The 57,671-nt window shown below is 34.6% G+C and carries 50 protein-coding genes and 3 tRNA genes (1 of these 53 running past the window's edge); 39 read left to right on the top strand and 14 right to left on the bottom strand.

Annotation, left to right across the window (positions count from 1 at the left end; translation table 11 throughout):
- The 6 genes from CCAND38_RS06165 to CCAND38_RS06140 all read left to right on the top strand — a co-directional run.
- Positions 1-72, top strand: partial view of a hypothetical protein gene (locus tag CCAND38_RS06165; RefSeq protein WP_042344385.1) — the final stretch only. 426 nt of this gene lie to the left of the window's left edge; the window shows 72 of its 498 coding nt (coding positions 427-498); its start codon lies beyond the left edge, outside the window; it ends in the stop codon at positions 70-72.
- A gap of 111 nt (positions 73-183) precedes the next feature.
- The gene (locus tag CCAND38_RS06160; protein WP_042005632.1) at positions 184-711 is read left to right on the top strand and encodes a DUF4136 domain-containing protein; all 528 of its coding nucleotides are present in this window, start codon (positions 184-186) and stop codon (positions 709-711) included.
- A 190-nt stretch (positions 712-901) separates the two neighbouring features.
- Entirely contained in the window at positions 902-1,639 is a 738-nt protein-coding gene (locus tag CCAND38_RS06155; RefSeq protein ID WP_042005712.1) for a shikimate dehydrogenase family protein, read from the top strand.
- 10 nt (positions 1,640-1,649) lie between these two features.
- Positions 1,650-2,054: a tRNA (adenosine(37)-N6)-threonylcarbamoyltransferase complex ATPase subunit type 1 TsaE gene (gene tsaE, locus CCAND38_RS06150; protein ID WP_042005630.1), complete on the top strand. Its 405-nt coding sequence runs from the start codon at positions 1,650-1,652 to the stop codon at positions 2,052-2,054.
- A gap of 106 nt (positions 2,055-2,160) precedes the next feature.
- On the top strand, positions 2,161-2,835 hold the full coding sequence (locus CCAND38_RS06145; protein WP_042344384.1) for an HmuY family protein: 675 nt from the start codon (positions 2,161-2,163) through the stop codon (positions 2,833-2,835).
- A 78-nt stretch (positions 2,836-2,913) separates the two neighbouring features.
- Entirely contained in the window at positions 2,914-4,869 is a 1,956-nt protein-coding gene (locus tag CCAND38_RS06140; RefSeq protein WP_042344382.1) for a TonB-dependent receptor plug domain-containing protein, read from the top strand.
- 197 nt (positions 4,870-5,066) lie between these two features.
- Here the strand turns inward: CCAND38_RS06140 and CCAND38_RS12185 are convergent, their stop codons facing one another.
- The gene (locus CCAND38_RS12185; RefSeq protein ID WP_439096264.1) at positions 5,067-5,201 is read right to left on the bottom strand and encodes a hypothetical protein; all 135 of its coding nucleotides are present in this window, start codon (positions 5,199-5,201) and stop codon (positions 5,067-5,069) included.
- Positions 5,202-5,736: 535 nt separating this feature from the next.
- On the opposite strand from CCAND38_RS12185, the gene CCAND38_RS06130 reads away from it, so the two are divergent.
- The gene (locus tag CCAND38_RS06130; RefSeq protein ID WP_042344381.1) at positions 5,737-6,960 is read left to right on the top strand and encodes a DUF4934 domain-containing protein; all 1,224 of its coding nucleotides are present in this window, start codon (positions 5,737-5,739) and stop codon (positions 6,958-6,960) included.
- A gap of 475 nt (positions 6,961-7,435) precedes the next feature.
- Here the strand turns inward: CCAND38_RS06130 and CCAND38_RS06125 are convergent, their stop codons facing one another.
- Entirely contained in the window at positions 7,436-7,963 is a 528-nt protein-coding gene (locus CCAND38_RS06125; protein ID WP_042344379.1) for a shikimate kinase, read from the bottom strand.
- 129 nt (positions 7,964-8,092) lie between these two features.
- Between CCAND38_RS06125 and CCAND38_RS06120 the strand changes: the two genes are divergently transcribed.
- From CCAND38_RS06120 to metK, 10 genes are all read left to right on the top strand, one after another.
- A tRNA-Lys gene (locus CCAND38_RS06120) sits at positions 8,093-8,165 on the top strand.
- Positions 8,166-8,200: 35 nt separating this feature from the next.
- Positions 8,201-8,273, top strand: a tRNA-Lys gene (locus tag CCAND38_RS06115).
- Between the two features lie 46 nt (positions 8,274-8,319).
- Positions 8,320-8,401, top strand: a tRNA-Leu gene (locus CCAND38_RS06110).
- Between the two features lie 109 nt (positions 8,402-8,510).
- Positions 8,511-9,551 carry an o-succinylbenzoate synthase gene (locus CCAND38_RS06105; protein WP_042344377.1) on the top strand — a complete coding sequence of 347 codons (1,041 nt, stop codon included), beginning with the start codon at positions 8,511-8,513 and terminating at the stop codon, positions 9,549-9,551.
- Positions 9,552-9,688: 137 nt separating this feature from the next.
- Positions 9,689-10,069, top strand: coding sequence for a glycine cleavage system protein GcvH (gene gcvH, locus CCAND38_RS06100; RefSeq protein ID WP_042005613.1), 381 nt, complete (start codon positions 9,689-9,691; stop codon positions 10,067-10,069).
- The gene (locus CCAND38_RS06095) at positions 10,062-10,454 is read left to right on the top strand and encodes a VanZ family protein (protein WP_042005611.1); all 393 of its coding nucleotides are present in this window, start codon (positions 10,062-10,064) and stop codon (positions 10,452-10,454) included. The genes gcvH and CCAND38_RS06095 overlap by 8 nt, the downstream gene beginning before the upstream one ends.
- A gap of 32 nt (positions 10,455-10,486) precedes the next feature.
- Positions 10,487-11,221: an energy transducer TonB gene (locus CCAND38_RS06090; RefSeq protein ID WP_042344375.1), complete on the top strand. Its 735-nt coding sequence runs from the start codon at positions 10,487-10,489 to the stop codon at positions 11,219-11,221.
- Between the two features lie 91 nt (positions 11,222-11,312).
- A complete protein-coding gene (locus CCAND38_RS06085; protein ID WP_042344373.1) occupies positions 11,313-11,780 on the top strand; it encodes a FixH family protein in 468 nt (155 codons plus the stop codon).
- A 2-nt stretch (positions 11,781-11,782) separates the two neighbouring features.
- Positions 11,783-12,499 (top strand): sulfite exporter TauE/SafE family protein, encoded by a 717-nt coding sequence (locus CCAND38_RS06080; protein WP_042344372.1) that lies wholly within the window; start codon positions 11,783-11,785, stop codon positions 12,497-12,499.
- A 235-nt stretch (positions 12,500-12,734) separates the two neighbouring features.
- A complete protein-coding gene (gene metK / locus CCAND38_RS06075; RefSeq protein ID WP_042005604.1) occupies positions 12,735-13,985 on the top strand; it encodes a methionine adenosyltransferase in 1,251 nt (416 codons plus the stop codon).
- Between the two features lie 641 nt (positions 13,986-14,626).
- Here the strand turns inward: metK and CCAND38_RS06070 are convergent.
- Together CCAND38_RS06070 and CCAND38_RS06065 are read right to left on the bottom strand one after the other, a co-directional pair.
- Positions 14,627-15,304 (bottom strand): PAS domain-containing protein, encoded by a 678-nt coding sequence (locus CCAND38_RS06070; protein ID WP_042005602.1) that lies wholly within the window; start codon positions 15,302-15,304, stop codon positions 14,627-14,629.
- Between the two features lie 68 nt (positions 15,305-15,372).
- Complete coding sequence (locus tag CCAND38_RS06065) at positions 15,373-16,056, bottom strand: PAS domain-containing protein (protein ID WP_042005600.1); 684 nt, start codon at positions 16,054-16,056, stop codon at positions 15,373-15,375.
- Positions 16,057-16,220: 164 nt separating this feature from the next.
- Here CCAND38_RS06065 and CCAND38_RS06060 point away from each other — a divergent pair, with 164 nt between their 5' ends.
- The 15 genes from CCAND38_RS06060 to tsf all read left to right on the top strand — a co-directional run bounded on the left by CCAND38_RS06060 (position 16,221) and on the right by tsf (position 31,664).
- Entirely contained in the window at positions 16,221-16,820 is a 600-nt protein-coding gene (locus CCAND38_RS06060; protein WP_042005597.1) for a SprT-like domain-containing protein, read from the top strand.
- A 94-nt stretch (positions 16,821-16,914) separates the two neighbouring features.
- The gene (locus CCAND38_RS06055; RefSeq protein WP_042344371.1) at positions 16,915-17,595 is read left to right on the top strand and encodes a hypothetical protein; all 681 of its coding nucleotides are present in this window, start codon (positions 16,915-16,917) and stop codon (positions 17,593-17,595) included.
- Positions 17,596-17,985: 390 nt separating this feature from the next.
- On the top strand, positions 17,986-18,744 hold the full coding sequence (locus tag CCAND38_RS06050) for a C40 family peptidase (RefSeq protein WP_052458152.1): 759 nt from the start codon (positions 17,986-17,988) through the stop codon (positions 18,742-18,744).
- Positions 18,745-18,911: 167 nt separating this feature from the next.
- Positions 18,912-19,256 carry an arsenate reductase (glutaredoxin) gene (gene arsC, locus CCAND38_RS06045; protein WP_042005593.1) on the top strand — a complete coding sequence of 115 codons (345 nt, stop codon included), beginning with the start codon at positions 18,912-18,914 and terminating at the stop codon, positions 19,254-19,256.
- A gap of 135 nt (positions 19,257-19,391) precedes the next feature.
- On the top strand, positions 19,392-20,045 hold the full coding sequence (locus CCAND38_RS06040; RefSeq protein ID WP_042344369.1) for a hypothetical protein: 654 nt from the start codon (positions 19,392-19,394) through the stop codon (positions 20,043-20,045).
- A gap of 168 nt (positions 20,046-20,213) precedes the next feature.
- Positions 20,214-21,410: an N-acetylmuramoyl-L-alanine amidase family protein gene (locus tag CCAND38_RS06035; protein ID WP_042344367.1), complete on the top strand. Its 1,197-nt coding sequence runs from the start codon at positions 20,214-20,216 to the stop codon at positions 21,408-21,410.
- Positions 21,411-21,497: 87 nt separating this feature from the next.
- A complete protein-coding gene (locus CCAND38_RS06030; protein WP_042344366.1) occupies positions 21,498-22,448 on the top strand; it encodes an MlaD family protein in 951 nt (316 codons plus the stop codon).
- A gap of 176 nt (positions 22,449-22,624) precedes the next feature.
- Positions 22,625-23,950, top strand: a complete 1,326-nt coding sequence (locus tag CCAND38_RS06025; protein ID WP_042344365.1) for a 4Fe-4S dicluster domain-containing protein — start codon at positions 22,625-22,627, stop codon at positions 23,948-23,950.
- Between the two features lie 252 nt (positions 23,951-24,202).
- Entirely contained in the window at positions 24,203-25,015 is an 813-nt protein-coding gene (locus tag CCAND38_RS06020; RefSeq protein WP_042344364.1) for a (Fe-S)-binding protein, read from the top strand.
- Positions 25,016-25,102: 87 nt separating this feature from the next.
- A complete protein-coding gene (gene rpsO / locus CCAND38_RS06015) occupies positions 25,103-25,372 on the top strand; it encodes a 30S ribosomal protein S15 (protein ID WP_042344363.1) in 270 nt (89 codons plus the stop codon).
- Between the two features lie 255 nt (positions 25,373-25,627).
- Complete coding sequence (locus CCAND38_RS06010; RefSeq protein WP_042344362.1) at positions 25,628-27,790, top strand: polyribonucleotide nucleotidyltransferase; 2,163 nt, start codon at positions 25,628-25,630, stop codon at positions 27,788-27,790.
- A gap of 918 nt (positions 27,791-28,708) precedes the next feature.
- Entirely contained in the window at positions 28,709-29,164 is a 456-nt protein-coding gene (rplM, locus tag CCAND38_RS06005; RefSeq protein ID WP_042006021.1) for a 50S ribosomal protein L13, read from the top strand.
- Positions 29,164-29,550, top strand: coding sequence for a 30S ribosomal protein S9 (gene rpsI / locus CCAND38_RS06000; RefSeq protein ID WP_042006020.1), 387 nt, complete (start codon positions 29,164-29,166; stop codon positions 29,548-29,550). The genes rplM and rpsI overlap by 1 nt, the downstream gene beginning before the upstream one ends.
- Before the next feature lie 149 nt (positions 29,551-29,699).
- Positions 29,700-30,422 (top strand): 30S ribosomal protein S2, encoded by a 723-nt coding sequence (gene rpsB / locus CCAND38_RS05995; RefSeq protein WP_042006018.1) that lies wholly within the window; start codon positions 29,700-29,702, stop codon positions 30,420-30,422.
- A gap of 279 nt (positions 30,423-30,701) precedes the next feature.
- Positions 30,702-31,664 (top strand): translation elongation factor Ts, encoded by a 963-nt coding sequence (gene tsf / locus CCAND38_RS05990; RefSeq protein WP_042344361.1) that lies wholly within the window; start codon positions 30,702-30,704, stop codon positions 31,662-31,664.
- 234 nt (positions 31,665-31,898) lie between these two features.
- Here the strand turns inward: tsf and CCAND38_RS05985 are convergent, their stop codons facing one another.
- From CCAND38_RS05985 to CCAND38_RS05960, 6 genes are all read right to left on the bottom strand, one after another.
- A complete protein-coding gene (locus CCAND38_RS05985) occupies positions 31,899-34,967 on the bottom strand; it encodes an efflux RND transporter permease subunit (RefSeq protein WP_042344359.1) in 3,069 nt (1,022 codons plus the stop codon).
- 28 nt (positions 34,968-34,995) lie between these two features.
- Positions 34,996-36,093 (bottom strand): BF3164 family lipoprotein, encoded by a 1,098-nt coding sequence (locus CCAND38_RS05980; RefSeq protein ID WP_042344357.1) that lies wholly within the window; start codon positions 36,091-36,093, stop codon positions 34,996-34,998.
- An 89-nt stretch (positions 36,094-36,182) separates the two neighbouring features.
- Positions 36,183-37,277, bottom strand: a complete 1,095-nt coding sequence (locus CCAND38_RS05975) for a BF3164 family lipoprotein (protein ID WP_042344355.1) — start codon at positions 37,275-37,277, stop codon at positions 36,183-36,185.
- A 32-nt stretch (positions 37,278-37,309) separates the two neighbouring features.
- Entirely contained in the window at positions 37,310-38,476 is a 1,167-nt protein-coding gene (locus CCAND38_RS05970) for an ATP-binding protein (RefSeq protein WP_042344353.1), read from the bottom strand.
- 120 nt (positions 38,477-38,596) lie between these two features.
- Positions 38,597-39,655 (bottom strand): efflux RND transporter periplasmic adaptor subunit, encoded by a 1,059-nt coding sequence (locus tag CCAND38_RS05965; protein WP_042344418.1) that lies wholly within the window; start codon positions 39,653-39,655, stop codon positions 38,597-38,599.
- 67 nt (positions 39,656-39,722) lie between these two features.
- Positions 39,723-40,922: a DUF4934 domain-containing protein gene (locus CCAND38_RS05960; RefSeq protein ID WP_042344352.1), complete on the bottom strand. Its 1,200-nt coding sequence runs from the start codon at positions 40,920-40,922 to the stop codon at positions 39,723-39,725.
- 275 nt (positions 40,923-41,197) lie between these two features.
- Here CCAND38_RS05960 and CCAND38_RS05955 point away from each other — a divergent pair, with 275 nt between their 5' ends.
- The 3 genes from CCAND38_RS05955 to CCAND38_RS05945 all read left to right on the top strand — a co-directional run bounded on the left by CCAND38_RS05955 (position 41,198) and on the right by CCAND38_RS05945 (position 46,127).
- A complete protein-coding gene (locus CCAND38_RS05955) occupies positions 41,198-43,228 on the top strand; it encodes a protein-disulfide reductase DsbD family protein (RefSeq protein ID WP_042344351.1) in 2,031 nt (676 codons plus the stop codon).
- A gap of 190 nt (positions 43,229-43,418) precedes the next feature.
- Positions 43,419-45,077: a S41 family peptidase gene (locus CCAND38_RS05950; RefSeq protein WP_042344349.1), complete on the top strand. Its 1,659-nt coding sequence runs from the start codon at positions 43,419-43,421 to the stop codon at positions 45,075-45,077.
- Positions 45,078-45,593: 516 nt separating this feature from the next.
- A complete protein-coding gene (locus CCAND38_RS05945; protein WP_042344348.1) occupies positions 45,594-46,127 on the top strand; it encodes a hypothetical protein in 534 nt (177 codons plus the stop codon).
- A gap of 175 nt (positions 46,128-46,302) precedes the next feature.
- On the opposite strand, the gene CCAND38_RS05940 is transcribed toward CCAND38_RS05945, so the two are convergent.
- The 4 genes from CCAND38_RS05940 to aroB form a co-directional block, all read right to left on the bottom strand.
- Positions 46,303-46,713, bottom strand: coding sequence for a DUF4293 domain-containing protein (locus CCAND38_RS05940; RefSeq protein WP_042344346.1), 411 nt, complete (start codon positions 46,711-46,713; stop codon positions 46,303-46,305).
- Between the two features lie 190 nt (positions 46,714-46,903).
- A complete protein-coding gene (locus CCAND38_RS05935; RefSeq protein ID WP_042009047.1) occupies positions 46,904-47,803 on the bottom strand; it encodes a PorP/SprF family type IX secretion system membrane protein in 900 nt (299 codons plus the stop codon).
- Between the two features lie 5 nt (positions 47,804-47,808).
- A complete protein-coding gene (locus CCAND38_RS05930) occupies positions 47,809-50,397 on the bottom strand; it encodes a reprolysin-like metallopeptidase (RefSeq protein ID WP_042344343.1) in 2,589 nt (862 codons plus the stop codon).
- Positions 50,394-51,458 carry a 3-dehydroquinate synthase gene (aroB, locus tag CCAND38_RS05925; protein WP_095894524.1) on the bottom strand — a complete coding sequence of 355 codons (1,065 nt, stop codon included), beginning with the start codon at positions 51,456-51,458 and terminating at the stop codon, positions 50,394-50,396. The genes CCAND38_RS05930 and aroB overlap by 4 nt, the downstream gene beginning before the upstream one ends.
- A 219-nt stretch (positions 51,459-51,677) precedes the next feature.
- Here aroB and CCAND38_RS05920 point away from each other — a divergent pair, with 219 nt between their 5' ends.
- The 4 genes from CCAND38_RS05920 (at position 51,678) to CCAND38_RS05900 (ending at position 57,456) form a co-directional block, all read left to right on the top strand.
- Positions 51,678-52,859 (top strand): proline dehydrogenase family protein, encoded by a 1,182-nt coding sequence (locus tag CCAND38_RS05920; RefSeq protein ID WP_042008996.1) that lies wholly within the window; start codon positions 51,678-51,680, stop codon positions 52,857-52,859.
- 5 nt (positions 52,860-52,864) lie between these two features.
- Positions 52,865-53,320 carry an SsrA-binding protein SmpB gene (smpB, locus tag CCAND38_RS05915; RefSeq protein WP_042344341.1) on the top strand — a complete coding sequence of 152 codons (456 nt, stop codon included), beginning with the start codon at positions 52,865-52,867 and terminating at the stop codon, positions 53,318-53,320.
- 830 nt (positions 53,321-54,150) lie between these two features.
- A complete protein-coding gene (gene pta / locus CCAND38_RS05905) occupies positions 54,151-56,235 on the top strand; it encodes a phosphate acetyltransferase (protein ID WP_042344339.1) in 2,085 nt (694 codons plus the stop codon).
- A gap of 18 nt (positions 56,236-56,253) precedes the next feature.
- The gene (locus CCAND38_RS05900) at positions 56,254-57,456 is read left to right on the top strand and encodes an acetate/propionate family kinase (RefSeq protein WP_042009002.1); all 1,203 of its coding nucleotides are present in this window, start codon (positions 56,254-56,256) and stop codon (positions 57,454-57,456) included.
- Positions 57,457-57,671 lie beyond the last annotated feature (215 nt).

Here is a 57,671-nt window from a genome sequence, read left to right as displayed (position 1 = left end):
CGAATCAGCCGAACCAAAGGAGTTCCACAAATGTATGAACTCCGAGAGGTCTTGGACGATTTTTTGGAATAGATGAGTCGGACATATCTACGAATTATTGGGCGACAGAACTATAAATTCGGTATGAAATTTGTGGTATGTTCTATGAATTTAATAATAGTGTTTCACTAAAAATTATAGAGTATGAAAAAATTATCAACTATTATTGTATTGTTTGTTGCCCTATTGCTCAGTTCGTGTGCAATGGTTCAGGTTGCGACTGATTATGATCGACAAGCCAACTTTTCGGAGTATAAGACTTTCGGTTTTTTCAAAGAAGGTATTGACAAAGTTCCGATTTCTGATTTGGACAAACGTCGCATTTTACGAGCTATTGAACACAATTTGACTACAAAAGGGATGCAAACTTCTGAAACTCCCGATGTGCTTGTCAATATTTTTACGCAAGAGCGTGAAAATATTAATGTGTATAACAACAATCCCTACTATTGGGGATGGGGAGTGGGATATGGCCCTTTTTGGGGACATTCAAATTACAGCGTAAGTACCAATGCTGAAGGAACTCTTTTTATTGAAATCATTGATGCTAAGAAAAAAGAACTGATTTGGCAAGGGAAAGGCTTAGGATATATTCCTCGAAATATGAACGCTAAAGAGAAAGCTATCACTAGATTTGTAGATAAAATTTTAGAGAAATATCCTCCAAAATAGCTAAAATACTTTGAAGAAAGCTGTCCCAAAAGTTGTTTTTACTAACCGGCAACCCGCAATGGTAATTCTGACTTTTTAAAGTCTATAATTTAGAGTATCTTTTGCAGATTCAGGGAAAAAATTAATTCAACTTTTGGGATGGTTTTCTTTTGACAGAGGCAGACGTACCACAAAAATCAAAACTTTCAAAATGCAAAAAAGGCTATTCGGTTTGGTAGGAAGAAACATATCCTACTCATTTTCACGAAAATATTTTAATGAAAAATTCCATAAGGAACATATCTCAGATGCTCAGTATGTAAACTTTGACATACAAACCATTGCAGAATTACCGCAAAAGTTGGCTGAAAATCCGAATATTAAGGGATTAAATGTTACCATTCCTTACAAAAAAGAAATAATATCGCTACTCACCAAATTGGACGAAACTGCCGAAGCTATTGGTGCGGTAAATACAATAAAATTCACAGATAGTGATATCATCGGATATAACACAGATTATGTGGGTTTTATGGAATCCATACACCCCTTATTGAAAGAACACCACCAAAAAGCCTTAATTTTAGGCACAGGTGGAGCATCAAGTGCGATAGCACATGCATTCAAGATGTTGGGAATTTCATTCAAGTTTGTGTCAAGAAATCCAAAAATGGGACAGTATACATATGCCGATCTTGGAGCAGATATTTTATCAGAATACAAAATCATCGTCAATTGTACACCTTTAGGAACTTTTCCGAATGTGAACGACAGCCCTCCTATTCCTTATCACTTTATCACATCGGAACATTTGTTGTACGATTTAATATATAATCCATCAAAAACAGCCTTTCTACAGGAAGGAGAAAATAAAAACGCTACCATAATTAATGGGTTGAGAATGTTGGAGTTACAAGCTGAAAAAGCTTGGGAAATTTGGAATAAATAATACTTAGAAAATGGAATTTACGTATTCACTATCAGAAATAGACGAAACAGCGAAAAAAATACTACCTCTATTAACTTCTAAAATAGTTGTTTTTCAAGGGAGTATGGGAATGGGAAAGACAACTTTTATCAAAGCCTTGGTAAAAAATTTAGGAATTGATAACATCACAGCAAGTCCTACATTTGGTTTGGTAAACCATTACGAAGGCTCAGAAAATGTGGTTTTTCACTTCGATTTTTACCGAATTGAACATCAAGAAGAGGCTTTTGACATTGGTTTTGAGGAGTATCTGTACTCGGGGAATTGGTGTTTTATTGAGTGGGCGGAGCGTGTAAGTTCGTATATTCCGGATAAACACGCTGTTTTATCCTTTGAATGGATTGATGAAAATACAAGAAAAGTTAGAGTAGCGTGATTTACCTTTTTACTCTGCAAGAATACATAAAAAAAATAAACAATTTATCTTTATTCTAAATAAAATTGTATATTTGCACCTAAAATAACATATTAATTATACTATAATGAAAAGAATTTTTTTATCAATTATTTTAGCAGGAACAGTTCTATTTACGGCTTGTAAAAAAGATAACGAAAAAACAGAACCTGTAGGAGAAGTTAAAACAGTTACTAATCTAAATGTAACAGAAACAAATGCTACTTCTTTTGTGTATTTTTCGTTTGACAAAAATAAAGAGGTAATAGTAAAGGACCCTGAGACTAATAACGAATGGGACATTGCTTTTAATCAATATGATGTTAAAACACGAGGAACTTTAAAAACAGAACAAAAGGTTTTTGAAGAAGTTAAAGAGGCTCCTACTACAGGGTATATACCTGACATTCAGCGTACTACCTTTGTTGGAAGATCTGTTGATCAAAACGTTAGTTCACCAGTTTTATCTTTAGGGTATTCAGATGGATTTTGGAGATTTATCGAAAGTAAAGGTATTGTAGCTAAGATTCCAGAGGCTATTCGTGAAACGGTGAAAACAAAGTTAATCCACGATAATGGACCTTTTACCTTTGGATATGGTGCATCAGGACCTGTTTTTACTCCTAATAATTGGGTTTATGTAGTGAAAACTGCTACAGGAAAATATGCGAAAATTCAAGTTACAAGCTATACAAACGATAAAAATGCCCCTTATTATATTTCTTTTAAATACCAAGTAAGTAATAAAGAAGGGAAATTTTAATAATTAAAGACGATGCGCATGGAATTGCTACACTGTTATTGGTGTAGCAATTCTGTGTTATTTATATACCATAAAACCATGTTTCGAGTTTTTTTCTCTTTGATTTTCTTAATGCTGGTGGCTAATGCCTTCGGCCAGAATGATAGTTCTAAGAAAGAAGAAAAAGCTATTGAACTTGAGGAAGTTACGGTTATAGCAACACGAAGTGAAAAAAAGCTAAAAAACGTTCCTATTGTAGTTCAACTACTGACGAAGGAAGATATTTACAAATCACAATCTACTGACTTTCAAAGTTTTTTAGAAAACGAATTTTCAGGAATCAATTTTACGTATGATGGAGGTCGCCCGAACATCAATATGATGGGTTTTAGTGGAAAGTATGTCCTCTTTTTGATTGACGGCGAACGTGTTGCAGGAGAAACTTTTGAAAACATTGATTACGAACGAATTGACTTAGACAACATTGAGCGAATTGAAATTATCAAAGGTGCTTCATCTTCGCTTTATGGCTCCAACGCTATTGGTGGGGTTATCAACATTATTACAAAAAATGCTCAGAAATCATTCGATGTTAGTTCAAGTTATCTATATGATACCAATATTGACCACAGAGCCAATCTTTCCATAGGAAGTAAACAAAAATGGGGAAGTCTTCAAATAGGGTCATTCTACAAAATGCGAGAACCATACTTGCTGAAAGATACCGAACAACGAAAAATTTTTTATACTGACGGGAGAGTTAAAGAGTTGCCTCATGACTACTTGCATATTGCTGGATTTACAAACTATGGAATAAATCCAAAGTTAAACTTTCGAATTTCTCCAAAGTGGGACTTAGAACTCAAACCTGCCTATTATTTTAGTGAACGAAATGATGGGACTGAAAATGCTAAAAAAGTACTTGAACGTTATTACAACTATGCTTTATCACTCAAATCCACCTATGAACTATCTCAAAATGAATCGATTAAACTTACAGGAAGTTTTGATCGTTATAGTAAATTCAACTACTATCGCCTTTTAAATGAGCAGGAAAAAAACTATGAAAACACTCTAAAACGTGTCTCTACGCAATATAACAATCTAATTTCTGGAAAACATACGCTTGTTGCAGGAGCTGAAGTTCTTGTAGATGAATTGATTAGTCTGCGTTTTAACGAGAAAGGTACGGAAGCTAGTAAAGACAGCAAAAACTATACACTTTTTGCTCAACAAGATTGGATTTTGTCTGATCGCTTCACTCTCGTGGCAGGAGTTCGGATGGACTATCATTCTCTATTTCAGGAACATTTCACGTTCCGTTTGTCGGGAATGTACACTATAGATGAATTTACTTTACGAGGTGGATATTCCAGTGGATTTCGTTCTCCTACGATTAAAGAGCTCTATACCAATTGGTTCCATCCTTGGGGTGGAGGATTTCAAATTAAAGGGAACGAAACCCTTAAACCAGAATTAAGCGATAATTTCAATTTTTCAGTAGATTACAGTACTAAAAAACTGAATATCACAGCTATAACTCAATATTCCGTAGTGACAGATAAAATCGATTTCGTATGGTCAGATTCACATAGCTCAATTGACTATACCAATTTCAAAGGTGCTACACGAATTATAAGCTCAGAGTTTTCGGTAGCGTATCGATTGAACAAATTCTTTCGATTGAAGAGTTCCTATGCTTTTTATGATATCGAAAAACGTCTTTCCGACCATCGACCACATACATTTACCCTCAAAGGAGAATATTCGCCCTCTGACAGTCTGAAATACATTCCTAGCCTGATAATTAGCGGAAAATATGTGAGTTCAACTACTCTTTTTTCTAGTGAAGAAAGAAATACTTTTGAAGAGTATTATTCGGTTTATGAGCCTTATTGGATTTGGCGATTGCAAACTTCAATGAAACTGCCTTTGGGTTTTGTGCTAAATGCAGGTGTTAATAATCTTTTAAATTACAAAGCTAACACCGTTGGATTTTATTCATCTATCAGTCCAGGACGAACATTTTATATAGGAGTGAAATATAGTTACTGATAGCCCATTTCTTAAATTTTTAAAGTAAAATACAGCAGATTTGTACTTTTAGCTATCATTTTTCGGTCGTATTTTCCAAAGTATTGATTATGTATACCCAAAATTGATGTAAAAAAAAGGTAATTTCAAAGGCTTTAAATGATTTTCAAGTCTCTTTGAAAAACAAGTTTTTCTGACAGTTCTACAAATTCTGTACTTTAAATTCCTGTTATTTTCTCCAATATGAGTAGTGTGTTTTTACCAATTTTATGATTATCTTCTTCAAAAACAGAAATAAAAGCCTCCCAATTATCGGTGCAAATTTGTCCAAAACTTATGCCTAATCTTTTCAATTTTTTACGAAGTTTTCGAACTGTTTTCTTGTTTCGATTACCTATTGACATACTACAATTTCCTTTTTAATGCTAACTTATTCGATTTCAGCAATATCTCGTATACCTGCTTTTCTTACCAAAGGAATCAAAATCTTTTAGTAAATTATTGATAAACAACCTTTATAGGTCAAATTATGGTCGGCGATGAATTGGCGATGACAACCCTTGCAAAGATAATTTTGCTTTCCTTAAGAAATTTTTCCGTTTTTTACTATCTTTGTACTTTAACAATCGGGACAATACAGTATAATTCTTATTTGTGTTCAATAAAATTATTACATTTCATTGATTGTCAATTTTTTTATATCATCATAATTTTTATAACACGACCATTATTTTGTTCTCAGAAGAAACTTAGGTTCAGAATTGCAAAGGTCTCTTGTGGTTGCAATGATAGGTACAATGATGATGGGAACATTGGTAAGTTTGTTTATTATTCTGTTAATTTATTGGTTGATTTATAGGGGAAAATAGGATTTTAAAAACGAATCATATGAAAACAACACAAATTTTAATCGGAATGGTTATGTTGTTGATAGCGTGTTCCGACAGTAAAACACAATCCAATCAAGGTACAAAAAGTACTTCTTCCTTAGAAAAAATAATTGACTTAGAAAAAGCCATTGAAAACCCTATAGAGCCACTGAATTTAAGCGATTTTGTGGAGGATATAGAATATATTCGCCCGGAATATCCCGCTTCGTTAGTGGATATAATTTTTGATGTAGCATTGAATGAAAATTATCTCTTACTACAAGTTCGAGAACGACTTTTATGTTATTCCCGAGATGGAAAATTTCTACGAGAAATAGGTAAAAATGGACAAGGACCCAAAGAATACTTGGGAATTCGGGCTTCTTCACTACACGACAGTCTTGTCGCCATTCATAGCAATTGGACACGAAAGATTTTGTGGTATAACACTGATGGTGAATACCTAAAAGAGACCCCCGTTGCAGATGGAATTTTAAATATTGATGTTTTAAATAATGATAGAATTGTAATACATCACTTTCCACACACAACTCCAATAGATGATCCTAATCTTTGTATCGTAGGAATCATTGACAGCAAAGGAGATACCATTCAATTGAAAAAATCAAAACCGTATTATTCAAAAGGACAAACCTTACAACAAAGTATATGGAAGTATAATGATATGGTTCGTGTATTGAGTTGTATAAATGACACTGTATATTCCGTTTCAAAGGACGAAATTTTACCCACTTATGTTGTTAATTTTGGAAAATACAAAGTAAGTCAAGAATTTTTTTCTGATATGCACTCGAGTCCATCAGAAAAAAGCGAGAAAGGAAGAAAATTTATTCGACATCTTTCCTTTTCAGAAATGTTTGACAAGATACTGATAACATTCATATACGACAAAAAAAATTGGTACGGAGTCCATAGCAAACAATCGGGGGAAACTTCGGTATGGAGCGTGAAGCCTGACAGCATCAATAAATACGGATTTTTAAAAGGTGGTGGCTGGGTAAATGATGTTGACGGAGGTTATTCGGTTACGTATTTGAAATCTAATTCTGATGGTTATTTTATTAGAATTGTTCCACCCGATGAATTAAAAGCTCGGTCTTTAGAAAATAAAGAACGTATCGAGGTAAAATATCCTGAAAAACAAAAAAAATTAGAGCAACTTGTCAATTCGTTAGATGATGATGAGAATCCTATAATTATAATTTATAAACTGAAAAAATGAATTGAGTTCAGTACTTAATTGCATATATTTTTCAATGGTTCAACACTGATTTTTCAGCATTTTGACCGCTTTTCATCGGTATTGGAGATTTGGAGTTAAGAAAATCAACGAATAAAGCGTGAAAATTTTCCATTGTTCGAATCGACCACAGGAAGTAAGTTTGGAAAATTTGTCGGAAGCCGACTGCTTATTTTTTAATGCCCGTGCGGCTCGCACTTTTGGTTCTCCGTCACCTAAGGAAAAGGACTGTGTATGAAAATAAATAATGAACTCAATAAAAATATTTCATAAAAGTATCAATTCTTTATGAAGTTAGGTCAAGCCATGAAAATTATAAACTTTTAATCCGTTTATTTGAATCACTTTTTCATCTTGAAAGTTGGTAAAAAAACATAAAGTTACCCGTTGTTTCTATGTGGTTCAAATTATAATAGTTCAAAGTATTATTTTATACGTTAAGCTTATTAAATACGACTTATTGACTCTTTCCAATGATATTCATTTCAATCTGAGCTAAACTTTCATCTATTGAAAAGTTATCCGAAGCGATAATGAAATGAGCTTGATTGTAAAACATATTTCGCTCAAAAATATGTTTTCGTATAAAATCTTCCAAATTCTCATCATCGATATCAGCTATCAAAGGACGATTTCTTTTTTCGCATTTCAAACGTTCTGCTAACTTTTTAGGACTATATCGAAGGTAAAACACATAAGGCGAATGTTCCAAAATTAAATTCATATTATTTCCAAAGCAAGGCGTTCCTCCTCCCAAAGCCAATACAAAGTCAGTTTCTGATTGTAGTAAATTTTTTAGGTAGTCATGTTCTAATTTTCGGAAGTAAATCTCACCTTTTTCTTTAAATATTTCTTTGATTTCTTTATTTTCTTTTGATTCGATATAAGAGTCTAAATCAATGAATGGAAGATTTCTTCTTTCAGCCAGAATTTTTCCAAGTGTAGATTTACCACTACCCATGTATCCAAGTAAAATTATTTTCATTTTTAAATGTTTTATTTTCAGATAGTTGTGAAAAAAGTTTATTTTTGTCTGCAAATTTACTTTATTTTTTCTTGCAATCTAAAAAAAATGTTATATATTTGCACCCGCATTGAAGAAATAGTTAAAGGAGACTTGGTAGCTCAGTTGGTAGAGCACAACACTTTTAATGTTGGGGTCCTGGGTTCGAGCCCCAGCCAGGTCACAAGGGTTATACAATTTATTTTTTTTGATTTTGAGGACTTGGTAGCTCAGTTGGTAGAGCACAACACTTTTAATGTTGGGGTCCTGGGTTCGAGCCCCAGCCAGGTCACAGAAAAAAGTTAAGTTTAGGCTTAACTTTTTTTGTATGTTACCTTGCCTACGTGGAGAAATTGGTAGACTCGCCATCTTGAGGGGGTGGTGCTGCAAGGCGTGCTGGTTCGAATCCAGTCGTAGGCACAATTGTAAAAAAACCGTCCGATGAGGGCGGTTTTTCCTTTTATATGCAATAAACAGAGCTTCGCATTCGATTTGCGTTTCTGAAAAAAATCAAGAAAATTTACCTTAAATGTTAAAAGCATCTTATAAAAAATATACTTTACAGTTTAAACGTCCTTCAGGAACTTCAAGAGGAATTCTTACCCAAAAAGAAACCTATTTTCTCTTTATCTCTAATGGAGAAAAAAAAGGAGTAGGAGAATGTGGCTTACTCAAAGGTCTTAGCGTTGACGATCGTCCTGACTATGAACAGAAATTACAGTGGGTATGTGAAAACATTCATTTAGGAAAGGAGCAACTACTCACGCAATTAATAGAATTCCCCTCTATTCAATTTGGAGTGGAACAGGCGTTTCTATCTGTAGAATCAAAGAATTGGTATCAACTATATCCCTCTGAGTTTACGATAGGGAGGGATCTTATACCGATTAATGGTTTGATATGGATGGGAACTGCTGATTTTATGAAATCCCAAATCAGAGAAAAGATTCAACAAGGGTTTAGGTGTATAAAAATGAAAATTGGTGCAATTGATTTTGAGCAAGAATATCAGATATTGAAGAGATTGCGTACTGAATTTCCAGTTGAAGATATTGAAATTCGAGTTGATGCTAATGGAGCTTTTTCTCCTCAAGATGCTCTTGAAAAATTAAAGCAATTAGCGGATTTAGAATTGCATTCCATTGAACAGCCTATCAAAGCAAAACAGAGCGAGATAATGGCGAAATTATGTGAACAAACTCCTCTGCCGATTGCTTTGGATGAAGAACTTATCGGAGTTTTTGGATATGAATCAAGAAAGCAGCTTTTGGAGCAGATTAATCCACAATATATTATCTTAAAACCTTCATTAGTTGGAGGTTATAAATCATCCGAGGAATGGATTCGTCTTTCCAATGAATGTAAAATAGGCTGGTGGATTACCAGTGCTTTGGAAAGTAATATTGGGCTTAATGCTATTGCTCAATGGACATATACTTTAAATACTGAAATGCCACAGGGGTTGGGTACAGGAGCGTTATATACCAATAATATATCATCTCCTCTCTTTGTTTCGAGCGGATTTTTAGGGTATGATCCAGAGCGAAGTTGGGAAGTTAATATCTTGTAAAAAAGGTGTTTACAAAATAGAATAGGGAATGTAGATAAAAATCTAAAAGAAATATTAAAATTTCTATCTTAAAAACGTTTGTTATTTCAAAAAAAATATAGTACCTTTGAAGTCTGTTAATAAAATATTAAAACATTATGAATATTCCATCAGAATTAAAGTACACTAAAGACCATGAGTGGGTTCGTGTTGAAGGTGATTTAGCCGTTGTAGGTATTACAGATTTTGCTCAAAAAGAGTTGGGCGACATCGTTTACGTAGAAGTTGAAACAGAAGGCGAAACTCTTGATAAAGAGGAAGTTTTTGGAACTGTTGAAGCTGTAAAAACAGTATCTGATTTGTTTTTACCAGTCAGTGGTGAAATCGTTTCTTTTAACGAAGTTTTGGAACAATCACCAGAGAAAGTAAACACAGACCCTTACGGAGATGGTTGGATGATTAAGGTGAAGTTCAGCGATGCTTCTGAATTAGATGAACTTATGTCTGCTGACGATTATAAAGAGTTGATAGGTGCTTAATAAAAAGACGTTTGGCATTTTGTTGCTAATTTGGGTGATTGTTATTCTGGTTTTGAGTCTAATGCCTCCAAAGAATGTAGATGAATTACCGAAAATCCCTCATTTGGATAAAGTTGCTCATTTCGTATTTTATTTTATATTTACAATACTGTTTTTTTTGACATTTCAAAATAATAAAGAAAATGTTAAAAAAGTAGCTAATATTTACATTTTATCATTTGTTGTTGCTTTTTCGTTAGGAATTTGTATCGAATGGTTGCAAAATACTATAACACAAGACAGAAGTGGAGATTTATTTGATGTTTTATTCAATACTTTTGGCACAGTTGTTGCTCTAATCGGTATGAAGTACATTAATAAAAAGCTTTTAATTAATGTTAAATAAATGTTTAATTACCTTTTAAAAAGATTTAAGTTATGCAACCAAAAAAGAATCCAAAAGCAGACTTGACTAAAAGTAGTGGATTGTTTTTTGCTATTGGTTTTGCTTTAATTTCTGCGTTGTCCTATGCAGGATTTGAAATGAAATCGTATGACAGAAAAGAACACGAAAGTCGTTTGTCTGACTTAGACAATTCAAATCTTGATGAAGATCAGGAAGAATTCGCAATGGAGGAGTTTACGCCTCCGCCACCACCACCACCGCCACCACCAGTTGTGGAAGACGTAAAAGTGGTTGAGAATGAAGAACAGATTGAAGAAACCATTATTAGTTCAACTGAAACAACCAAGGAAGAAGTGGTTGCGAAAGTAGAAGAAATTGAAGTAGTTGATGAACCTGAGGAGGAGGTTGATGTACCGTTTACCATCATTGAAGACAAGCCTATGTTTGAAGGGTGTGAGAAGTTGAAAACTAAAAAAGAACAAGAAGATTGCTTCAAGTCATCGTTGGATAAACACGTAAAACGAAACTTCCAATACCCTCAATCAGCACAGGAGATGAACATTCAAGGGAAAGTAACGGTAACGTTCCGTATCAACAAAGATGGTACTGTATCTGTTGTGGGAACCCGAGGCCCTGATAAATCGTTGGAAGCTGAAGCTCGTAGAATCATTGAAAAACTACCTAAGTTAATTCCAGGTAAACAACGTGGAAGACCAGCAGCGGTAGTGTACCAATATCCTATCAACTTCAAATTGGCGAATCAATAAAAGAAATTTAAGTAAGAGTCCGATTTTCGGACTCTTTTTTTGTGCTTTGTTTCGATTTACGTATCTTTGCAGAATATAAATTATCACTGAAATGATTACAGAAAAGAAGAAATTTAAAATAGGGTGGGGGACAGGTATTGTTATTGCGTTTGCATTTTTTATTACGTTTATCATGTACTTTGTTCTCAATATGTCTATAAACAAAAAATATGATCACGATTTTGTTACTGAGGATTACTACAAAAAAGAATTAGCTTTCCAGAATATGATGGAAAAAGCAAAAAAAACTGCTTCAGAACAAATGGGAGTAGGTATTCAGAGTTCAGAGGCAGGTGTTATATTGACATTTCCACAAAAAACTACTGATGCTATTGTTGGAACTGTATATTTTTACAGACCTTCGGATCAAAAAAGAGATTTCAGAATACCATTGCAAATTAAAGATAATCAAATGCTTGTACCTATGAATGTGCTTTCAAAGGGGCGTTGGGTAGTAGAAGTTAACTATCAGTTTGATAGTCAGGATTATATATCTACAGAAAAAATAGACATCAAATAGAAATGCTTTATACAGCACTTATTTTAGGACTTTTAGGAAGTTTTCACTGTGTAGGAATGTGTGGGCCTTTGACCTTACTACTACCTTTGAGACATGATAATCCTTTCAAAAAGGCTATTCAAGTGGCTACCTATCACATAGGTAAAACGTTGACTTACGTGCTATTGGGAGTGCTTTTCGGAGTTTTAGGTAAAGGTTTATTCGTTAGAGAGTATCAACAACAATTATCTATTATTATAGGAGTACTGATGATAGTTGTGGTTGTGCTTTCTTTGGTAAAAATTCGCTTAAACGTATTTACGAAGCCTATTTATTTTTTAATAGGATTTGTCAAACGGGCTTTGGGGCGACAACTTCGTTATAAAACAGCTTTTTCCGTTTTTCTCATTGGTTTTTTTAATGGTTTTCTTCCATGCGGATTGGTGTATATGGCGTTGTTTGGTGCTTTAGCTGAAACCGGCATAACAAATTCTGCAATGTATATGCTTTTTTTTGGATTGGGAACAGTTCCTTTACTAACGGCAACCATTTATTTAGGTAATTTTTTAAAAACAAAAACGAAAATCTATATCCAAAAGATTATACCTTTTTTTATTATCCTTATCGGAGCATTGTTTATTTTACGAGGATTGGGCTTGGGGATCCCTTATTTATCTCCATCTAATATGAACTTGATGATTAAAGCTGATCCTGATTGTCAAGTACCCATGTACCGGTAATTGTACTTTAAGCAAACGGGATATAAAAACTTTTTGCATTAAAAATTTGCCATTATATAAATAAATTCTACCTTTGCACCATCATTAACAAGAGGAAAAATTTGGACTGATTGCAACCTCTTTTTGGAACTTCCGAAAAAATGCTAAAACAGTGACTTATACTATCTTACATAAGGATATTCTATCCAAAAACAAGGCAATTTCCAAAGTTATCCTTTCTAAATTCTATTAAGAAATGGGGTATTTATTTACATCGGAGTCCGTGTCAGAAGGACATCCTGACAAAGTCGCTGATCAAATCAGTGATGCTCTAATTGACAATTTTTTAGCTTTTGATCCAAGTTCAAAAGTGGCGTGTGAAACCTTAGTAACTACTGGACAAGTGGTATTGGCAGGGGAAGTGAAGTCGGATATTTATATTGATGTTCAACAAATTACACGCAATGTTATCAAGAAAATAGGCTACACCAAAAGTGAATATATGTTTGAGGCGAATTCGTGTGGTATTCTTTCAGCAATTCACGAGCAATCACCTGATATTAATCAAGGTGTGGAACGAGCAAAACCCGAAGAGCAAGGAGCAGGTGACCAAGGGATGATGTTCGGATATGCGGTAAACGAAACGGAAAATTACATGCCGTTAGCATTGGATTTATCACATACGCTTTTGAGAGAATTGGCTGATTTAAGACGTGAAAATAAGGAAATTACCTATCTACGACCTGATGCAAAAAGTCAAGTTACATTGGAGTATAGTGATGATAACAAGCCTGTACGAATCAATACTATCGTGATTTCGACTCAACATGATGATTTTGCTTCAGAGGCTGAAATGCTACAAAAAATTAAACACGATATTATTACTATTCTAATTCCGAGGGTAATAAAAAAATATCCGCAGTACGCCCCATTTTTTGATGATAATATTATTTATCACATCAATCCAACAGGAATTTTTGTTATTGGAGGGCCTCATGGCGATACAGGGCTGACGGGACGAAAAATCATTGTTGACACTTATGGAGGTAAAGGAGCTCATGGAGGAGGAGCTTTCTCAGGTAAAGATCCAAGTAAAGTAGACAGAAGTGCAGCGTATGCTATGCGACATATTGCAAAAAACATGGTAGCTGCAGGTATAGCAGATGAAATTTTGGTTCAAGTAAGTTATGCTATTGGAGTGGCAGAACCAACTGGGGTGTATGTCAACACCTATGGTACGTCAAAGGTAAACCTAACTGATGGAGAGATTGCAAAAAAAATACAGCAAATTTTTAGCCTTCGTCCATACGATATTGAGCAGCGATTGAAATTGAGAAATCCAATCTATAGTGAAACAGCTGCTTACGGGCATATGGGACGAGTGCCACAGATTGTTACAAAAGAGTTTTCTTCTCCTTATAATGCTACTAAAACCGTTGAGGTTGAGTTGTTTACTTGGGAAAAGTTGGATTTTGTCGATAAAATTAAAGAGGCTTTCGGAGTGTAAAAACTCAAATAATGTCTGAAGAGTTTAAATATAAAAATCATGATCGCACTGTTTTGGTTAGTAAAATAATATCTGCAAGATAATAAGTGCTTATTTTATTAAAGAGGTAGTGATTAAGTAAAACTCTTCAGACAGTTTTATTTCAGGTAGTACTTTTGGCTTTTGGTTAGCATAGAAAATTATTAAGGGTATTCCTTAATTTTTGAGTCTCATATTTATTTTTTTGAGTTCAGTACTTAATTGAATATACTTTTTAATGGTTCAACACAGATTTTTCAGTATTTTGACCGCTTTTCATTGGCATTGGAGATTTGGCTTTAAGAAAATCAACGAATAAAGCAAAGTAAGCGAAAACTTGGAGCTTAGTATGTGGAATTTTTTCCACTGTTCGAAGTGACTGCAGGAAGCAAGTTTGGAAAATTTGTCGGAAGCCGACTGCTTTATTTTTTAATGCCCGTGCGGCTCGCACTTTTGGTTCTTTTCATCTAAGCACCATTTTTTACCACATTGTCCTGAAAAGAGAAAATAAAAAGACTATCCGAATAGAGAGGTTCGTCATTAATAAATGGTAACGGTGTCTAAAATACACAAAATCCTCTTTTTTTGGATAGTCTTTTTTTTATTGTATTTGCTTTTTTGTACTATGAGAACAATCTCTCGAAGAAGTTTCTACGTTTTTCGTTCATAGCATTACTTACGTCATAAATGTCATCAGAAACCACAGTATTGTTATCCATAGCACCTGCAGCCTGTCCTGAAAATGTTTTGTTTTCTCCTTCTGACATAACGCTAATAACAAAGTCGATATAATCTTTACCTTGCATTGCTAAGTAGTTTTTGAAATAGCGACTACTTAACTCAGTTCCTCCAATTTTTTCTAACTTTAACAGTGTTTCGTAAAACGGAGCTAAGTAATTATCTATAGCTTTTTGAGGTACAGCCTTTCTTCTACCGATATAATGTGTAATATTACCCATTGCATCACGACGCATTTCAAAATCTGTAACCACCCAATAGTATTCTCCTGATTTTGCTAAGTTTTTAACAACTCCAACGAAGTTGTTTCCTTTTTTCAAATTCTCCCATAGCATTTTGAAAATCAATTTTGGCATGTCGGGGTGTCTAATCAAATTATGAGGTTGCCCAATAAGCTCCGCCATCGAGTATCCAGAAACTTCTGAAAACACGGTATTTACGTTAGTGATAGTTCCAAAACTATCTGTCTCACTGATTAGGACTTTTGATTTGTCCCAAACTACTTCTCTATCAATCGGAGTCGGTCTTTGAATTGTAGGCTCCACTCTTTTAAAATCAGACATAGTTCTTTCTATTTTAGGTTATTAAAATGCAAAAGTAATAATTATTTCATTAATATTGTAAAAATTAATTAAGAAAATAATCTACCAAAGAAACTTTTACGTTTTTCGTTCATCTCATCACTCACGGTATAGATGTCATCGGAAACCATTTTATTGGTATCAATAGATGTCACTGGAATGTCTTGGAACGCTACATTTTCTCTATTTTCAGCCATTACATCAATGATAAAATCAATGTAGTCTTTTCCTTGTTTGTCCAAATAATTTTTGAAAAAACGAGCACTCAAATCCATACCACCAATTTTTTCAAGTTTCACCATTGTTTCGTACAAGGGGGCTACGTAATTATCAATCACTCCTTTTGGTACAGATTTTCTACGTGCGATGTAGTGTGTGATATTCCCCAAAGCGTCACGACGCATCTCAAAATCGGTAATAACCCAATAATATTCGCCTGATTTTGCTAAGTTTTTAACGACACCTGCAAAATTATTCCCCATTTTCAAGTTGTCCCAAAGCATTTTGAATGTTACCTTTGGCATATCTGGGTGACGGATGATGCTGTGTGGCTGACCAATCATTTCAGCTGGAGTATACCCCGCAACCGTACAGAAAATGTCGTTCACGTTGGTAATACGACCGTACACATCTGTCTCACTTATAATAACTTTTGATTTATCCCAAACCACTTCTTTATCAATAGGAGTGGGTCTTTCAACTGTCAATTCGATGTCTCGATAATCCTTAATCATATGCAAAAATCTGTATTGGTTATTTCTCGACAAAAGTACGGAAAATAAAGAGAATAATATCCCTTTAAAAATGTTAAACTTTTATTAAAATTAAAGTTATTCACAACAATAAACATGGACAATTAAACTATTTTAGGAGAAAATAAATTTCTTATCTTTGCCGAATGGAACGCATACTCGCAAAATACATACCTGAAAATGCTGTCATGCCCTGTTTTGAACTTATCAAACGGAATAATGTTCATCTTAAAATTGTCAATGAACGAAAAACAAGACATGGGGATTACAGGCAACTGCTTGATGGGCAACATCTTATCACAGTAAATGCTGGTGAAAATAAATACCGCTTTTTAATCACACTTATCCACGAAATTGCTCATTTAGTGGCGTTTGAAAAATTTGGTAGAAACATAAAACCTCACGGGAACGAATGGAAATACACTTTCCAACAACTGATGATTCCATTCATTTCTCCCTCTATCTTTCCTACGGATTTGCTAAAAGTGGTTGCCAATCATTTCAGAAACCCAAAATCCAGTAGTGATATTGATTCTCTATTAGCGGTTACTCTTAAAAAATATGATGAAAATCAGGATATATGTTTTATTTTTGAGCTACCGTTAGGTAGCATTTTTCGTATCGCAGACGGACGTGTGTTTCAAAAAGGACGCAAACGTGTTAAATGTTTTGAATGTATTGAAATAAATACCAAAAAGGTTTATGTCTTTCAACCTCATGCCGAAGTAGAGCCTTTAAAAATGTAACTATTAAGAAACGAATTCAATAAAAAAAACAAATTATTTTGATATTCAAAAAAAAAAATACATTAGCACCGTTTAATCAATTTATTAGAATAACATGAAAAAAATCAAAGTTTTATCGCTACTTTTGGTGATAGGAATGACCCATCAGCTTTACTCACAAGACGCGGAAAGTAAAAATTTTATCAGCTTTAAAAAAGGTGTTTTGAATACCCTGTTGCTCGAAGATGGTGATAGCTCTATTTTTGACCAATCAAAACCAACATCACATCTATTTAACGAAACATACTCGGATTATAATATTTCTTATCAAAGAAAAATAAGCTCTCGTTTCTTATTAGGAGTTGATTTCTATGGATTTAATGCGTTTAATAAGATTAATCCTTACAGTTTATCTTTACAACGCATCGGATTAGTCAGAAAAGATTTTTCTTCTCACACGGATGTTAAACTGTTTAGAGGTAGCATATTTTATTCTCTGTTAGATCGTGAATATTTTAAAATCAGAGCAGGTATGTACATTCCTTTGTATGAAATTAAAAATCAAAGTATTACAGCTGCCTATGAGAGAGAAAATAAAAGAGAGGAAGTAGTATATATTATCGATAACAAAAAAACGAGTGGGATTTTCTTAGGTATTGTTCAGCCAGAAATCGCAGTTGATTTCCTGTACTGCTTCAATAATATTGAAACAGGTATTGCAACATCTTGGAATTCAAACATAAGTTCTAATGAACCTATTATCAGATTTTCAGCCGTTTTAAACGTAAAATTCTAATTTAATACACTGTATATTAGAAACATAAATAAATCCGACTTAATTTCTATTAAGTCGGATTTTGTTTGTATTCCATATTCTAAAAAACTGCATTAGAGAGCTTCAAAGCATATCACCCAACCTAATAAAAAGGCTCTAAAAAGGAAATAATACGACTTAAAATAATGATTCATGAGTAAAATCTTTATGTTACAGACTGATATAATAAAGATTTCTGTGAAACTATATAACAAAACTTATAAATAAATAAACTACTGATAATCAGTGAAATAAAAAATAATTATCCTGTTAATCCGATTATTTTCAAAATAAACATAACTTTTTTTGTGATTTACTAAAAAATAGTTGCTATTTTTGTAGCTTAAATACGTACGCTGCAAGTAGTTATATATGAAAATTATAAATATGCCTTATGGGATATGCCATTTGAGTGTGGTGCCTATTCGTCTACATCCGTGTGAAGAAGCAGGAATGGTAACACAGTTGCTATTTGGTGAATTATTGCAAATAATTGATAAACAAGAAGATTGGTATCAAATACTTGTCCTATATGACGGCAGTGAAGGTTGGATTTTAGCAAATCAAATTCAGCTGATTTCCGACAAAGAATATCGTAAATGCTTGAAAAAAAAGGAAAAATACGCCCATCGTTGGATAACAAAACTGCGAGTAAAAAATGCAAATAACGTGTTTTTACAAATTCCTCGTGGAGCTACTTTTTCACACAATCACCTTATAAACACCTCTCAATCAACACAAAAACCTACTGAAAAAGGTATTGTTGCTCTTGCGTTAGACTATCTAAACGTTCCCTTTTTGGCTGGTGGACGCACTCCGTTCGGGATTGATGCTGCTGGATTCACTCAAATTGTTTATAAACTTAATGGAATCAAGCTTTTACGAACTCCTGAAAAACAAGCCTCTCAAGGGATTTTGGTCGATTTCATTGAGGAAACTATACCAGGCGATTTGGCTTTTTTCGACGATGAAGAGGGAAATATAATTCATGTTGGAATTCTGTTGGGTGATAATCATATCATCCATTCATACGGCAAAGTACGTATTGATAGGTTAGACCATATCGGTATTTTCAATTCCGAACTACGAAATTATACCCACAAACTCAGACTTATGAAACGAATAGTTTAAAAAACACAATGAATTGATTTACAAAGAATGTCATCTCTTTTATGGATTTGTTATTCACAAATAATATAAGTTGATAGACATAAATCAAGACTACAAAATCTATTATAGGAAAAACAGCATCTTTCCAGACTTATTATATAGTTATAACAAATCAAAAACATGATTAAATGATTACGATTTATCACAATCCAAGATGTTCCAAATCAAGATGTGGTCTGGACATACTCAAAAATTCAGAAAAACAATTTGAGGTGGTGGAATATTTGAAAAATCCGCTGACGAAAAAAGAAATTATCACTCTACTTGAAAAATTAGGGATTCCTCCCATGGAGTTGGTTCGTAAAAACGAAGGCATATGGAAGGAAAACTATCAAAATAAAGCATTGACAGATAACGAAATAATAGATTTATTAGTTACACATCCTCAACTCATTGAGCGTCCTATTGTAGTGCAAGGTAATAAAGCCATCATCGGGCGACCTGAAGAAAAAATTTATGAATTCATACGATAATAATTTATCTGCAAAAAATTATATTTCAGTAGATTCTCTAAAATTTTTGAGTAAGTTTTTATGTAAGGCATACTATTTGTGTAACGAAAAATAGCCTTTTTATTGCTCTTGGCTTATCTTTAAAATTTTACGACTATGAAAGTACACTATTTAATAATATCTCTTTTCGGATTTGTTTTCTTTGCAAATGCACAGCCTTTTGAAAACAAAAAGAGGGAATTACCTGTGGTGATTCCATTGGAGAAAGCTCCTACTTTGGAACTTCCGAGTGATACTTACACCCTACCGATGGGAGTGGAAACAAAAGAAAATCCATTTATGAAAACGCCTGAAAAACAGATTGATTTCACGCGAAAAAGTAACTTAGTACACAAAAAATTCACGGAAAATCGTTCTTATTTGAATAATTACCAACAAAAAGAAGAGTATGATGCTCCAAAAGGTAATCAATTTTTTGGTGATTTTTTGAGTAATGGAGGACATGTAAACGTATACTGCCGTGACTTTCAAACAATTGACGGAGACAGAGTAAGTATTTTGGTCAATGACAAAGTCGAAATTCACGATATTCTTTTAGTAGGAGATTACAAAGGATTTCAAATTCAACTTAAACCAGGATTTAATAAAATCGAATTTTTAGCACTCAACCAAGGAGAATCCGGGCCCAATACAGCCGATTTCAAAGTACTAGACGACAAAGGAAAGATAATTGCTCAGAATCAGTGGAATTTGGCAACAGGCTCAAAGGCTCAATTTGTTGTCGTGAAAGAAATCGAAAAAGAGGAGTAACCTAATGACGTTCAAAAGCATTGATTTCTAATTGTAATAAACTTTACCTTTAGAATTTCATCATATCAAAAAAATATACCCGAGATTTTCGAAAATGTCTAAATACACTAATCAGCATAAATAAAAAATTCAATCACAATCTCTTACTAAAAAAACATCATAACAGAAATGAAAAACATCTTATTATTTTTAGCACTTTTAGTGTCGAATTTAATTTTTTCACAAAAAACTCCTACTTTCAACGTTGTTTTAGACGCTGGGCATGGTGGTAAAGACCCGGGGAAAATAGGGAAAGGAAAGATATACGAAAAAGATGTGGCACTAAATATTGTTTTAGAAGTAGGAAAAATACTAGAACAACACTCTGATATTCAGGTTATTTATACACGAAAAAAAGACGTTTTTGTCGATTTGTATGAGCGTGGAGCCATCGCTAATAGAGCTAAAGCCGATTTGTTCGTTTCGGTACATTGCAATGCCCATCACACACAAGCCGCTGGTTCTGAAACCTTTGTGTTAGGTTTGAGTGCTAACGACCGAAACATGGAAGTCGCAAAAACCGAGAACGCCGTAATCTATTTGGAAGATAACTACAAAACCAAATATGCTGCCTACAACATAAACTCACCTGAATCGTTCATCGGTTTATCAATCATGCAGGAGGAGTTTTTAGAGCAGAGTATTCAGTTGGCAAAATATGTACAGGATAATTTCACAAATGTGATGCAACGTAACAATCGAGGGGTAAAACAAGCACCGTTTATTGTGTTACACCAAACCTATATGCCTAGTATACTGGTTGAAACTGGTTTTTTGTCAAATAATGATGAATTGAAATTTTTAGCCTCCAAAAAGGGACAAACAGATTTTGCAGAAAACATCGCCGATGCTATTCTGTCTTATAAAACATGGGTACAATCACGTAGTTCGCATATTGTTCCAGAAAATTTTATAGAAGAAACACCTGCTAAGTCATCAGAAAAGAAAGCATCAAGCCCTAAAAAGACAAATAACATAAAAAAAACAGCCAAAACGACCTCCAAAAGCAGTAATACAACCAAAAAGAATAATAGTACCACTCAGAAAAAAGGAAATATCAAAAAATCAAAGGTTGTCTATAAAATACAGTTGTCATCCAGTGCCAAAAAAATAGAGGCTAAACCTTACAACTTCAAAAAATTGTCTCCAATTTCATCCGTAAAATGTGGAAACTTATACTGTTATCTCTATGGAGCAGCCTCCAAACGCTCAGAGGCTAACGTACTGTTAGCCAATGCAAAAAAAGTTGGATACAAGGATGCTTACATAATTGCATATTTGGACGGAAAACCCGTACAATTAAGTGTAGCTGAAAAAAATGAATGATTTTGATATTTTTTTAAGATAGTTTCATTTTTTTATCCGTACCTTTGCACATTTAGAAACTAAACATAAAATCGTAAAAAGTACATAATGAAATTATCAAAAGAATTTAAAGCTGCTGTCATCGTCATTGCAGGTATTGCTTGTTTTTTCATTGGATTTAACTTTTTGAAATCCAAAACAATGTTCAGCAGAACTAATACTTACTATGCTTATTTTGATCACTCCAATGGATTAAAATCAGGAACACCTGTAACAGTCAATGGGGTTAAAATCGGTAATGTTGATGCTGTAACTTTGGAAGAAAAAACGGCCAAAATTAAAGTAACTCTATCTTGTTCAAAGGATTTTCTTTTCTCAAAAAATAGTAAAGCTGAAATTTATAGCAGTCTTTTAGGGGGAACTTCAATGCAGATTGTACCTGTATTTGACGATGCTCCACTTGCCGAATCGGGCGAAGTACTTACAAGCTCAATTAAAGAAGACATGATGACATCCTTATCTTCAAAAATTGACCCTACACAAGAGAAAATCAACCGCTTACTCACGGATTCTAACGCAACAATCAATTCTATAAATACGCTATTAGACGAAAAAACAGTAGCTGATTTAAAAAAAGCTATTTCGGATTTAAGTAGTACAATGCAACATTTGAACAAATCAACCATAATGTTGAATAAAATGTTAGCAACCAATCAAGAGCATTTGAACGCAAGTCTACAAAATACTAATAAAATTACCGCTGATTTAGCTAAAGTCTCAAATAATTTAGCAAACGCTGACCTAGATAAAACTATTAAAGAAACACAATCAGCTATAGCAAATCTCAATGCTGTACTTGCTAATATGGAAAAAGGTAATGGTAGTTTAGGGAAACTGATGAAAGACGAAATTTTGTATAACAATTTGAGCAACAGCAGTAAGCAATTGGAATTATTATTAGAAGATTTACGGCTAAATCCAAAACGCTACATGCATTTTTCAGTTTTTGGGAAAAAACAGCAACCTTACCAAGAAAATAAATCTTCTGAAAAAGAATAAGCTAATCCTAAAAATTAGCTTCTATCAATCTACTCTTCGCAGATTTTACTAATTTTCAGAAATGAAATTGGTATTTCTACTAAGTTACATATAAGATTGGTTTTGATAGAGTTCTATTAGCGTTTTCCAGTCCTACATGAATGAATAGAACTCTATTATAGAGTAAAGAAATGATTATGAGTATATTACCTAACATACTATTCTGTTTACTATTTACGATTGCTATCGTTTTTTTTGTAAAAAATGTTCGTAAACTCGTTCGGAATATCCGTTTAGGAAAGGACGAAAATACGACTGACAACAAAGCACAGCGGTGGAAAAACATGCTTAGGATTGCACTTGGACAGCAAAAAATGACCGTTCGTCCCATATCGGGAATTCTGCATATTCTGGTATACCTTGGATTTATTATCATAAATATCGAAATGCTTGAAATTGTGATAGATGGCATCTTTGGTACACACCGTGTGTTTGCTTTTTTAGGCAGTTTTTATGATGTTTTAATTGCTTCATTTGAAGTGTTAGCGTTGTTAGTTCTCATTTCGGTAGGTGTTTTTTGGATTCGTCGTAATCTGTTGAATATAAGTCGATTCAAAAAAGAAGAGCTTCAAAATTGGGCTAAAAAAGACGGTAATAATATTCTTTACATCGAAACCATTTTAATGCTTCTTTTCCTAACAATGAATGCTGCGGATCTACGACTACAGGATTTAGGAGTTGAAGGCTATATCCAGGCAGGGAGTTTCCCTATAAGCAGTTGGATATCAAAACTTTTTACCAATTTTTCAGCTGTAACACTAATAGCCATTGAGCGTTGTTGCTGGTGGTTACACATTATTGGAGTACTATTCTTTTTGAATTATCTATACTACTCGAAACATTTACATATAGTTTTAGCATTCCCCAATACGTATTTTGCTTCAACGCGTCCGCAAGGAGCATTAAAAGTTAACCAACGGGTTTTGGAGGAAGTAAAACTAATGCTCGACCCTGCGACTGATCCTTTTGCTGTACCTGTTGAAAGCGCTACACCTCCTGAAAAATTTGGTGCTTCGGACATTTTTGACCTAACATGGGTACAACTCATGAATGCATACACCTGTACCGAATGTGGACGATGCACCGATGAATGTCCTGCAAATTTAACGGGGAAAAAACTATCGCCACGAAACATAATGATGAAAACACGCGATCGACTGGAGGAGGTTAGTAAAAATATTGATACCAATAAAGGTAAATTTCAGAATGATAACAAACAACTGTTGAATGATTACATCACTCCTGAAGAACTTTGGGCGTGTACATCCTGTAATGCATGTGTAGAAGCGTGTCCGGTTAGTATCAACCCTTTGTCAATAATTATGGATATGCGTCAATACCTAGTAATGGAAGAATCGGCAGCTCCTGCCGAGTTAAATACAATGATGACCAACATCGAAAATAACGGAGCTCCATGGGCATATAGCCAAGCTGACCGCCTGAATTGGGTGAATGAATCTTAATTCTAGAAGGTATAAAAACATCTTGGGTTTAAAAGCTGTAGGAAAAAGAATCATTTTTAAGTTGCGTAAGCTAAAGAGGGTGAGCTAGATAAAGGTAGAAAAATTACAATTTCAAGTCTCAAAAAAACATTTTTACAAAACAGTTAAAAACCTAATAATAAAACGATTAAAAATAAAAGTACAACATATTTTTCTGATTAGACGAAACAACGTTCTATTGAAGTCTTTGAAGATTACTAACGGCATATGACTATGACCAGAAATACGCTTTACGTACCTACGATGGCCGAACTTATGGCACAAGGTAAATCCCCTGAAATTTTATTTTGGGTAGGAAGTGCAGGCAGTTACGATGACCGAGCTAAACGAATCGTTCGGGCGTTTGTTCAGCTATTAAATCAAGCTAACGTAGATTTTGCAGTACTCGGAGCTGAAGAAAGTGATACTGGAGACCCTGCTAAACGAGCAGGAAATGAGTTTCTTTTCCAAATCCAAGCTATGAGTAATATTCAGCTTTTGGAAGCTTATAACGTCAAAAAAATCGTAACTACATGTCCACATGTCTTTAATACTCTCAAAAATGAATATCCTGCATTGGGGGGTGTTTATGAGGTTTGGCATCATACAGAATATATTGAGAAGCTCATCAAATCGAATCAACTACATATTGACAAAGATTTTTTTAAAGGTAAACGTGTGACATTTCACGATCCTTGTTATTTAGGGAGAGGCAATAATGTTTATGATGCTCCACGCAACTTGTTAAAAAAATTGGGTGTCGAATTAGTTGAAATGAAAAAAAGTAAAAGTCGCTCAATGTGCTGTGGTGCGGGTGGAGCCCAAATGTTCAAAGAATCCGAAAGAGGCGATAAAGAGATCTACGCTTTACGCACAGAACAAGCTCTGGAAGTACAACCAGAGGTAATTGCTACAGCTTGTCCCTTTTGTAACACAATGCTCACAGACGGTATAAAAAATAAGAAAAAAGAGGATGTTATCGAAATTTTAGACGTAGTGGAACTGTTATGCATGGCTTCTCCTACAATTGAGAACGATGAAAAATAAATTATAAAAAATTTGGAGGTTACATATTTTTATGTATCTTTGCCACCTAAAAATCAGTACATAATAATCATTTAAAACAATATTGGAATGTATTTAACAAAGGAAATTAAAGCGGAAATTTTCAAAAAGTACGCAGGTTCAGAAACGAACACAGGTTCATCAGAAGGGCAAATAGCTCTTTTTACACACAGAATCAACCACTTAACGCAACACTTAAAAGCAAATCGTAAAGATTATAACACAGAGCGTGCGTTGGTTAAATTGGTAGGTAAAAGAAGAAGTTTGCTTGACTACTTGAAAAACAACGACATCGAAAGATATCGTAATATAATCAAAGAACTTGGTATTAGAAAATAATCAAAAAGGGGCTTTTTGCCTCTTTTTTTTTAAACGTTTTTTATATTCTCCTTTAAAATGACAAAATATTTTTGTGTTTTACTTTTTGTGTTTTTGTCTTTCCATGGACAGATTTTTTAAAACTAAGAAAAACAGAAAAATATACATACAACTATAGATTCTATTAATCTTTTTAAGCCTGTCGGTGCATAACTGGCCATTGGGATTATAACATAAACAACAACACAACCCATTGTTTAATTAAAAAAAGAATTTATGATTCCAGAAGTAAAAAAGGAAATTATTACCCTTGAAGATGGTAGAGAAATATCCATCGAAACGGGAAAATTAGCTAAACAAGCAGATGGTTCTGTTGTTGTTAGGATGGGCAATGCGATGTTGCTTGCAACAGTAGTTTCTGCCAAAGAAATTAACCCAGATACGGATTTTTTACCTTTAACGGTGGATTATCGTGAAAAATTTGCCGCTGCAGGACGTTTCCCCGGTGGTTTTTTCAAACGTGAGGCACGTCCAAGCGACCAAGAGGTATTAACCATGCGATTGGTTGACCGTGTGTTACGTCCTTTATTCCCAAAAGACTATCATGCTGAAACTCAGGTAATGATTCAATTAATGTCACACGATGAAAGTGTAATGCCTGACGCTTTAGCGGGTTTAGCGGCATCTGCTTGTATTGCTGTATCCGACATTCCGTTCGATGGGCCAATTTCCGAAGTGCGGGTAGGTCGTGTTGATGGAAAATTCATCATAAATCCGAACAAAGAGCAATTGGCTCAGTCGGATATAGACATTATGGTAGGAGCTTCCAAAGATTTCGTTGCTATGGTGGAAGGAGAGATGGACGAAGTTTCTGAAAAAGAAATGACCGAAGCCATCAAATTTGCTCACGAAGCTATCAAAGTACAAATTGATGCTCAAATTCGTTTAGCAGAAAAAGTTGGGAAAACTGAAAAACGTAGTTACGAACCTGAAGCTGAAAATGAGGAAATTAAGGATAAAGTATATAACTATGCTTACCCAAAATGCTACGCCATTGCTAAAGAAGATACAGGAAAGCATGAGCGTAGCGACAAATTTGCTGCTGTAAAAGAGGAATGTATGGCTCTGTTTACGGAAGAAGAGCAGGAAGAATATGCTGTTTTAATCAGCAAATATTTTGGAAAGGCTCATAAAGAAGCTGTTAGAAACCTTATTTTAGATGAAAATATCCGTTTGGATGGAAGAAATACAACTCAAATTCGTCCAATCTGGTGCGAAATTGATTATCTACCATCTGCTCACGGTTCATCTATTTTTACTCGTGGTGAAACTCAGTCATTAACAACGGTTACTTTGGGAACATCACGTGAAGCAAACGTTATTGACCTTCCAACAGAACAAGGTGAAGAACGTTTTTACCTGCATTATAACTTCCCACCGTTCTCTACTGGTGAGGCTCGTCCACTTAGAGGGACTTCACGAAGAGAAATTGGACATGGAAACTTAGCTCAACGTGCTTTGAAGCGTATGATTCCAGCTGATTGTCCTTACACTGTTCGGGTAGTTTCCGAAATTTTAGAATCGAATGGTTCATCGTCAATGGCGACCGTTTGTGCTGGTACTTTGGCGTTAATGGACGCAGGAGTTCAGATGATTAAACCTGTTTCGGGTATTGCAATGGGATTGATTACCGAAGGGGATAAATATGCTGTACTTTCGGATATTTTAGGTGATGAAGACCACTTGGGAGACATGGACTTTAAAGTTACAGGAACCAAAGATGGAATTACTGCTTGTCAAATGGATATCAAAATAAAAGGTTTGACCTATGAAATTTTAGAGAAAGCCTTGGAACAAGCTCGTGAGGGACGTATGCATATTTTAAACAAAATTACTGATACGATTGCCGAACCTAAGTCGGAAGTTAAAACTCATGCTCCGAAAATTGTTAAAATGGAAATGCCGAAAGAATATATCGGTGCGTTCATCGGTTCGGGAGGAAAAAATATCCAAGACCTACAATCTCGTACTAACACCACCATCGTTATTGAGGAAGTGGGGGAATTGGGTATAGTTGAAATATTAGGGACTGATTCTGAAGGTATTGAAGAAGTAATTAATGCTGTTCATGCTGTTTCGTTCGAACCTGTAGAAGGAGAAACTTACAAAGTGAAAGTAATCCGATTGTTGGAAATTGGTGCGATTGTTGAATTTATGCCAGGTAAGGATTCTTTTATCCACATTTCTGAAATCGCTTGGGAACGCATTGAAAAAGTTTCTGATGCATTGAAAGAGGGTGATATCATCGAAGTGAAATACTTAGGCGTTGATCCTAAAACAAAAAAGACACGTGTGTCTCGTAAGGCTTTATTACCTCGTCCACCAAGAGATAACAACGGAAAATCAGGAACGGATAAGAAAAAGAGTCATAACTCTTAAGCAGAATACAATAAGGTTGTTTAAAAAGATTTAATCTATAATCCTTATCTTTTGTAGATAAGAAGCAAAATCCAACAATGAGTTATTAAAAAACATTTCTACACTCAGAGTAATATATAGAAAAACGCTTTTTAAACAACCTTCTATTTTTTTTCAATATTAGAAGAGATAAAACACAAATTGCATTCCAAAAGATTTTTCTTCTAAGGCGGTACCATTGAATAATTTAAAGGTCGTGAAAATCCACACCAAATAAAAAGAATGGGTAAGTAACCAAAACAGATCAAATGCTGCGTGGTAATTGGTAGTATATAGTTAAAAGTTTAGGACTTCACTTTTTCAGGAAAAAAACAATTAAAGCTAGACTTTAGTACTCAAAAATATTACTCAAATGTATCAGGTTTAGTGGCAAACAAATCCTGAGTCAATTTGAATATCACAACCATAATTACTCTCAAAAATATATAGTTTTTTCGAAGAGTTTTTTTTCTGTTTTTAGAAACATTCTAAAATCTATGTTAATCAAAGTATGATATCCCATCATAGCGATAGTATTTTGAATTACTTTTGAGTTTTTCTTACTACTGCACAAAGACGTTGCTTATTCCCCAAGTTTTTAGGAGTGAATACCGAAAAAAAATGTTTGCCTATGAGAGTTGATTTTTAGCAAAATAGATAAAATTAGAATAAACATAGATAACTTTCTTTGTTAAGGAAGTGTTTAGTGTGTTACGTTAGAAAGTCTTTCTTCCTTAAATTTAGTTTTGCTATTACAAAGTGTTAGTAGAAATGATTTCCTGAAATAAAAAAGCATCAATAAATTTGCATATTACGTAAATAATTGTAACTTTGCACCCCAATTTCAGATACGTATGTATTTTGATAAGGAAAAGGAATGTTTAATTTAAAATTAGAAATGTGGACACATTAAGCTACAAAACAATTTCAGTAAACAAAAACACTGCTAACAAAAAGTGGGTTTTGGTAGATGCTGAAGGACAGACATTGGGTCGTCTTGCTTCAAAAGTGGCAAAATTGCTACGAGGTAAGTACAAGCCCGAGTTTACACCACACGTTGATTGCGGAGATAACGTGATTGTTATCAATGCTGAAAAAATCAACTTAACTGGTAACAAATGGAACGATAAAGAATATCTTCGTTACACAGGTTATCCAGGAGGGCAGAGAGTGCAAACAGCTAAGGACGTCTTAGCGAAACACCCTGAGCGTTTAATTGAAAAAGCAGTTAAAGGTATGTTGCCAAAAAATAAATTGGGTGTGGCGATTTTACGTAATTTAAAAGTGTATGTAGGTACAGAGCACAAACACGAAGCACAACAACCTACAGCCGTTAACTTAAACGATTTGAAATAATGGAAGTAATTCACAAAATTGGAAGAAGAAAAACAGCGGTTGCACGTGTTTATTTGAAACCAGGTAATGGTGCAATTAGTGTAAATAAAAGAGAATTAAATGATTACTTTACAACCTCAACACTTCAGTACAAAGTAAGACAACCTTTCGCTTTAACAGGAACAGAGGATACTTATGATGTGAAAGTGAATGTTTACGGAGGTGGAGTAACAGGACAAGCTGAGGCTATCCGTTTGGCAATATCAAGAGCTTTATGCGAAGTTGATGTTGAAAATAGAGCTACATTGAAACCGGAAGGGCTATTAACGAGAGACCCTCGTATGGTGGAACGTAAGAAGTTCGGTCAGAAAAAAGCTCGTAAGAGATTCCAATTCTCTAAACGTTAATACGTTAGACTTATTAAAGAATTTAAAAACATTGTTGTCGTTGTTCCTTTTCAGAAGGAATTTAGTTTAGCATCCAAATATTGTTGGCAAACGTTATGGTTTCCACTTCAGTATTGCTAAATTTCAACGGAACGTAAACTATTAAAAAAATGGCAAATAACATAGAAATTAAAGATTTACTAGATGCAGGTGTTCACTTTGGGCATTTGACTAGAAAATGGAACCCTAATATGGCACCATATATCTATATGGAGCGTAACGGAATCCACGTAATTAATTTATACAAAACTGCAGCTAAAATTGAAGAAGCTAATGAGGCTTTGAAGAAAATTGCAGCATCAGGTAAAAAAATTCTTTTTGTTGCAACTAAAAAGCAAGCAAAAGATGTTGTTGCAGAAAAAGCAGCATCAGTTAAGATGCCTTACATCACTGAAAGATGGCCAGGAGGTATGTTAACTAACTTTGTTACCATCCGAAAAGCGGTTAAAAAGATGTCTTCAATTGATAAAATGAAAAAAGATGGCACTTTTGAAACCCTTTCAAAGAGAGAAAAACTACAAATCGAACGTTTAAGAGAAAAATTAGAGAAGAACTTAGGTTCTATCGCTGACATGTCTCGCCTTCCAGGAGCGTTGTTTGTTGTGGACACAATGCGTGAGCATATTGCAGTTAAAGAAGCTCAAAAATTAAACATTCCTATTTTTGCTATGGTGGATACTAATTCAGACCCTCGTGAGGTGGACTATGTTATCCCAGCAAATGACGATGCTTCAAAATCTATCGAAAAAATTCTCTCGTACGTGACAGAGGCTATTAACGAAGGTCTTGCAGGAAAAACGTCAGACAATAAAGAGGCAGAAACTGCTGAATAATTATTACACTATTTGAGAGATTGTTTGAATGTCATTCAGAGTGTAGTGTAACGGAGTCATTGAGAATTTGATTTTTTTATTTGTCAAAGATTCTTTTCTCTCGTTCAACGCCATCCTGACCAAATAGGGAAACAATGACAGAGTTTTTCAAGTTTTAATATTTCAGATACTCTCTAAAATCAGATAACGAAGTAATTATGTTTGCGAAATATGCCTTTCAAAACGTAATTACTTCTTCTTTTTTAACGAATTTATTAATATAAAATACAACACAAAATTATGGCAAATATTACAGCCGCAGATGTAAACAAATTGAGACAAGCCACAGGAGCTGGTATGATGGATTGTAAAGGTGCTTTGATTGAAGCAGAAGGAGATTTCGACAAAGCTATTGAAATCCTACGTAAAAAGGGACAAAAAGTTGCTGCAAAAAGAGCTGACCGTGATTCAAGCGAGGGAGCTGTTATTGCAAAAGTAAACGGAGATAACACTAAAGGAGCTATCGTTTCATTGAATTGTGAGACGGATTTCGTAGCTAAAAATGAATCCTTTGTTGCTTTGGCAAAAGATTTGGCTGAGATGGCTCTTTCTGTGAATTCAAAAGAGGAATTGTTGGCAGCTGACTATAAGGGAATAACAGTTGCTGAAAAATTGACTGAACAAACAGGAGTTATTGGTGAGAAAATCGAAGTAGGGGCTTTCGAAAAAATAGAGGCTCCTTTTGTAGGTGCGTATATACACCACGGTAATAAGATTGCTGCTTTGGTAGGTTTGTCAGCTAATGTCGCTGACGCTAATGATGTTTCTAAAAACTTGGCTATGCAAATCGCTGCTATGGGTGCCGAAACATTGTCTTACAAAGATTTTTCTGCTGACTATATTGCGAAAGAAACAGAGGCTCGTATCGCTGTTATTGAAAAAGAGAATGAGGAATTAGTGCGTTTAGGGAAACCTTTGAAAAATGTTCCTAAATATGTATCGTATGCTCAACTTACGGACGAAGTGTTGAAACAAGCGGAAGAAGATGCGAAAGCTGAATTGAAAGCAGAAGGAAAACCAGAGCAAATTTGGGACAAAATCCTTCCTGGAAAATTGCAACGCTTCATTAGTGATAACACTTCATTAGACCAAGAGAAGGCTTTATTAGATCAAGTATATATATCTGATGAAACTAAGAAAGTGTCTCAGTATGTGGCTTCAAAAGGAGTTGAAATCACTACATTCAAACGCGTTAGTTTGTAATTTATAGGGAAATAATTTATAATAAAGAAGCTGTCCTATGTTTTTTAGACAGCTTCTTTTATTTTTGGCAATGTGGTAAAAAAGTCTTTTAAAAATCATAGTTACTTATTTTTATATATTTGCAGGAGTTATAATCGAAGTGATTTCATTATAACTCTTTAAAAAAACAATACTTTACAAGGTTTTTAAGCACCATTTTTTACCACATTGTCTTTAATTTTCGGACTGAGTGAACTATTTGTTTTTATCTCTATAAATCAACCAATAAATCAGCGGAATAATAAACAAACTTACCAATGTTCCCATCATCATTGTTCCTATCATTGCAACCGCAAGAGGCTTTTGCAATTCTGAACCCATATCAAACGAAAACAAAAGCGGTGTCATTGCCAAAATTGTGGTTAAAGAAGTCATCATAATGGAACGTAAACGCCTTTGTCCTGCGGTATGTATGGCTTCCATCAAAGGTACATTCACTTTACGAAGTTCGTTAATCATATCAATTTTTAAAATACTGTCATTGATGATAATTCCGCAAGAAACTACAATCCCAATGGCACTCATCAGGTTAAGCGTGTGCCCCGTACCCCACAGAAGTAACAAAGCAAAAGCAATATCAATAGGTAATTCAGCAAGTACAATAAGAGGTTGAGTAAAACTCTCAAATTGAGCTGCTAATATAAAGTACATCAATAATATGGAAATAATGAGTACAACGACCAATTCACCAAGCATTTTTTGGCTCGAAAAGAACCCACCTGCAAATTGTACTTCCCACTGTGAATCATTTTTAAGTTCGTTTTCAGTAGCTTGTATAAAGTTTTCGACATTTTCCAAACTTGGATATACAAGCGGAATATACTCCCCGTTTTTACCCGAAACGATTGTTTTTAAATCTTGTCCTTTCGAAAAGCTAAGCAAAGACTGCAACGGGATTTTTATAAATTGTTCGTTTTCGTCCCGTAAGTTGGTGCGAACCATTGTGTTTTGAAGTACCTGATTGATGGTTTGCAAGTTTCCTGAAAGGGTTATGGGTAAATATTGTTGATATGAACGCAGGGTAGCTATTTCGTTGTTCTTAAAGGCTGTTTTAAGCTCACGATGCACCTCACTGTAATCCACTTTGTGACGTAACAGTTTTTCTTTATCTACGGTAATGACAAACTGCTCTTCAAAGGCAATATCTACTGAAGAGACACCTGAGTTCTGTTCGATACGTGTCTGTACTTGCTTAATATCGGCAATGGAAGGAGTTTTTTGTCGATTTTTTGAGTACAACTGAGCGATTATGTCAGCTTCATTGGTATCGAAAATCTTTTCAAAAATATTTTTTGGAGGAGCAAATGTAAGCACTGCTTGTGGATAATTTTTATGCATCCATTGGCTTAGATTTTCTTTAATTTTTTCTATTTCCTTTGGAGAATTTGCTTTGAAATATACCTCTGATTCCGTGATGGATAGGTTGTTTTCTTTCTCTAACAAATACTGTTTATTACCTATATATCCAGCACTTTCTACTGTCCACTCATCCACAGACTGAAATAGTTTGTCAGTTCGTTTTTTATTTTCGTCAATATGGATATTTTCATTCCATTCTACCTTAGCGATGAGTTCGATGTGGTCTAAATGAGGCATATTGGACTTCGGAACCACCCTAAACAACAAAAAACATAGCGGAATCATCAAAATAATTGCTAAAAACAATGGTTTCTTGTGTGAAAATGTAAAATTGAAGCCTTTATCATAGCTTGAAAATAATATTTTATCAATTTTTTGTTGTGTTTTTCGAAAAATAGTAGTTTTGGAAAGCCATTTTTTGTGATAAAAGGTATGATACAAAATCGGAAGCAGAATAATTCCCGTAAAATACGAAACCAACAGCCCTACACTTACGGCAAAGGCTTGATCTAAAAAGATGGCTCCCGAAATCCCACTTAAAAAAATCAGAGGTAAAAAAACGGCGATAGTGGTAAAAGTAGAACTCAAAATGGGCGTAATCACCTCATTAGTACCTTTTACACAAGCGTCAAACAAAGTTTCGCCTTTTTCCCGATGTTGGGTGATGATATCCGTAACGATAATGGCACTGTCAATCATCATTCCCAAAGCTAATATCATTCCTGATAAAGATATGATATTTAGCGATTTGTCAAACAAATAGAAAAAGACAAATGAAATAATCAAAGCCGAAAACATACTCAGCCCGATGATCATAGGCGATTTGGCATCTCCTAAAAAGAAGATGGCCACCAAAAACACCAAGACAAAGCCTAAAAACAAGTTTTGATTCAGATTACTGATAGTGTAGTCAAGTAATTCTGTTTGATTTCGATTAATAGAAAACTGAACATCGGGATATGATTTTTCAAGATTGTCAAGGGTTTGGTACAGGCTTTCTTTGAGATTTTGCATTGTCTCATCGGACTGTTTGATGATTGCCAACGTTACACTGCGTTTGCCATCTGTAACCGAAAGACCCGTTTCCCCTTTTTTGGATAATTCTACTTGGGCAAAATCTTCGAGTTGCAAAAGTCGGTCACCCTTTCTGAAATAAATGTTTTTAACATCTTCTATGGTACGAAGCACCGATGAAAATTTGATATTATATTCGTAATAGCCATCACGAACCACCATACTACCAGGCTCTACGTTGTTGGCTTGTAGTGTATTTTCAATATCCGAGAGTTGAAGTCCAACCGTTTCCAAAAAATCCATATTGGGGATGATGCGGATATGCTGTTGCATATAGCCCGTAATATCAGCCATTGCCACCTCGGGAAGTTGTTCGATGCGGCGTTTTACGATGTTTTGAGCAAATTCTGACAGTTCCAAAAAACGCTGTTCATCAGGTTCGGAATAGCTTTTTTCGTCTTTAAGAGAAAGGTTTAGGTAAAAAACGGGAATATCGGTAGCACTCGCTTTCACCACTTGCGGACGTTTGGTATCACGAGGCAAACGACTCATAGAGCCGTCAATTTTTTCGTTGACTTCAATAAAAGCCAAATCGGTATTCGTGCCATAATCAAATTTCAGACGAATAATGGCGTTTCCGTCACGGGTTTCGCTTGTAATATCACGCAATTTACCCACTTGTAGCAGTTGCTGACGAATGGGAGTAACGACTGTGTTTTCTAACTCACGTGCCGATACATTTTCGCCCGTAACCTGTACCGTAATTTCGGGAATGGGAATATCAGGCAACAAAGAAACAGGCAACGAACCAAAAGTAATGGCTCCTACGATGATAAGCCCTAAAAAGCTCATCAGTACTGCTATCGGACGCGTAAGTAAGAATTTTATCATGTTACTTTTTCTGACAGATTATTCCTATTTATTTTTTAAAATGGTAAAACGTAAGTATTTTACCCCCTTCTTCTAAATGCTTCATCAAATCACCAGAAAGTGTTGGTTTTTCTTTCAAAACATCGTAAACATCGATATCCATCCAGCCAACAACCCCATTATCAAAAGCAGCTGTTGGTAGAATGATGTCTGTTGAATACATTTTTTCAGGCAACCATTGAGTTATTTCACATTTATCTTCGTTCAAATCATATAGTAAAGTAGCTTTACTACCCTCATAAAAAATTTCACTTACCAAATATCTATTATGAATCAGCAATGGTGCACCTATCAGATAAGCAAAATCATTTTCTTTTCTAACTTCCACCAAGGTCTCATAGCTGTTTTTTAAGTCATTAGGTACTTTTTTAGTTCCAAAATCAAAGACATAGGTAGAAGCTATCGCACCAGTCTTATTCAACACAAATACAGAATCATTGACCGTTCTGTTAAATAAAATATGCTCTTGTGAAGGCTGAAAAACGGTAGGCGTTCCGTTGTCGTCAACGTATTCTTTTTGGAAATTTAGTATATTTTTCTGATCTGCAAAATCAGCGGATGTCTGCACAAGTAAAGGCTCTTTTCCATCCCCTTTCGCCAAAGCAAAAAGAAATTGTTGATTTGGCAATACCTTAAAATTTTTACCTACAAAAGGAGTTTTTTTACTTTCGATAAAATTTCCCTCCAAATCATAAGTCAACATTTTCTTTTGTCTTCTATCGTATAAATATACATGCGAATCATCTACATCAAAATCTTGTAAACGAATATACTCATCCGATGCTTGTCCTTGATTGCCTATTTTTCTTATAAAATTCCCTGATTTTGAGAAACATAGAAGCGAGTTGGATTGGTGTAAATCCAAGATATAAATACAATCGTTTTTAATGATTACTTTCGATAATTCAGAAAACAAAAACTGTTCATCTTCTTGAATAGGAAGATACGTTATTTTCTCAATAACTTCTTGTTTTTCAGAATCTTGAATTTTTAAAATACGTATTCCATTTGTTTGATCTTGCTTTTTGTCTTCACAAGAAAACAATCCGATTGCAAACAACAACATTAGTAAAATTGTTTTTGTCATGTTTCTGTAATTTATTGATTATTAGCGGTTGTAATTTAAATGTTTGCTGTTTAAAAGCATACTATATGCGTATGCCCCTATTATAGACACTACTCTAACTCATATCGCATTAACGTATCCAATTCCTCTCCCTCAGTTACAGCGTATAATTTTTTATTTTTAGCATCCCACGCTAATAATTGGGAAGGCAATTCCAATTCAATATTTTTGATGTGATTTCCCTCCCAATCAAATACCTGAATCACATCATTATGAAAGGAAGAGTATCCTTTGTAGGAAGTTAGGTTTCCATTTTCGTTATAAAAAGGATTTTCGAGCATTACATACAAATATTTTTCTGTTGGAAAAACATTCTTTACCCCCTGCGGATTATGTCTATCACTATCCTTTATTTTAGAATTTAATCCATCAGGATATGCTTCATAGATGGGCTTTTTATCTAAAATTATTTTTCTGTTTTCTACCTGATATTCCGAATTCAAGGTAAAAGTTTCCACATACTGACCAAACCCACAAGCATATACATAAATTGATTTACTCGGATGTTGGTATATACTAGCATTTATGCCATAAGCACCTTGTTTGATAATGTTATCCCCTTTGTAATCATCTTCAAACCACATTCCCGTTGGTATAGATTGCTGTTTTGCAACATCAACTACCGTTAATATATTAGCCTCTCCAGTTTCTCCACCTATGTACATAACTCGCTCATCATCCAACCACAGATACCCATTTAGATACTTAGTTGGATACATTCCTATTATGGGTAATTTGCTGTTTTCCAATTTATCAATGTTAAAATCATTTATGGCATCCTTACGTATATGCAACATTTTTCCATTTTGAGTGAAATCACAAAATGACAAAAAGGTTAGTGAAGTGGCATAAAAAGGAGCTAATAATTCCTTAGGACCTCCGCCTCGGTTTAGTATTTTTTGGGAGAAAATTATCTCTTCATTTTTCAAAATATACATCTCGACCAATGATTCGCCACTGGGACTTGTCACCAAAGCAATCGAATCTTGAACAACGCCGAGAATCCATTTTCCTACAAAATCATCTGCTTTGATTTTGGTTCCCGTTAGCTTTTCGGTTTTAATCTGTTTGCGCTGATTGTCAACATCTTGACAAGAAAACAAACCCAGCATAAGTAAAAATGCAGATAAAATTCTTTTTGTCATGTTTCTGTAATTTATTGGTTTTTATCCAATTTTCAAAAATGAATATTTCTAAAATTAACCATTCCGTTTTCAGATGAATGGACTGTTAATTCTCCATCGTAAATCACTTGGGTAGAAATCACTTCTTCTCCTAATAGATTCTTGATATAGTCTAAATTCTTTATAAAATTCTTATTGAAAAGCTGTGCTGATTTTATTTCATAAGCCTTGATTTCATTGGCTTTTTCTTCTATCAAATCCACTTCTTTTTGGTTTTTATCCCGATAGAAATAATAGTTTGGTAAAACCCCTTTATTAAACTTATTTTTAAAAAACTCTAAAACTACCATATTTTCAAACAATACTCCCCGTAACGGATGCACCGCCAATTGTTGTGGTGTTTCTATTCCCAAAAGAAAACACGCCAACCCTGTATCGTAAAAATATATTTTAGGTGATTTCACCAATCTTTTACCTATATTTTTGAAGAATGGAGGCAAACGGAAAACAATGTACGATGCTTCCAAAATGCTAAACCATTCTTTAAGTGTGGGCGATGAAATCCCTATTTCGTTCGATAAAGCATTTATGTTCAATTCTGTCCCTACGCGTCCAGCGCATAACTTCATAAAAGTTTGAAAGTTAGATAAGTTTTTGACCTTCATCAATTGCCTCACATCTCGCTCTATGTAAGTGTTGTAATAATTTCGGCTAACGTCTTGGACAGGGATTTTCTTCGCCCAAACAGCTGGATACCCACCATTGATAATCAATGTGTTAGTGTCTGTTCTATATGGAATATCTCCTAATTCTTGTAGCGAAAGAGGCAACAGCGTAAAAACGGAAACTCTACCTGCCAAAGATTGTGTGATACCTTGCATCAATGAAAAATTGTTGCTCCCCGTGAGAACAAATTTTCGTGAATTATCCTCATCTACAACTACTTGAATATACGAAAGCAATTCAGGAACATTTTGAACCTCATCAATGATTAACCCTTTTGGAAATTGTTTCAAAAATGCTTTCGGATTGAGCATAATTTGTTCTCGTAAAGCAATATCTTCCATATTCACATAGTGATAGGAAGGAAAATTCACCTTACAAAGGGTTGTTTTTCCCGACTGCCTCGGCCCTGTAACTACCAAAACTGAGTAAAAATCACTCAATCTTATGAGCTCACTGGATAATTCTCTTCTAATATTTATATTAATATTCGACATTTTTAAAGCGCAACTTTAATTTTGTCCAAAAATAATATATTCCACAAATATATACAAGATTCTCGTATTTAATTTTCAGGCATTTTTAAAGCGTAACTTTAAAAATGTCAATATCTTAACTTATTTTTTCACCACCACAGGCGATTCGTGAGCCAAATTAATATTTCCTGAAACGATAATTGGGTCGCCTTCTTTGAGGGTTTCTCCTGTTATGGTGTACTCGGTGGCATTCTCCAAACCTGTTTGAACGTAGTTCCAAAAGGCTTTTCCGTCTTTCAATGTGAAAAGAACTTTTCGATTGGTACGCAGAACGACTGCCGATTTGGGAACTACCCACTGTTTTTCCAATGCTCGGAAAATACTTACGCGAACGCTCATTCCTTCCACCATTTTCGGATGATATGCCACAGAGGCTTTCAGTTGTACCATTCCGTTTTGGTCAATCCACGGATTGATTTCGGTGATTTTTCCTTTGATTTTTACATCAGGGATTGAAAAAGGTATCACTTCCACCTCGCCTCCTTTTTGTACGAACCCTAATTCACTTTCCATAATAGGAAAGCTGACTTCCATACTGTGCAGATTCACGATATTACAGAAGTCTTTTGACATATCAGGATATGTGTTGGGCTTACTATTCAGGTTGGCGATTGTTCCGCTGATGGGTGCGTACAAAGTAACACCTTGAAGTTCGTTTTTAGCCATTTTGTAATGACTTAATGCTTTGTTGTAACCGCTTTTTACTTTTAGAAGTTCCATTGTTTGCGGAGGGACATTTGCGGAATCTTTCAGCTTAAACCCTTGACCGATAAGCATATCTTGCAACTCCAAACGGGCACGACTTACATCGTCTTGGGCTTGTTGTAATTTGTTTTCAAAAGAAAATCCATCCAAAGCAGCGATTATCTGACCTTGGGTTACGTTATCACCATTCTTAACCAAAATACGAGCAATCTTTTCGTTAGCTTTGAATTTGAGACCTACCATTTGTGAGGCGTGTATTTTACCGTTGCTAACAAGTTCGTGCGTAAATGGCTTAGATTGTAATGGCATAACGGTTACTTCCGTAGGCGATTCGGGAAGCAACTGCTGTACGTTTTCTTCTTTTGCGTTCGTAGTATCTGTTTTACAAGATAATAAAAAAATTAAACCGATGGTAGATAGTATTATTTTCTTCATTTTTTTTGGATTTCTGAAAATAGATTGATATAAGGATAAAAACATGTGTTCGTGACTTTTCATAATGTTAAAACTTTTTCATTCTAAAAAAAATCAATACAGGATTATCGTCACTTTTAACTTTTCTTAATTTATCAATTTCGGGTAGGTACAGACTGTCTGTTGCATTTAGAAAATGTTCGTTATTTTTTATAAAATCATCTTCCCCAAACCAAGTTAAAGTCATAAATGTATCCTCATCTTCATTTACAGCTCTTACTATTTTGCCTGTAAAAATGTAGTACAGCAAAGGCATATTTTTCCAATCTTTACCCAACATAAAGACTTGATTTTTTGTTTCTTTATCAATATATAGAAAATGCCTGGTCATATTTAGACCATATTCAACAAAAAGAGTACGACTATTTTCGTAATAGTTAACACCAAAAACCTTTCCTGAGTCAACCAAATCCTCTGTGAAAAATATATCGTCAGTAGGCTCTATATTTTTATCTCCAAAATCAAAATTATATTTAGGTTTCAATTTTGTTCCAATGATTTCGTACGTATAATGATAAATTGAAGGGGTTATGTAAGTTCTATCATCATACGTGTTAAAGTAGTGATGTTTTGAATAATTAGATTTTTCAGGAGCTCTGTTGTAAAATCTTTCTTGATGTGGAAAATATAGTTCTTCAAGTTTTGAAAAATCATTATTTACCAACAGTAAGTCACTTTTCTCAGATGTCAAAATATTAATATCATCATATACCGCATAGATGGAATCATTAACGCTATAAATGTTCAACCCATGAAATTTTGTCCTAACTGCATTGATAAACCGTCCGTCTGCTGTATATTTAATCACTTTGTGCTTGCGTTCATCGTATGTACAAATATTGTTTGTTTTTTTTTCTATTGCAAAATCAGTAATCTCTGTATATTCTTCTGGACCTTGACCAACGGCATGAATCTTGTTTATAAACTTCCCTGTATTTGCTTCAAATATCAATATCTTATCTCTATCACAATGTAGATAAACCTTATTGTTGGCTACAATTACTTTCTCAATTTTATTTACCAAAGCATCTCTCCTTGTTTCTAAGGGAACAACCCTACAACTTTCAATGTAATCATTCAAATCAGTCGTTTGATTACTTTTTTTATTCACAGCATCTATTACAAACGTTTCTGCCCCTTCGTTATTCCAGACTACAACTGTTCCTTTTTTACTCTGTTGGCAAGAGAAAAAAACTAAACAAAAAAGTATTAAAATATTCTTTTTCATAATATAAAATCAAAACTGCCGTAAAAAATTTACGACAGTAATTATATGACTATTCGTTAAATACGCAATTTTTGTGAGTTTGATTATCCATAGAATCTAATTAATTTCTTTCAAAAAGAAACTATTCATTGGAGCAAATGTAAAAAATTTTCGAAACAAATCAAAACTTTATTTTGTTAAGTGGTAGCCACTTCAATAAAATCAAGAATATTTTTGTTTTTTTCCACAAAAAAACTAATTTTGTCGTTTGTTATTAAAAAAACTTTTGTGATACGATGAAAAAAATATTAACTTTCTTATTATCAGTTAGTTTTATTTTGGTAAATGCTCAAATTTTTGATCCTGTCAAATGGGATACCAAAGTAGAAAAAATTAATGACCAAGAATATGACTTGGTAACTACTGCTACAATCGACCAAGGATGGAAACTTTATTCACAAACAATTCCACCAAATGGTCCTGTTCCTACAACTTTTGAATACATCAACGATGGTACTTTTGAATTGGTTGGTAAAACAGTTGAAACGGGTTCGGTAGTGAAGCACGATGCTGTTTTTGATATGGAAATCGGCTTTTTCTATAAAAATGCAACTTTCAAACAGCGTATAAAAATCTTAAAACCTTTATCTTCCATTAAAGCTGGTGTGGAGTTTATGGTATGTGATGATGCTAACTGTTTGCCTCCTGATACGGTTGATTTAATGTTTATCTTTAGTGAAAACACTGGTTCAACCGAGGCTAACCAAACGCAATCTGTGGACAATTCCAACGCAGCTATTTTTTCTTTAGAAGGAGATGATAAAACTTCAAACGACAAAACAGTTAAGGAGGAAACACAAAAAGTGGAAGAAAATGACAATAAAAATGTTGCAAACAAGGGACTTTGGAGTATTTTCTTTATTTCGTTCCTTTCTGGGTTCGCTGCTTTGCTCACTCCGTGTGTATTTCCGATGATTCCAATGACTGTAAGTTATTTTACAAAGCAAAGTAAATCGAAAATCAAAGGTATCAGAAATGCTATTTTCTACGGATTATCAATTATTGTAATTTACGTTGTGTTGGGGTCAGTAGTAACTGCAATTTTCGGTGCAGATGCTTTGAACGCTTTGGCGAGTAATTTCTGGTTTAATATTATATTTTTCTTGATATTGATCTTCTTTGCAGCTTCTTTTTTAGGAGCGTTTGAATTAACCTTACCCAGTTCGTGGAGTACAAAAGTGGATGCGCAAGCCGACCGTAGTGGTTTGGTGGGTATCTTCTTTATGGCTTTGGCATTGGCTATTGTTTCATTCTCTTGTACAGGGCCTATCGTAGGTACATTATTGGTAGAAGCAGCTTCTAAGGGTGGTATAGCTCCTATTATTGGTATGCTTGGTTTCTCATTAGCCATTGCATTGCCATTTGCTATTTTCGCAGCTTTCCCAGGATGGTTGAATTCATTGCCAAAATCAGGCGGATGGTTGAATACTGTAAAAGTCGTTTTAGGATTTTTAGAATTGGCTTTAGCTTTCAAATTTTTGTCGAACGCAGATTTAGCTTATCAATATCATTGGCTTGAGAGAGAGGTGTTTATAGCGATTTGGATAGCTGTTTTTGGAACATTAGCCTTGTATTTATTCGGAAAAATCAGATTACCTCACGATTCTCCTGTAGACAAAATTTCGGTAGGACGTTTGAGCTTAGGTCTATTATCCTTAACTTTCACGATTTATATGATACCTGGACTTTGGGGAGCTCCACTGAACTTAATTAGTGCATTTCCTCCACCACAACACTATAGTGAGTCGCCCTACGGAGTAGGATATACTAAAACAGGAGGCATCGTATCAAGTCAAGAGGACAGGCTACCCGAAGGAGCTCATCTGTTGGAACCTCACAATATTTTAGCTTTTGACGATTATGAAACAGGAATAGCATATGCAAAAAAAGTGAATAAACCTATTTTGTTAGACTTCACAGGTTGGACATGCGTAAATTGTCGTAAAATGGAACAAAACGTATGGGCTAAACCGCATATACTTGACATATTGAAAAACGATGTGGTGTTAATCTCCCTTTACGTGGATGATAAACGACCACTTCCTGAAAATCAAATAGTTGAATCAAAGTTAAAACCAGGTAAGCAAATTAAATACATAGGTCAAAAATGGAGTGAGTTTCAAACAGTTCGTTATAAAGCTAATTCACAACCTTTTTACGTGCTGATGAACCACGATGAGAGTAATCTTATTGATCCGATTGGCTACACGCCTGATGTTGATGAGTTTCATCAATGGTTAACGAAAGGAGTGGGGGCTTTCAAATAGCCACTCGGAACAATGAAATTTGTATATAGATAAAGGGTTGTCCGAGAAGTCGAGTTTGGCATCATGATTTTGCCTGTTAGTTTTCCTTCGTATTTGAAATTCTGAGAAATCGTGTGTAGGAGTTCCTTTTTCGTGCGATGGAATCCCAAAATCATGTAAGAACCACTTTTCAGACAACCTCTTTTAGTATATGAGAATAAAAACATACATATTGCCCATTATCATAAGTGTCATTTTGGGAATAGGCATTTTTCTTGGGCGTGTTCTGTCCGATTTTTATATCCAAGAACCTCTTCCCACACCAACTCCTGTGGTAGATATTGACTCTATTGTTGAAAGTCCAAGTAAAAAAAAACTTGGGACACTGATTGATTACATAGAAAATGATTATGTAGATAAAATAAATCCTGACAGTATTGTTGAGTTGACTGTTAATGGGATTTTATCAAAATTGGATCCACATTCAAGTTATATCTCAAAGAGAAACATTCAAGAAATTTCAGAAAACATCAGTGGTAAATTTGTAGGTGTAGGCATTAGTTTTTATATGTATAAAGACACTATTGCGGTAATGAAACCTATCGAGGAGAGCGACGCTTTCAGTAAAAACATTCAATTAGGCGATCGTATCTTAAAAGCTGACAATGACACTCTTTTTGGTAAAAAATTAACTTCAGAGATGGTTCGCAATACATTCAAGGGAGAAAAGGATTCAGAAGTACTTTTAACCATCTATCGTAAATCCAATGATAGTATTTTTACGCTCCCAATAGTTCGAAAACATATTCCTATTAAAAGTGTAGATTGCTTTTATAAAGTAAACGATACCTTGGGGTATATTCGTATGAATCGCTTTGCTGAAACTACTCATCAAGAGTTTAGGTCTGCTTTACAAACACTTATAGATAAAGGAATTAACAGCTTAATTTTAGATTTAAGAAATAATACCGGAGGACTACTGAATGTAGGAATTGATATTAGTGATGAATTTTTAAAAGAAGATAAGATGATTGTTTTCACTAAAAACAATCGTCAGGAAATTGATGAAACCTATGCAACTGGTGGAGGTATGTTTGAAGAACAGCCTGTTTTTGTATTGGTAAATGAGCAAACAGCCTCGGCAAGTGAGATTGTTTCAGGAGCTTTGCAGGATAACGATCGCGGTGTAATTATCGGACGACGCACTTTTGGTAAAGGGTTAGTACAGAGTGAAATGCCTCTACCTGACGGGTCTGCCATACGATTGACCACAGCTCGTTACTACACTCCAACAGGAAGGTCTATTCAAAAGCCTTACAGCAGAAAACAAATTCGTAATTTCCAGCTAGATAGCTCTAAAATTCCTGATTCACTGAAGTTTACTACGCCTAAAGGTAAGGTAGTTTACGGAGGAGGAGGGATATATCCAGATGTGTATCTGCATTCTGACATCAAGCCTGAAACCTATTTGGTCAATGAATTACTTAATTCAGGATTGACAAATTTCTTTTTATTTGAGTATTTGGATACTTATCCGAAAGTTAACGTAAAACCGGAGAAGAGCAGCTTTATTAAGGATTACAAAATCTCCAAAGAAATGCTGAATGCATTCTCTAAATTTCTGTCTAAACGAAAAATATTTATTGACTTCAAAAAAAACAGAGATGATATATCCAAATATCTGAAAGCAAGTTTAGCTGAAATTTGGTATGATGATAATACAGCGGGAATGCTCCGTAATCAAGGTGATTTGTATATTGAAAAGAGCATGTATTATTACAAGGGTGAACCTGCCAAACGAAAAAAAATAACAAAAAAGAAAGTTGTTAAAAAAACTACTTCAAAAGAGGATTCAAAAAAGAAAAATTAAAAGTCAAAAAGGCGTGTTGTAAAACAATCGAAATCAATAAAGAAATTTTAACCCTTATTAAGTCCGAACAAAACGATTTATTGTATATTACTTCTGTTTTATACTAATGGCATTAAGAGAAATAAATGAGAAGGTAAAAGAAGGACTAATTATAGGAAGACCAAAAGGAGTTGGAAATAGACTTACACTTGCTCGTTTAGAAAAAGATTTATTATGGTAAATTGATAAAGATGAGAATTCGGAAAATGTAGTAACTGATGAAGTTGATGTAATAACCAGACTTGATTAGGAACAATTTAGGCAATAGCTATTGCAGAGCTAACTCACTCAGAAGAAGCTGTCTCGGGCATTATAGAAGAATTGTTGTTGGATATTATGACTCTTTTAAAATCATATGAAGATGCGAAGAACGTATAGATTCCTCAAGAAAAAATAACTTTGAAATATAAAAAATACGATGACTGTCTACATTTTTGTAGAGCCCAAAGATATTTGGATTACTAATAATACAAAAATATGATAGGATTAAAATTAACAACAGATAATAAAACTTTCTTTGCCTCTCTCAAAGAAGGTTCTATTGGAGTAATTATCAGTAGAATGATACGAGATACACGAAATTGTGTCAGCGTAAATTTTGGTGGATATGATATGCAAACGGAAACTTATCCACTTTGGCTTCTTCAAAAATTATTTTTAGGGGCTAAATTTACTGTAAAGGTAGAAGAAATCACTGTAAATTCTCCAATAATACAACGAGCTCCAGAAATTGAAAGTCATTTTTTTGAGCATCCTAAGAACATTGGTGTTGAACTAACTTTAAAAGAAGAGAAACTATCGGCAGTAGTTGAAAAAGGAAGTATTCATTTAATTGTAACTGTGTTGAATAAAGAAGATAAAACAGAAATTGATTTAGATTTTTTAGCAACTAATCACTCCAATAATGGAGATATAACAAAATATTGGTGTAAAAAAAACTTACAATTAGGAGATGAGTTTATGATTGAAATTAAAGAAATTGAAAAAATGACATTGCCTGTTCAGTCATAATTTCAAACACCCTTAATTGAGGCTAATTTTTTTATTATGAAACATGTTCTATCTTTTTTCTGTTCAGAAAAAGGCGAAAAATTAGAAATAGCCTCTAAAAAAACTTTATCAATAAAAAAACCTAAGTAAAAACTTAGGTTCTCTTAACGCACTAACACTACTAAGATTATAGGCTTTATCGCAATCGATCTGCTGATTTTACCAGATCTTCGTCCCGTCGGATAGCCTTATTAGCTAAAAACAAAAAAACGATAGAAAGGACGGGTAAGAAAATCCCAACACCCTTCTCAGAAATTCCACTTTCTCCGGATGAACTTAGCACTCGATATACAAATATTCCTAGTAAAGTAAGACTTATAAGGATATTCAGTCTATTCAAAACAAACTGAAGTTGCCTTGTTTTATATTTAAATATGGCATATACAGCTAAAACAGCTGATATTCCAAAAAAGATACCACTCAAAACATCGTCTAAGTATGCATAAACAGACTGCTGATTTTGCACATATAACGAAAATATAAACGGCAGAATGCCTCCAATTATGAAGACAAGTAGCATATAAATTGTTTGTACTCTTTGAATCATCTCAAAAATTTGAACGTGCAAATGTAAATCTTTTTATTCGTTTTACAAAGGTTTTTAGTGTGTTTTTTTCATTATTTGCTCCTGTCTAGAGACCCTTTTTCGAACATAACTCTTTTTTTGTGTGACATATCGAAGATAGCTTTTCAAGGCTATATGCTGATAGTCAGACTACTTTTCTAATTTTATTGATTTACCATTTGAATTGTACCAAAAATTCATGAGAGCTTCGTGCATAGATATTCAGCTGTGGCTGTGAATTGTTTTCGTAGCCATAACCCACAACTACATAATACTTTGGTATGTGGAACATAATATAGGCATTAAACGCTTTATCCGTTCTGTAAGTCAATCCTAATTCACTGTTTTTCAGGTAAACTCCTGCTAAAGTCAGGTCAAATGACGGACTGACATCTTTCACAAAACGAGTCTGCAACATTGGTTTTAGAGTAAATTCTGGAGAGAGTTTCCAAAAATATCCTGCCAAACCATAGATATGAAAACGTTGGGCCACTGAAGTCATTACGTCTTCTTTTACTTTAACTTCTTCCGATGCCAATAGATTGGGAACAGACAATCCAACATAAAAATCACGATGCTCATAGTAAGCTCCTGTCCCTATATTTATTTGGAATTTCCCTGATATAGTCTGTAAATAAGGATCGTAGTAGGTGTTATGAGGAGAGGTATAAGTTCTGATCCGATTTCCGTCTATATTAAAAAAATCACCTCCAAATTTTAATCCTCCGTACAATTTGCTGTATTCATTTATGGGTATGGCATATGCAAAATCGGCATATAATCCTGCTTGTTTTTGGATAAAAACTTTATTATTTTGAATTGAAAAACCGACACTCACACGCTCATTGATTCGGTGTGTGGTCAAAAGAGTCTGACTTTGAGGCGCTTCAGTATCTCCTTGCCACTGATTGCGTATGTCCACTGAAATGGTATGTCCTTTCTCTTGGCCTGTAGCCGCAGGATTTACCAAGTTTTTATGTTGATTATAAAATATGTGTGTAGGATTTTGTGCATATATGTTTATCACCGATATAAATCCAATTAGTATTATGTAATATATTTGTTTTTTCATCGTATTTAGTAATTTATAAATATCCAACCTTTGCGGGTATACATTTCTGTATTATCTAATGTAAAAATGTAAAAATAAGACCCCTGAGGTACTTTCTTTCCGTTGCTTCCCATGCCACTCCATTGATTTTTATAACCTTTAGTTTCATAAACCAATTGTCCTAATTGATTGTAGATGCGTAGGGTACTATTCGGATATTCCTCTGCCCTGAGAATAGAAAAATAGTCGTGTATACCATCATTATTAGGCGAAAAAGCATTGGAAATCAAAACATAATCCAAAGACGTGTCAATATCATTAGCTATGCCATCACCATCTATGTCATTGTCGCACAGATCCCCTATGCCATCGTTATCCAGATCTGCTTGATTCGGATTGTAGATTTCTGGACAATTATCACTGTCGTTCGGCACACCATCTCCATCCAAATCATCATCACAAACATCACCAATACCGTCTCTATCCAAATCCAATTGATTGGAGTTGGATTGTCGTGGACAGTTATCATTATCGTTATGAACCCCATCTCCATCCCAATCATCATCACAAGCATCTCCTATTCCATCTCTGTCCAAGTCTTCTTGATTCGGATTTGCCAATTCAGGGCAATTATCTGCATTTGACATAATGCCATCTCCATCAACATCATCGTTTTCCTTGATGGTAATCGTACTTTTATTAACAGCCAAAAATATATTCCCTTCGGCTTTAATCATAAATTTCCCTTGATTTGTTATCGGAATACTCGGAATTGTAATTTTTGCAGTTCCATTATTAGGAATACCTGTAGCTAAAGTATGAGAAAAAGTAGCTCCTCCATCTTCGGAAAACAGAACTGATATTGTTTTTACGTTGATGTTATCACTATCAGTATTGGCCACGTCCCAACGGATAGTTTCGGTTTGCCCTACGTACCAATTTGATGGAGTAGTATGAGAAAGTACCGAAAAAGGCCCAGCTTTGTCATTCACCACTACTTGTATCGTTTTGTAAGTTGTATTCCCAACAGTGGTTGCCGAAGTATTCCTATCGGAAACCACAAACGACCAGTTCAAGGTACGTCCCACATTAGTAACAGTTTCCCAAGCACTATTTTGGGCAGGATGCGTTTGAGTTAGCTCTCCCGAAACGATGCGACTCAATCGCGGAATATAGCGTTTTGAATTTATTGAAGGAGGTAGCGAACGTGCTATTGCACCGGTCTTTGCATTAGGCGAAAAACTATACGAATTTGTTCGACTATCGGCTTGTTCCCATCTGTAAAGCAAAGTATCTTCATCAGCATCAGAAGCTGTTCCTTCTAACAAATAAGCTGTTCCTTTGGGGATTGTATAACTCAAAATATCGTGAATTTCAGGAACAGTATTTCCAGAATCTGTAATAATAGCACATCGTTTTTCTTTGACGTTTTGCATGATGTCATAAATACTCCGATGATGAAAATAGGCATCTGACCGTTGTTGTAAATTTTGGCTCATCAACACCCCTGCATATCCCATAATTGTTGAACCACTCCCTGGCTCAACTTGTGAATCTGTACCTTCATTATCATACGAAAAGGTATGGTATGCTCCCATTTGATGTCCCAATTCATGACAAAAAAGATCTATTTCGAAATAATCTGGAGAAACTTTAGAAAAATTAATCGCCGAAAAGCCTGCTCCTTTTTTACCACTTTCACACACACAACCTATACAACCTGCATTTCCACCTACATCTTCATGATGAAACAGATGTCCTACGTCATAATTCACAGAACCCACCTGATTATCAAATAATTCTTGTAGAATCTTAGCTTCTTTTAGATTGCCCTGTTCATTCAACCATTGGTCATAATTGATATTTTTTAAAGGATCCGCAGCTTCTGTATCAAACAGAATATTTTGGTCGGAAACCAATTGAAACTGAATTGACATTTGCGAACCATAAACTTGATTAACCCGATTGATGGTGTTTACAACCTGAATCAAAGCATTGGATTTTCCTCCAAAATATTGTGTGTACTCATGTGTCGCTGCTATGGCAATCCGAAAGGTACGTACCTTATTTTCAGTGCTATACGTAGCTCTTTTTGTAAGTTTTTTTTCTGAGGCAAATGCTTGAGTAGTACATTTTATGGGATTTTTCTCGGTCATGTCACGGTGATATACTTCATAAAGAAAACCTTCATCGTCAGTAGATTCGATGAAAGAGTAATGAAAATTTTCTTCCATGATTGCATTTAACCCACGAGGCGACCAAGTAATTCGGATGCTCCTCAAAGGATTAGTTACTGAAACCCCCGCAAAAGTTTTTATATGAGGATATTTTTCCTGTAAAACGGACGAAAGTACCTGTGTTTCCTGCAAACGAAAAGATTCAATATCTCCCTCTCCATTGGGTATATAAACCTCCGCTATTGATTTACTGGTTTGTCTTACATTTTTTAAAAGAGCTTTTGCAAAAGCCTCTTTATCAAGCCTATAATAAAATTTCCCTTCTTTTTGTTCCCGTTTTCCTGTGGTATTATTGGGTTGCCAATAGCTTTGTGCATTAAGACTACCAAAGAACAAGATAAAGAACATATAGATTATATTTCTCACCGCAATTTTCATGAACGATAGTATTCAAATGCTTTGTAAATCAATTCATTACTTACCTTACAATCCAATTTTGGTTGTGAAATTTGTTCTAACAGCACGAAATTAATATTGCCATATGAATTCTTTTTATCAAATTTTAACAAATCTATTATTTGATCTATTTCTTCTTTTTTAAACGTATGTTTTTCAAAATATTGATTGAATACATTTTTGATTTCTAGAGCCTTTTCCTTTGGAAAATACAACAACTCGGAGGATAGATATGTGGCTAAAATCATACCAATAGCAATTGCTTCTCCATGCAAAAGTGCTTGTCGAGACGAATTTTGCAAACAATACGATTCGATAGCATGTCCTAATGTATGTCCAAAATTGAGAGTTTTTCGCAAACCTTTTTCAGTTGGATCTTGCTTGACAATATTATTTTTAATTTCGACTGATTCGTAGATGAGTTGCTCTAAATCCTCTATCGTTAATTCATCCAGTTTAAGCATTTTTTTCCAATACGTTTCGGACTGAATAAGGCCATGTTTAAACATTTCAGCCATGCCACTACGCAACTGATCAGCGGGAAGCGTTGCCAAAAATCGGGTATCAATCATCACTCCCTTCGGATTGTTAATCACTCCTATTTGATTTTTTAAAGCTCCCAAATCCACTCCTGTTTTTCCGCCTACGGAAGCATCTACCATCGCTAATAAACTCGTTGGAACATTCACAAAATCAATTCCCCTCATATAGGTCGATGCTACAAAACCGCCTAAATCCGTAACAACACCTCCGCCTAAATTGATGAGTAAACTTTTGCGATCAGCTTCCAATTCCGACAGTGCAAACCACACTTGAGAGCAAGTATCTATGTTTTTAAACTCCTCACCCGCCTCAATCTCAATGATTTCAATCGGTGTTTCTGTTGCCATATCCGCTAAAAACAACGGCAAACAATAAGTGTTGGTATTACTATCTACTAAAATAAAAATTTTAGAATATTTTTTCTCTTGCAAAAGTTTATTCAGAAAATAAAAACTACTTTCGCTAAAATAAACAGAATAACCTTGTGATTGTATATTCATTTCTCGTTTTTGATACATTAACTTTGTATGAAGAGGACAAATATACTCTTAAAATTTAAGTAAAACAAACTTTACTATAAATAAAAAAAACACGACTAAAAATGAGTAAAAGACAAAAAAAAATCATACCTTTGCCCTCGGTGGAAAAAATGATCTAAAATCATTAAACCTTTCATCTATTTATTAAAAATCAACTATTTAAAATACTTTAAAGAAAAAATGGCTACACGTTTTAGCGACACTCAAACTGCATTCGCACTGAAAGATAATTTTGAATTAGGAAGAGCTTATTGGCTTTTTCGTTTTATTGGGAATAATAGCCTTATTGGTATCGGTACAACTATGACTAATTTGTCTTTAAAATTACGTCTTCCAGTGGAGTGGCTCATCCGAAAAACAGTCTTTAACCAATTCTGTGGAGGTGTTTCTGAAGAAAATTGCAAACCCGTTATTCAAAAAATGTATGAAAAGGGAGTTAGTTCCATCTTAGACTATTCTGTTGAAGGTAAAGAAGACGAGGCTTCGTTCGAAGCTACATTTAAGAAAACAATGGAAATCATTGATTTTGTACACGAAAACAGAAAACAAGGAACTCCATTCGCTGTATTCAAACCAACAGGATTTGGAAAAATTGATATATATCAAAAAATATCCGAAAAACAACAACTTACAGATGAAGAGCAACAAGCATGGGAGCGTATCGTAGAGCGTTTTGACCAAGCCTGTGGAAAAGCAGCCAGCTACAAACTACCAATAATGATTGATGCTGAAGAAAGTTGGATGCAAGATGCTGCCGATCAGCTCATTGAACAAATGATGCAAAAATACAATAAGGAGGAGGCTATCGTTTACAACACTCTGCAAATGTACAGACATGACCGATTGGATTACCTGAAAGGACTACACCAACGTGCAATTGAAAACGGTTTTTACATCGGAGTGAAAGTGGTTCGTGGTGCTTATATGGAAAAGGAAAATGCAAGAGCTCAAGAAAAAGGATATATTTCCCCCATCTGTATTTCAAAACAAGCAACAGACGACAATTACAACTCTGCAATTGTCTACATTTTAGAGCATATTGACCGAATTTCTCTGTTTGCAGGAACTCATAATGAGAAAAGTACGGGATTAGTAATGGATTTGGTAGAGGAAAAAGGCTTAAAACATAATGACAAACGCATTTGGTTGGCTCAACTTTACGGAATGAGCGACCATATCAGTTTCAATGCAGCTAAAATGGGATATAACGTAGCAAAATACCTACCATTTGGCCCTGTACGTGAGGTAATGCCTTATCTGATTCGTCGTGCTCAAGAAAATACTTCAGTCGCAGGACAAACAGGACGCGAATTGACGCTCCTTAAGCGTGAATACGACCGAAGAAAAAAACAAAAGAAATAGAAATTGTGCAGAAAGTCATCAACATACTTAACAAAAGAGCCAAATTTGAATACGAGATATTGGATAAATATCTAGCAGGAATAGTGCTTGTAGGTACCGAAATTAAATCCATTCGTTTGGGCAAGGCGTCCATTGCTGAAAGTTTTTGTGAATTTAACGACAAAAATGAACTTTTTGTCATCAACATGAATATTGAAGAATATGCCTACGGAACACATTACAACCACAAACCAAAGAGTGAACGCAAATTACTTCTTCAAAAACGTGAATTAAAAAAGCTAAACAAAGAAATCCGAAATACAGGTCTTACCATTGTTCCTTTGCGTATGTTTATCAATGACAAAGGATTAGCAAAGGTGGAGATTGCTTTGGTTCGCGGTAAAAAGCTATATGATAAACGCGAAACAATTAAAGAGCGTGACAATAAGCGTAATCTGGATAGAATCAAAAAAATACGGTAAGACACATTTCCTTTTGGTCGTATTGTAAAAAGTATGATGATATAAAAAATTGATAATCAGGGAAATGTAGTTATTTTGTTGAATGCAAATAAGAATTATACTGTATCGCCCTGATTGTCAAAGCACGAAGATAGTGAAAAACGGGAAAAATCTTATGGAAAGCAAAAATATTTTGCAAAGATTGTCATCACCAATTCATCGGCGACCATAATTTGACCTGTAAAGCTTGTTTATCAATGATTTACCAAAATGTTTTGATTTCAAAGAAACTTGAAAATCATTTTAAAGCCTTTGAAATTGCCTTTTTTACATCAATTTCGGACATATTTAATCATCATTTTTGGAAAACATGACCCAAAATTAATTTCTATTGAGTTACCACACGCTATGAAAACAAGTGCAAAACACTGAAATATAGTCTTTTATTTAAAATATTTAAAGCCTCCATTAGGTAACGATTTAGAAATCTAACTTTGTTTTTACCCGTCAAATTACCCTATGCCTTGCTTTCCAACATTTCTCTGATAAAAAATAAAGCCCCTTATAATGTTTATATTACAATTTTTTGCTTAGCTTCGTCGTTTAGTTTTATTTTCAAAACAAAAATAAGAGGGCAGAGCGTTCAAGAAATCGTACCGAAGCTTAAAATGAAAAGAGAACGGAAAAATATCGAAAATTTAAGTATTGTTCTTTCCATGAAAATCCGTACCTTTGCATAACTTTTTCAGCAGTATGTTCATCACTTTCGAGGATTGGTACATATTCATGATGAATGGTTAGATTTATACCCAAAAGACAAAAAATAATTCCAAACAACAAAATAACAATTTATGAACAAATCGGTTTATATCATCACTTCTGATGCCTACAGTGGTAAATCGTTGGTAACCTTAGGAGTGATGCAGATGATTATGCGAAATACGGCCAAAGTGGGATACTTTAAACCTATTTTGGAGAGCAAAACTCAAAAAGATAATCATATTACAACTGTACTTTCTCATTTTCAGTTAGATATGGACTATGAAGATGCTTATGTCTATACACGTAGCGAGGTGACAAATCTCCAAAATAAAGGAAAAATCGGAGAGGTGTACGATACGATCATCAAGCGTTACAAAGCATTGGAAAATAAGTTTGATTTTGTGTTAGTTGAGGGGACAGATTTATTAGAAGACAGTAATGTTTTCGATATTAAGTTTAATGCTTCGTTGGCTCAAAACTTAAATATTCCTGCATTGGTAGTTTTAAAAGACAGCTTTTTGTCAGAGGATGAACTTGTAAATCAAATTCAAATTGAGGTAAACACCCTTTTGGAACAAGAGGTACAAATTTTGGGAGTGTTTGTTAACAAAGTTAAGAATTATAATGACAGCGTAAAACAAAGACTCGAAAAGGAATTTAAAGACATTCATTTTACGTTTATTCCACGAGAGGAAGATTTGAGTCGTCCTACGTTGAAAGAAATTGCTGATGAGTTGGGAGCTAAATTCCTTTACAAAGGAGACGATGTCAACATGATTACTAAAAAAACAATCATCGGAGCAATGCAATTGCATAATTTCTTGAATCACGTTTCAGAAAGTTGTTTGGCGGTAATCCCTGCCGATAGATCGGATTTGATTGTTGGTAGTTTAACAGCTCACATATCGTCCAACTACCCTCGCATTGCTGGTTTGGTACTTTCTGGAGGCATTGTTCCTGAGCGTTCAATAATCAAAATTTTGGATGGAACACAAAAGATTATTCCAATAATGCTTTCAAAATCAGGTACTTTTGAAACGGCTACTCGTATTGGAAATATCAAATCTAAGATATATCCTGAAAGTGCAGAGAAAATAAAATTATCAATTCAATTATTTGAAAAATATGCTGATGTGAGTAGTTTGAATGCTCGTATTTCATCATTCAAATCGGATGCTATTACACCACGTATGTTCCAATACAATATGGTTCAGAAAGCACGTAAAGCACAGAGACATATTGTTTTACCTGAAGGAACAGACGATAGAATTCTAACAGCAGCTTCTCAATTAGCAGTTGATGAATTGGTGTATCTGACTGTTTTGGGTGATGCTGAAAAAATCATGTCACGTGTTAATGAATTAGGTTTAAAATGGGATGAACGGCGTATTTTTATCGTAAACCCCGTTGAAAGCCCTAAGTACGAGGAATATGTGCAGAAACTTTACGACATTCGAAAGTCAAAAGGGTTGGAGCTTTCACAGGCCAGAGATTTGATGCTGGACGTATCCTACTTCGGAACGATGATGGTTTTTGTGGGAGATGCTGACGGAATGGTTTCAGGAGCGGTGAACACTACGGCACACACTATTCGTCCGTCATTGCAGTTCGTGAAAACCAAACCTAATGTCAATACAGTTTCATCTGTGTTTTTTATGTTGTTGAATGACAGAGTTTTAGTTTATGGAGATTGTGCAATTGTTCCTAATCCAACCGCAGAGCAATTGGCAGAGATAGCAATTTCCTCAGCAGAATCGGCTAAGGCCTTTGGTATTGAACCGAGAGTAGCGTTGTTGTCCTATTCTTCAGGAAGTTCAGGTACAGGGGCCGATGTGGATAAGGTTCGTACTGCTACAGAAATCGTCAAATCCCAATGTCCAGACCTTTTGGTCGAAGGCCCTATTCAGTACGATGCAGCTGTTGATCCAAAGGTTGGAAAAAGTAAAATGCCAAATTCAAAGGTAGCAGGTCAGGCAAATGTGTTGATTTTCCCAGATTTGAATACAGGAAACAATACTTACAAAGCGGTTCAACGCGAAACAGGAGCTTTAGCTATTGGCCCGATGTTGCAAGGATTGAAAAAGCCCGTAAATGATTTAAGTCGTGGAGCTACGATTCCAGATATTTACAACACAGTGCTAATTACAGCTATTCAATCCGTTATGGAAGAATAATTTTATCAATATACAAAAATGGAAATATTAATAATTAACTCAGGAAGTTCATCGTTAAAATATCAACTGATAAATTCAGAAACAGGTGATTCAATTGCCAAAGGACTTGTTGACCGTATTGGGATCGAAGGCAGTTTAATAAAATATGTAGCATTTAAAGACGGGAAAGAATACGAAACTAAGAAACAAGTGCCAATTCGCAACCATGAGGAGGCAATGAAACAGGTAACAGATGTGCTTTCAGATGCCGAAATTGGTGTTATTTCTGATGCGGATGCTATTCAAGTGATTGGGCATCGTGTGGTACATGGAGGTGAAAAATTTGTACAGCCAACCATTGTAACCGAAGAAGTGAAGCAGCAAATAGAGAAATTAATTCCCCTTTCACCTCTTCATAACCCAGCATGTTTGGAAGGTATTCGCAGTGCTGAGAAAATGTTTAAAAAAGCACAACATGTTGCTATTTTCGATACTGCTTTTCATCAAACACTACCTGCTAAGGCGTTCCGTTATGCCATTCCAAATGAGTACTATGAGAAACATGGAGTTCGTGTGTATGGTTTCCATGGGACAAGTCATAAATATGTAGACTCTCAAGCTCGTAATTATTTGAAAAATAACAATATAAAGAATATAACGATTCACTTGGGTAATGGTTCCAGTATGGCAGCAGTAAATGAGGAAGGTCGATGTATGGATACTACGATGGGACTTACGCCACTTGATGGATTAGTGATGGGAACCCGTTGTGGAACAATTGATGCAGGAGTCATTTTTTATTTAGCGAATCAACTGCAAATGACTACTGATGAAATCAATACCGTCTTGAATAAAAAAAGCGGGATGTTGGGACTTACGGGAAGTTCAGACGCTCGTGACGTATCCGATAAATATTTCGCAAACGACCCTAATGCCGTTTTGTGCTACGAATTATACGCCTATCGTATCAAGAAATTTATAGGTGCTTATGCCGCAGTCCTCAATGGACTTGACAGTATTACTTTCACAGCAGGTTTGGGCGAAAATGACGATTTAATTCGTTTGTTAGTATGTCAAAATTTAGAGTTTTTGGGTATTGAAATAGACGAAGAGAAAAACAAAACTCGAAATAGACCCAAACAAACTGTTGAAATACAGAAAGATAGTAGTAAAGTGAAAATATTGGTCATTCCAACCAATGAAGAGCTACAAATCGTAAACGAAATTAAATCGTTGTTGTAGTTCAATTTCGTTGTTATATTTTTAGGAATGAATTCATAAAATTCGTTTCATTAGCCTACCTCAGTTTGCAGATCTATGTATTTACAATAGATTTACAAAGTGAGGTAGTCTCACAAAATTTGATTTTTAAAAATAATTACAAAATAATTACAAAATAATTACAAAATAATTACAAAATAATTACAAAATAATTACAAAATAATTACAAAATAATT

It is taken from the genome of Capnocytophaga canis, from assembly GCF_000827555.1.
Taxonomy (GTDB): Bacteria; Bacteroidota; Bacteroidia; order Flavobacteriales; family Flavobacteriaceae; genus Capnocytophaga; species Capnocytophaga canis.
Note: the sequence above shows the minus strand (reverse complement) of the source record. Positions and strands in the feature narration are given on the sequence as shown.

Excerpts from the sequence above, each read along its gene's own strand:
- CCAND38_RS06035 (WP_042344367.1), top strand. The coding sequence starts at position 20,214 with ATGAAAAACATCTTATTATTTTTAGCACTTTTAGTGTCGAATTTAATT.
- CCAND38_RS06020 (WP_042344364.1), top strand. The coding sequence starts at position 24,203 with ATGACCAGAAATACGCTTTACGTACCTACGATGGCCGAACTTATGGCA.
- CCAND38_RS06025 (WP_042344365.1), top strand. The coding sequence starts at position 22,625 with ATGAGTATATTACCTAACATACTATTCTGTTTACTATTTACGATTGCT.
- CCAND38_RS05965 (WP_042344418.1), bottom strand. The coding sequence starts at position 39,655 with ATGAAGAAAATAATACTATCTACCATCGGTTTAATTTTTTTATTATCT.
- CCAND38_RS06125 (WP_042344379.1), bottom strand. The coding sequence starts at position 7,963 with ATGAAAATAATTTTACTTGGATACATGGGTAGTGGTAAATCTACACTT.
- CCAND38_RS06080 (WP_042344372.1), top strand. The coding sequence starts at position 11,783 with ATGCTTTATACAGCACTTATTTTAGGACTTTTAGGAAGTTTTCACTGT.
- CCAND38_RS06090 (WP_042344375.1), top strand. The coding sequence starts at position 10,487 with ATGCAACCAAAAAAGAATCCAAAAGCAGACTTGACTAAAAGTAGTGGA.
- aroB (WP_095894524.1), bottom strand. The coding sequence starts at position 51,458 with ATGAATATACAATCACAAGGTTATTCTGTTTATTTTAGCGAAAGTAGT.
- CCAND38_RS05975 (WP_042344355.1), bottom strand. The coding sequence starts at position 37,277 with ATGACAAAAAGAATTTTATCTGCATTTTTACTTATGCTGGGTTTGTTT.
- CCAND38_RS06160 (WP_042005632.1), top strand. The coding sequence starts at position 184 with ATGAAAAAATTATCAACTATTATTGTATTGTTTGTTGCCCTATTGCTC.
- arsC (WP_042005593.1), top strand. The coding sequence starts at position 18,912 with ATGATTACGATTTATCACAATCCAAGATGTTCCAAATCAAGATGTGGT.
- CCAND38_RS05945 (WP_042344348.1), top strand. The coding sequence starts at position 45,594 with ATGATAGGATTAAAATTAACAACAGATAATAAAACTTTCTTTGCCTCT.
- CCAND38_RS05940 (WP_042344346.1), bottom strand. The coding sequence starts at position 46,713 with ATGATTCAAAGAGTACAAACAATTTATATGCTACTTGTCTTCATAATT.
- CCAND38_RS06140 (WP_042344382.1), top strand. The coding sequence starts at position 2,914 with ATGTTTCGAGTTTTTTTCTCTTTGATTTTCTTAATGCTGGTGGCTAAT.
- CCAND38_RS05960 (WP_042344352.1), bottom strand. The coding sequence starts at position 40,922 with ATGAAAAAGAATATTTTAATACTTTTTTGTTTAGTTTTTTTCTCTTGC.
- pta (WP_042344339.1), top strand. The coding sequence starts at position 54,151 with ATGAACAAATCGGTTTATATCATCACTTCTGATGCCTACAGTGGTAAA.
- CCAND38_RS05930 (WP_042344343.1), bottom strand. The coding sequence starts at position 50,397 with ATGAAAATTGCGGTGAGAAATATAATCTATATGTTCTTTATCTTGTTC.
- CCAND38_RS05950 (WP_042344349.1), top strand. The coding sequence starts at position 43,419 with ATGAGAATAAAAACATACATATTGCCCATTATCATAAGTGTCATTTTG.
- CCAND38_RS06145 (WP_042344384.1), top strand. The coding sequence starts at position 2,161 with ATGAAAAGAATTTTTTTATCAATTATTTTAGCAGGAACAGTTCTATTT.
- CCAND38_RS06040 (WP_042344369.1), top strand. The coding sequence starts at position 19,392 with ATGAAAGTACACTATTTAATAATATCTCTTTTCGGATTTGTTTTCTTT.
- CCAND38_RS06050 (WP_052458152.1), top strand. The coding sequence starts at position 17,986 with ATGAAAATTATAAATATGCCTTATGGGATATGCCATTTGAGTGTGGTG.
- CCAND38_RS06105 (WP_042344377.1), top strand. The coding sequence starts at position 8,511 with ATGTTAAAAGCATCTTATAAAAAATATACTTTACAGTTTAAACGTCCT.
- CCAND38_RS06055 (WP_042344371.1), top strand. The coding sequence starts at position 16,915 with ATGAAAAAAATCAAAGTTTTATCGCTACTTTTGGTGATAGGAATGACC.
- CCAND38_RS06130 (WP_042344381.1), top strand. The coding sequence starts at position 5,737 with ATGAAAACAACACAAATTTTAATCGGAATGGTTATGTTGTTGATAGCG.
- metK (WP_042005604.1), top strand. The coding sequence starts at position 12,735 with ATGGGGTATTTATTTACATCGGAGTCCGTGTCAGAAGGACATCCTGAC.
- rpsI (WP_042006020.1), top strand. The coding sequence starts at position 29,164 with ATGGAAGTAATTCACAAAATTGGAAGAAGAAAAACAGCGGTTGCACGT.
- tsf (WP_042344361.1), top strand. The coding sequence starts at position 30,702 with ATGGCAAATATTACAGCCGCAGATGTAAACAAATTGAGACAAGCCACA.
- CCAND38_RS05935 (WP_042009047.1), bottom strand. The coding sequence starts at position 47,803 with ATGAAAAAACAAATATATTACATAATACTAATTGGATTTATATCGGTG.
- CCAND38_RS06155 (WP_042005712.1), top strand. The coding sequence starts at position 902 with ATGCAAAAAAGGCTATTCGGTTTGGTAGGAAGAAACATATCCTACTCA.
- CCAND38_RS06085 (WP_042344373.1), top strand. The coding sequence starts at position 11,313 with ATGATTACAGAAAAGAAGAAATTTAAAATAGGGTGGGGGACAGGTATT.
- gcvH (WP_042005613.1), top strand. The coding sequence starts at position 9,689 with ATGAATATTCCATCAGAATTAAAGTACACTAAAGACCATGAGTGGGTT.
- CCAND38_RS06070 (WP_042005602.1), bottom strand. The coding sequence starts at position 15,304 with ATGTCTGATTTTAAAAGAGTGGAGCCTACAATTCAAAGACCGACTCCG.
- CCAND38_RS06030 (WP_042344366.1), top strand. The coding sequence starts at position 21,498 with ATGAAATTATCAAAAGAATTTAAAGCTGCTGTCATCGTCATTGCAGGT.
- CCAND38_RS05980 (WP_042344357.1), bottom strand. The coding sequence starts at position 36,093 with ATGACAAAAACAATTTTACTAATGTTGTTGTTTGCAATCGGATTGTTT.
- CCAND38_RS05955 (WP_042344351.1), top strand. The coding sequence starts at position 41,198 with ATGAAAAAAATATTAACTTTCTTATTATCAGTTAGTTTTATTTTGGTA.
- CCAND38_RS05920 (WP_042008996.1), top strand. The coding sequence starts at position 51,678 with ATGGCTACACGTTTTAGCGACACTCAAACTGCATTCGCACTGAAAGAT.
- CCAND38_RS05985 (WP_042344359.1), bottom strand. The coding sequence starts at position 34,967 with ATGATAAAATTCTTACTTACGCGTCCGATAGCAGTACTGATGAGCTTT.
- CCAND38_RS05900 (WP_042009002.1), top strand. The coding sequence starts at position 56,254 with ATGGAAATATTAATAATTAACTCAGGAAGTTCATCGTTAAAATATCAA.
- rpsB (WP_042006018.1), top strand. The coding sequence starts at position 29,700 with ATGGCAAATAACATAGAAATTAAAGATTTACTAGATGCAGGTGTTCAC.
- tsaE (WP_042005630.1), top strand. The coding sequence starts at position 1,650 with ATGGAATTTACGTATTCACTATCAGAAATAGACGAAACAGCGAAAAAA.
- CCAND38_RS06060 (WP_042005597.1), top strand. The coding sequence starts at position 16,221 with ATGGAACGCATACTCGCAAAATACATACCTGAAAATGCTGTCATGCCC.
- CCAND38_RS06065 (WP_042005600.1), bottom strand. The coding sequence starts at position 16,056 with ATGATTAAGGATTATCGAGACATCGAATTGACAGTTGAAAGACCCACT.
- CCAND38_RS05970 (WP_042344353.1), bottom strand. The coding sequence starts at position 38,476 with ATGTCGAATATTAATATAAATATTAGAAGAGAATTATCCAGTGAGCTC.
- CCAND38_RS06010 (WP_042344362.1), top strand. The coding sequence starts at position 25,628 with ATGATTCCAGAAGTAAAAAAGGAAATTATTACCCTTGAAGATGGTAGA.
- rpsO (WP_042344363.1), top strand. The coding sequence starts at position 25,103 with ATGTATTTAACAAAGGAAATTAAAGCGGAAATTTTCAAAAAGTACGCA.